At 35.4% G+C, this 57,671-nt stretch carries 46 protein-coding genes (1 of these 46 running past the window's edge); 27 read left to right on the forward strand and 19 right to left on the reverse strand.

The features are described 5' to 3' along the window. Positions 1 to 283: 283 nt before the first annotated feature. Entirely contained in the window at positions 284 to 700 is a 417-nt protein-coding gene (locus JF259_RS06965; RefSeq protein ID WP_199114594.1) for a CBS domain-containing protein, read from the forward strand. Here JF259_RS06965 and rpe read toward each other — a convergent pair. From rpe to tamL, 8 genes are all read right to left on the reverse strand, one after another. Beyond that, positions 697 to 1,359 (reverse strand): ribulose-phosphate 3-epimerase, encoded by a 663-nt coding sequence (rpe, locus tag JF259_RS06970; protein ID WP_199114595.1) that lies wholly within the window; start codon positions 1,357 to 1,359, stop codon positions 697 to 699. The genes JF259_RS06965 and rpe overlap by 4 nt on opposite strands. Before the next feature lie 52 nt (positions 1,360 to 1,411). Then, positions 1,412 to 1,819 carry a BLUF domain-containing protein gene (locus JF259_RS06975; RefSeq protein WP_199114596.1) on the reverse strand — a complete coding sequence of 136 codons (408 nt, stop codon included), beginning with the start codon at positions 1,817 to 1,819 and terminating at the stop codon, positions 1,412 to 1,414. Positions 1,820 to 2,030: 211 nt separating this feature from the next. Then, positions 2,031 to 2,894 carry a sigma-70 family RNA polymerase sigma factor gene (locus tag JF259_RS06980; RefSeq protein ID WP_027137161.1) on the reverse strand — a complete coding sequence of 288 codons (864 nt, stop codon included), beginning with the start codon at positions 2,892 to 2,894 and terminating at the stop codon, positions 2,031 to 2,033. Positions 2,895 to 3,218: 324 nt separating this feature from the next. Next, positions 3,219 to 5,468, reverse strand: coding sequence for a polyribonucleotide nucleotidyltransferase (locus tag JF259_RS06985; protein WP_199114597.1), 2,250 nt, complete (start codon positions 5,466 to 5,468; stop codon positions 3,219 to 3,221). Positions 5,469 to 5,635: 167 nt separating this feature from the next. Further along, the gene (rpsO, locus tag JF259_RS06990; RefSeq protein WP_199114756.1) at positions 5,636 to 5,905 is read right to left on the reverse strand and encodes a 30S ribosomal protein S15; all 270 of its coding nucleotides are present in this window, start codon (positions 5,903 to 5,905) and stop codon (positions 5,636 to 5,638) included. Positions 5,906 to 6,034: 129 nt separating this feature from the next. Continuing rightward, a complete protein-coding gene (gene accD, locus JF259_RS06995) occupies positions 6,035 to 6,892 on the reverse strand; it encodes an acetyl-CoA carboxylase, carboxyltransferase subunit beta (protein ID WP_199114598.1) in 858 nt (285 codons plus the stop codon). 602 nt (positions 6,893 to 7,494) lie between these two features. Next, positions 7,495 to 8,562, reverse strand: a complete 1,068-nt coding sequence (gene fbaA, locus JF259_RS07000) for a class II fructose-bisphosphate aldolase (RefSeq protein ID WP_199114599.1) — start codon at positions 8,560 to 8,562, stop codon at positions 7,495 to 7,497. A 131-nt stretch (positions 8,563 to 8,693) separates the two neighbouring features. After that, complete coding sequence (tamL, locus tag JF259_RS07005; RefSeq protein WP_199114600.1) at positions 8,694 to 11,222, reverse strand: translocation and assembly module lipoprotein TamL; 2,529 nt, start codon at positions 11,220 to 11,222, stop codon at positions 8,694 to 8,696. A 255-nt stretch (positions 11,223 to 11,477) separates the two neighbouring features. Here tamL and JF259_RS07010 point away from each other — a divergent pair, with 255 nt between their 5' ends. Then, positions 11,478 to 12,203, forward strand: a complete 726-nt coding sequence (locus JF259_RS07010; RefSeq protein WP_199114601.1) for a TrmH family RNA methyltransferase — start codon at positions 11,478 to 11,480, stop codon at positions 12,201 to 12,203. Here JF259_RS07010 and porT read toward each other — a convergent pair. Both porT and ubiE read right to left on the reverse strand, forming a co-directional pair. Continuing rightward, positions 12,197 to 12,928, reverse strand: a complete 732-nt coding sequence (porT, locus tag JF259_RS07015) for a type IX secretion/gliding motility protein PorT/SprT (RefSeq protein WP_199114602.1) — start codon at positions 12,926 to 12,928, stop codon at positions 12,197 to 12,199. The two genes, JF259_RS07010 and porT, sit on opposite strands and share 7 nt — an antisense overlap. 3 nt (positions 12,929 to 12,931) lie before the next feature. Further along, entirely contained in the window at positions 12,932 to 13,660 is a 729-nt protein-coding gene (gene ubiE / locus JF259_RS07020; protein WP_233164150.1) for a bifunctional demethylmenaquinone methyltransferase/2-methoxy-6-polyprenyl-1,4-benzoquinol methylase UbiE, read from the reverse strand. Positions 13,661 to 14,209: 549 nt separating this feature from the next. Between ubiE and trkA the strand changes: the two genes are divergently transcribed. Both trkA and JF259_RS07030 read left to right on the forward strand, forming a co-directional pair. After that, positions 14,210 to 15,559, forward strand: coding sequence for a Trk system potassium transporter TrkA (gene trkA / locus JF259_RS07025; RefSeq protein WP_199114603.1), 1,350 nt, complete (start codon positions 14,210 to 14,212; stop codon positions 15,557 to 15,559). Positions 15,560 to 15,562: 3 nt separating this feature from the next. Beyond that, positions 15,563 to 17,056 (forward strand): TrkH family potassium uptake protein, encoded by a 1,494-nt coding sequence (locus JF259_RS07030; protein WP_199114604.1) that lies wholly within the window; start codon positions 15,563 to 15,565, stop codon positions 17,054 to 17,056. A gap of 678 nt (positions 17,057 to 17,734) precedes the next feature. Here JF259_RS07030 and JF259_RS07035 read toward each other — a convergent pair. Beyond that, positions 17,735 to 18,919, reverse strand: a complete 1,185-nt coding sequence (locus JF259_RS07035) for a pyridoxal phosphate-dependent aminotransferase (protein ID WP_199114605.1) — start codon at positions 18,917 to 18,919, stop codon at positions 17,735 to 17,737. Between the two features lie 19 nt (positions 18,920 to 18,938). Next, positions 18,939 to 20,039 carry a fatty acid desaturase family protein gene (locus JF259_RS07040; protein ID WP_199114606.1) on the reverse strand — a complete coding sequence of 367 codons (1,101 nt, stop codon included), beginning with the start codon at positions 20,037 to 20,039 and terminating at the stop codon, positions 18,939 to 18,941. Positions 20,040 to 20,181: 142 nt separating this feature from the next. Between JF259_RS07040 and rsmG the strand changes: the two genes are divergently transcribed. Beyond that, positions 20,182 to 20,811 carry a 16S rRNA (guanine(527)-N(7))-methyltransferase RsmG gene (gene rsmG / locus JF259_RS07045; protein ID WP_199114607.1) on the forward strand — a complete coding sequence of 210 codons (630 nt, stop codon included), beginning with the start codon at positions 20,182 to 20,184 and terminating at the stop codon, positions 20,809 to 20,811. Between the two features lie 4 nt (positions 20,812 to 20,815). On the opposite strand, the gene JF259_RS07050 is transcribed toward rsmG, so the two are convergent. After that, the gene (locus tag JF259_RS07050) at positions 20,816 to 21,775 is read right to left on the reverse strand and encodes a tetratricopeptide repeat protein (protein WP_199114608.1); all 960 of its coding nucleotides are present in this window, start codon (positions 21,773 to 21,775) and stop codon (positions 20,816 to 20,818) included. A 348-nt stretch (positions 21,776 to 22,123) separates the two neighbouring features. Here JF259_RS07050 and JF259_RS07055 point away from each other — a divergent pair, with 348 nt between their 5' ends. Then, positions 22,124 to 27,022 (forward strand): LamG-like jellyroll fold domain-containing protein, encoded by a 4,899-nt coding sequence (locus JF259_RS07055; RefSeq protein WP_199114609.1) that lies wholly within the window; start codon positions 22,124 to 22,126, stop codon positions 27,020 to 27,022. Positions 27,023 to 27,122: 100 nt separating this feature from the next. On the opposite strand, the gene JF259_RS07060 is transcribed toward JF259_RS07055, so the two are convergent. Together JF259_RS07060 and htpG are read right to left on the reverse strand one after the other, a co-directional pair. Continuing rightward, a complete protein-coding gene (locus JF259_RS07060) occupies positions 27,123 to 27,575 on the reverse strand; it encodes an FKBP-type peptidyl-prolyl cis-trans isomerase (RefSeq protein ID WP_199114610.1) in 453 nt (150 codons plus the stop codon). A gap of 133 nt (positions 27,576 to 27,708) precedes the next feature. Then, the gene (htpG, locus tag JF259_RS07065) at positions 27,709 to 29,619 is read right to left on the reverse strand and encodes a molecular chaperone HtpG (protein ID WP_199114611.1); all 1,911 of its coding nucleotides are present in this window, start codon (positions 29,617 to 29,619) and stop codon (positions 27,709 to 27,711) included. A 226-nt stretch (positions 29,620 to 29,845) separates the two neighbouring features. Here htpG and JF259_RS07070 point away from each other — a divergent pair, with 226 nt between their 5' ends. Beyond that, positions 29,846 to 30,850 carry a 3-oxoacyl-ACP synthase III family protein gene (locus JF259_RS07070; protein ID WP_199114612.1) on the forward strand — a complete coding sequence of 335 codons (1,005 nt, stop codon included), beginning with the start codon at positions 29,846 to 29,848 and terminating at the stop codon, positions 30,848 to 30,850. 762 nt (positions 30,851 to 31,612) lie between these two features. On the opposite strand, the gene JF259_RS07075 is transcribed toward JF259_RS07070, so the two are convergent. Both JF259_RS07075 and JF259_RS07080 read right to left on the reverse strand, forming a co-directional pair. Next, positions 31,613 to 34,063, reverse strand: a complete 2,451-nt coding sequence (locus JF259_RS07075) for an outer membrane beta-barrel family protein (RefSeq protein ID WP_199114613.1) — start codon at positions 34,061 to 34,063, stop codon at positions 31,613 to 31,615. Positions 34,064 to 34,316: 253 nt separating this feature from the next. Beyond that, positions 34,317 to 35,774: a sodium:solute symporter gene (locus tag JF259_RS07080; RefSeq protein ID WP_199114614.1), complete on the reverse strand. Its 1,458-nt coding sequence runs from the start codon at positions 35,772 to 35,774 to the stop codon at positions 34,317 to 34,319. A 136-nt stretch (positions 35,775 to 35,910) separates the two neighbouring features. On the opposite strand from JF259_RS07080, the gene recR reads away from it, so the two are divergent. From recR to rimO, 13 genes are all read left to right on the forward strand, one after another. Then, positions 35,911 to 36,528, forward strand: a complete 618-nt coding sequence (gene recR / locus JF259_RS07085) for a recombination mediator RecR (RefSeq protein WP_199114615.1) — start codon at positions 35,911 to 35,913, stop codon at positions 36,526 to 36,528. A gap of 91 nt (positions 36,529 to 36,619) precedes the next feature. Beyond that, entirely contained in the window at positions 36,620 to 37,720 is a 1,101-nt protein-coding gene (locus JF259_RS07090) for a glycosyltransferase family 2 protein (RefSeq protein ID WP_199114616.1), read from the forward strand. Between the two features lie 90 nt (positions 37,721 to 37,810). Then, on the forward strand, positions 37,811 to 39,139 hold the full coding sequence (locus JF259_RS07095) for a dihydrolipoamide acetyltransferase family protein (RefSeq protein ID WP_199114617.1): 1,329 nt from the start codon (positions 37,811 to 37,813) through the stop codon (positions 39,137 to 39,139). Positions 39,140 to 39,243: 104 nt separating this feature from the next. Beyond that, entirely contained in the window at positions 39,244 to 40,020 is a 777-nt protein-coding gene (locus JF259_RS07100) for a 3'-5' exonuclease (protein WP_199114618.1), read from the forward strand. A 63-nt stretch (positions 40,021 to 40,083) separates the two neighbouring features. Further along, a complete protein-coding gene (locus JF259_RS07105; RefSeq protein ID WP_199114619.1) occupies positions 40,084 to 40,695 on the forward strand; it encodes a fumarylacetoacetate hydrolase family protein in 612 nt (203 codons plus the stop codon). Next, complete coding sequence (locus tag JF259_RS07110) at positions 40,696 to 41,037, forward strand: Hpt domain-containing protein (protein WP_199114620.1); 342 nt, start codon at positions 40,696 to 40,698, stop codon at positions 41,035 to 41,037. It abuts the gene before it with no gap. Positions 41,038 to 41,040: 3 nt separating this feature from the next. Beyond that, complete coding sequence (locus JF259_RS07115; RefSeq protein WP_199114621.1) at positions 41,041 to 42,294, forward strand: competence/damage-inducible protein A; 1,254 nt, start codon at positions 41,041 to 41,043, stop codon at positions 42,292 to 42,294. A gap of 81 nt (positions 42,295 to 42,375) precedes the next feature. Then, positions 42,376 to 42,612, forward strand: coding sequence for a 50S ribosomal protein L28 (rpmB, locus tag JF259_RS07120; protein ID WP_199114622.1), 237 nt, complete (start codon positions 42,376 to 42,378; stop codon positions 42,610 to 42,612). A 25-nt stretch (positions 42,613 to 42,637) separates the two neighbouring features. Then, positions 42,638 to 42,820, forward strand: a complete 183-nt coding sequence (rpmG, locus tag JF259_RS07125; RefSeq protein WP_042242510.1) for a 50S ribosomal protein L33 — start codon at positions 42,638 to 42,640, stop codon at positions 42,818 to 42,820. A 50-nt stretch (positions 42,821 to 42,870) separates the two neighbouring features. Continuing rightward, positions 42,871 to 43,020: a DUF4295 domain-containing protein gene (locus JF259_RS07130; RefSeq protein ID WP_199114623.1), complete on the forward strand. Its 150-nt coding sequence runs from the start codon at positions 42,871 to 42,873 to the stop codon at positions 43,018 to 43,020. Positions 43,021 to 43,294: 274 nt separating this feature from the next. After that, positions 43,295 to 44,248 (forward strand): signal recognition particle-docking protein FtsY, encoded by a 954-nt coding sequence (gene ftsY, locus JF259_RS07135; protein WP_199114624.1) that lies wholly within the window; start codon positions 43,295 to 43,297, stop codon positions 44,246 to 44,248. Between the two features lie 55 nt (positions 44,249 to 44,303). Further along, complete coding sequence (locus JF259_RS07140; RefSeq protein WP_199114625.1) at positions 44,304 to 44,732, forward strand: SRPBCC family protein; 429 nt, start codon at positions 44,304 to 44,306, stop codon at positions 44,730 to 44,732. Between the two features lie 70 nt (positions 44,733 to 44,802). Continuing rightward, complete coding sequence (gene rimO / locus JF259_RS07145) at positions 44,803 to 46,113, forward strand: 30S ribosomal protein S12 methylthiotransferase RimO (protein WP_199114626.1); 1,311 nt, start codon at positions 44,803 to 44,805, stop codon at positions 46,111 to 46,113. Positions 46,114 to 46,387: 274 nt separating this feature from the next. Here rimO and JF259_RS07150 read toward each other — a convergent pair whose 3' ends face one another. Both JF259_RS07150 and JF259_RS07155 read right to left on the reverse strand, forming a co-directional pair. Beyond that, entirely contained in the window at positions 46,388 to 46,732 is a 345-nt protein-coding gene (locus JF259_RS07150; protein WP_199114627.1) for a hypothetical protein, read from the reverse strand. Between the two features lie 179 nt (positions 46,733 to 46,911). Continuing rightward, positions 46,912 to 48,174, reverse strand: coding sequence for a carboxypeptidase-like regulatory domain-containing protein (locus JF259_RS07155; RefSeq protein WP_199114628.1), 1,263 nt, complete (start codon positions 48,172 to 48,174; stop codon positions 46,912 to 46,914). Positions 48,175 to 48,415: 241 nt separating this feature from the next. Here JF259_RS07155 and bshC point away from each other — a divergent pair, with 241 nt between their 5' ends. The 7 genes from bshC to JF259_RS07190 form a co-directional block, all read left to right on the forward strand. Then, the gene (gene bshC / locus JF259_RS07160) at positions 48,416 to 50,020 is read left to right on the forward strand and encodes a bacillithiol biosynthesis cysteine-adding enzyme BshC (protein WP_199114629.1); all 1,605 of its coding nucleotides are present in this window, start codon (positions 48,416 to 48,418) and stop codon (positions 50,018 to 50,020) included. A 7-nt stretch (positions 50,021 to 50,027) separates the two neighbouring features. Further along, positions 50,028 to 51,398 carry a pyridoxal phosphate-dependent decarboxylase family protein gene (locus tag JF259_RS07165; RefSeq protein WP_199114630.1) on the forward strand — a complete coding sequence of 457 codons (1,371 nt, stop codon included), beginning with the start codon at positions 50,028 to 50,030 and terminating at the stop codon, positions 51,396 to 51,398. A 49-nt stretch (positions 51,399 to 51,447) separates the two neighbouring features. Then, a complete protein-coding gene (gene guaA, locus JF259_RS07170; RefSeq protein ID WP_199114631.1) occupies positions 51,448 to 52,983 on the forward strand; it encodes a glutamine-hydrolyzing GMP synthase in 1,536 nt (511 codons plus the stop codon). A 650-nt stretch (positions 52,984 to 53,633) separates the two neighbouring features. Further along, positions 53,634 to 55,568 (forward strand): LysM peptidoglycan-binding domain-containing protein, encoded by a 1,935-nt coding sequence (locus tag JF259_RS07175; RefSeq protein WP_199114632.1) that lies wholly within the window; start codon positions 53,634 to 53,636, stop codon positions 55,566 to 55,568. A gap of 35 nt (positions 55,569 to 55,603) precedes the next feature. Next, positions 55,604 to 56,059 carry a hypothetical protein gene (locus JF259_RS07180; protein WP_199114633.1) on the forward strand — a complete coding sequence of 152 codons (456 nt, stop codon included), beginning with the start codon at positions 55,604 to 55,606 and terminating at the stop codon, positions 56,057 to 56,059. Positions 56,060 to 56,191: 132 nt separating this feature from the next. Next, entirely contained in the window at positions 56,192 to 56,419 is a 228-nt protein-coding gene (locus JF259_RS07185) for a DUF3820 family protein (protein WP_199114634.1), read from the forward strand. 160 nt (positions 56,420 to 56,579) lie between these two features. Then, a protein-coding gene (locus JF259_RS07190; RefSeq protein WP_199114635.1) for a CTP synthase crosses the window boundary here: on the forward strand, positions 56,580 to 57,671 show its 5' portion. The gene runs 549 nt beyond the window's last position; the window shows 1,092 of its 1,641 coding nt (coding positions 1–1,092); it begins with the start codon at positions 56,580 to 56,582; its stop codon lies beyond the right edge, outside the window.

The raw sequence follows: 57,671 nt of genomic DNA on the forward strand, positions 1-57,671 counted from the left end.
AACCTTGGTTTTGACCAAAGTTATTCTGTAAATCAAATCAAAAAATCAAAGAACGTATCGTATATGTTGTATTTACTGCATTTTTAGAGAATTAAACTTTAACAAACGCATCACTACTAAGTGTTGCTCTGTAATCAATATTTTTACCTTAGAGAGGTGTCTCGATGAAAACCATTTTACATCTGTTACAATATTATCATGTAACTAATGTTTAACATGATTTTTATCATACTTTTTAATCGTTTATAGCCTTAATTTTATTTTGAAATTAAAACCGATAGACATGAAAAGAAGAACGCCAGTATCCGAAATAATGAGTAAAGATGTTATCGCATTACGTCGGTCAGAAGATTTAATCAGAGCAGAAATGCTTTTTAAAAGGCATAAAATTAGACATATACCCGTAGTGTCAGGAGAGTCTGTTATCGGTATGTTGAGCTATACAGATTTATTGAGAATAAGTTTTGCAGATGCCACAGAAGATGAACATAATGTAGATACGGTAGTATATAATATGTTTACCATCGAACAGGTAATGACAAAAAACATAACCAGTATTTCCAGTAATACCAGTATTAAAGAAGCCGCCGAAATATTAGCCGAAAAGGAATTTCATGCGTTGCCTGTAGTCGATGATTCTATTTTAGTCGGCATTATAACTACAACCGATTTAATAAAGTACTTGCTCGAACAGTTTTAAGAATTAGCCAGTAACCTTAAATTTTTAATGGTCTCTATTTGATTGTCACTTTTAAATACATAGCTTCCGGCAACCAAAACATCGGCACCAGCATCAACAAGGGCTTTAGCATTTTTGCTGGTTACACCACCATCAATTTCAATGCGAGTAGAAGCCTTTTTACGAGTAATAAGGTCTTTAAGTTGATTTACTTTATTGTAAGTGTTTTCGATAAAACTTTGGCCTCCAAAACCAGGGTTTACACTCATAATACAGACTAAATCAATATCGTTTATCGTGTCCTCTAAAACATTAATGTTGGTATGTGGATTTAAGGCAACGCCTGCTTTCATGCCTTCGGCTTTAATAGCTTGAAGAGTACGGTGTAAATGGGGGCATGCTTCATAATGTACCGTAAGTATATTACTCCCTAAATTAGCAAACGTTTTTATATAGCGATCGGGGTCTATAATCATTAAGTGCACATCAATGGTTTTTTTTGCATGTTTAGAAATCGCTTCTAAAACGGGCATTCCAAATGAAATGTTAGGAACAAATACACCGTCCATAATATCGATGTGAAACCAGTCCGCATCACTATGGTTTACCATTTCTATGTCACGTTGAAGATTAGCAAAATCGGCTGCTAAAACAGATGGCGCTATTAATTTAGAGTTCATTATGTATCAATAAAAGTGTTTCGCAAAAGTAATGGTTTTGCTTTTATGTTTTCTATTTTCTACCTATAAAATTCTCAACCATTGCAATAACTTTATTTGCTGATTTACTGTCGGCATCTTTTAACCATTCTAAATAATCATTGAGATTATTAAGTTCATTCCTATTATCTATAGTTGTGAATCCGAAGTTGTAATCCTCAAAAATGCGTTGTTCAACAGTAGTATTTATGACTTTAATAATATTTTTGTGCCTACTATCTAAACTAATTCTTTTAAAAGTATTGTCAACCATTTCTTGTTCGCCTTCCAAGACTTGTAAAAAGTTGCCATTTTTGTAAATAAGGATTCCAGTTATGTTATGTTTAAGGTTATTTGTTTTGGCTTTGTTGTATAAATTTAGAAGATTGTCTTCGGACTTAAAATTTTGTGAATCACTTATGTAGCATATGGTTTTGAGCATGTGTTCTTGAAGATAAGTTAATAGTCTCTTTTACTAAGATATAAAAATAGAATCATAAAGAAAGTTTTTTCTTTCGTTTATCCTTTATTTAAAAAGATATTGTTAAAAACAAACCCCCGGTAATCAACCGAGGGTTCTTTCATCAATCAAAAAACGAACAGTTATGTTTAACTGTTTGTTGCCTTAATTTAGTCGTAATTTATTGAAATTACTAACCTAAATATGTTTTTAAAATTTTACTTCTTGAAGTGTGTTTAAGTCTTCTAATAGCCTTTTCTTTAATCTGGCGAACACGTTCACGAGTTAAGTCAAAAGTCTCTCCAATTTCCTCAAGTGTCATTGGGTGTTGATTACCTAAACCAAAATACAAACGAATAACATCGGCTTCACGAGGCGTTAAAGTTTCAAGAGCACGTTCAATTTCTGTTCGTAAAGATTCGTGTAATAATTCTTTATCGGGGTTTGGAGACTCCCCACTATTAAGAACATCATATAAGTTAGAGTCTTCACCTTCAACCAAAGGCGCATCCATACTTACGTGACGACCTGAGTTTTTCATAGACTCCTTAACATCGTTAATTGTCATATCTAACTCTTTAGCTATTTCTTCGGCACTTGGTGGGCGTTCGTGACTTTGCTCTAAAAATGCAAACGTTTTATTTATTTTATTAATAGAACCAATTTTATTTAGAGGCAAACGTACAATACGAGATTGTTCTGCCAAAGCTTGGAGAATGGATTGACGAATCCACCAAACGGCATAAGAAATAAATTTAAAACCACGTGTTTCGTCGAAACGCTGCGCAGCTTTAATTAGACCTAAATTACCTTCGTTAATTAAATCGGGTAATGTTAAACCTTGGTTTTGGTACTGTTTAGCAACCGATACAACGAAACGTAAATTAGCTTTTGTTAATTTTTCTAAAGCAACTTGATCGCCTGCCTTAATACGTTGTGCCAATTCCACCTCTTCATCTGCCGTAATTAGGTCAACTTTGCCTATTTCTTGAAGATATTTGTCTAACGAAGCGGTTTCTCTATTGGTAACCTGCTTTGTGATTTTAAGTTGTCTCATTTAATTTTAATGTTCTCCTGTAAATTATAGGGGTAAATAATGCTTTATTAGGTTATACGTATAAAAGAGAGTAAATGTTACAAGGTGGGTGACAATTTTGTTAAGCTTATGATTTCTTTAACATTTTGTCAAAGTTATCAATGAAGGTATGGCTGTTATGCTCAAAGGAAAGTTATTTTTTATGATTGGTATGTTATGCTGAAAAAAGTTTTATTAGCCTTAACAGGTAAAAAAACAATTGATTTTTATATTACAATGCTAATGTAAAAAAGCCGTTTCCAATAATTGGAAACGGCTTTAATATTATAAGATGATAAGAAAAACTTAGTCTTCTCGTTTGTCTTCTCTCGGTCTTCTGTCGTCACGACGATTGTCGCGTCCACGATTATCTCTACCACGATTATCACGTCCACCGCGGTTGTTATCTCTTGGCGGTCTTGCTACATAACCTTCAGGTTTTGGTAAAATCGCTTTACGGGACACTTTCTCTTTACGAGTTCTTGGGTCAACGCCAAAGTACTTCACGTCAAAAACATCTCCCATATTAACAACATCACTTACATTTTCAGTGCGTTCCCAAGCGAGTTCGCTTACGTGTAATAGTACTTCATTTCCAGGAGCTTCTACATATTCAACAACAGCACCAAAGTCAAGCATTTTAATTACTTTTACTTCATAAACACTGCCAACTTCTGGCTTAAATTTTAGGGACTCAATTTTAGCTAAAACAGCATCAATACCTTCTTGATCAGTACCTAGAATTTCAACAATACCCTCTTCGGTTACAGGGTCTTCATTGATAACAATAGTTGTATTGGTCTCTTTTTGCAATTCCTGAATTACTTTTCCTCCAGGACCAATAAAGGCTCCAATAAGGTCATTAGGTAAAATAGCCGTTACCATTTTAGGTGCATGCGATTTTACTTCAGTATTTGGCTGCGAAATGGTATCTGTTATTTTTCCTAAAATATGTAAACGCCCATCACGTGCTTGCTTTAAAGCATTTACAAGAATCTCGTATGATAATCCTTTTACTTTTATGTCCATTTGACAAGCTGTAATACCATCAGCAGTACCAGTCACTTTAAAGTCCATGTCGCCTAAGTGATCTTCATCACCCAAAATATCGGAAAGTACAGCGTATTTTCCAGATTCAGTATCGGTTATTAGACCCATGGCAATACCAGAAACAGGTTTTTTTAATTGTACCCCCGCATCCATCATAGCCATAGTTCCAGCACAAACGGTTGCCATAGATGACGAACCATTGGATTCTAATATTTCGGATACAACACGTACAGTATATGGACAATCTTTGGGAACCATACCTTTTAAAGCACGTTGGGCTAAGTTACCATGTCCTACTTCACGACGTGATGTGCCACGAATTGGTCTTGCTTCTCCTGTAGAAAAAGGAGGGAAGTTATAATGTAAGTAGAAACGCTCTTCACCTTCATAAGATGGCATGTCTATTTGGTTAGCTTCTCTCGAAGTACCTAAAGTGACAGTCGCTAAAGCTTGCGTTTCCCCACGGGTAAAGATTGAAGATCCGTGTGTGGACGGTAAATAATCAATTTCACACCAAATTGGTCTGATATCAGTGGTTTTACGACCATCTAAGCGTAAACCTTCATTTAAGGTTAAATCTCTAACAGCATTCTTTTCAGCTTTACTGTAGTATTTAGAAATTAAGTCTCCAAAATCTTCTTGCTCTTCTTCAGAAAAAGAGGCGATGATTTCTTCTTTAATTTCAGCAAAGGCAGCACTTCTTTCTTGTTTAGAAGAACCTGCTTTAGCTACGGCATACACTTTGTCGTATGCCATATCGTGTATTTTTTTTGCTAAATCTTCGTCCTCACGCTCTGATTCGTATTCACGCGTTTCTTTTTTGCCAAACGCTTCAGCTAATTTAACTTGAGCCTCACACTGTACTTTAATGGCCTCGTGTGCAAATTTAATGGCTTCAGTCATTTCTTCTTCAGAAATTTCATCCATTTCGCCTTCTACCATCATAACAGAATCTGCAGATGCACCAATAACCATGTCGATATCAGATTCTTCTAATTGCTTAAAGGAAGGGTTAACGATAAACTCACCATTAATACGGCCAACTCTTACTTCAGATATTGGGCATTCAAATGGGAAATCGGATAATTGAATGGCTGCTGAAGCTGCCAAACCAGCCATGGCATCGGGCATTACATTATCATCGTGTGACATTAATTGAATCATCACCTGTGTTTCGCTGTGATAATCTTTAGGGAACAATGGGCGTAACACACGGTCTACTAGACGCATTGTTAATACCTCACCATCACTGGGTCTTGCTTCTCTTTTAAAGAAACCGCCAGGATAGCGTCCTGCTGCAGCAAATTTTTCACGATAATCTACCGTTAGTGGTAAAAAGTCAACATCAGCCGATTTGTAATTGGAAACAACTGTACATAACAACATACAGTTTCCAGATTGTACCACAACGCTACCATGCGCTTGTTTTGCTAATTTTCCAGTTTCAATAGAAATTTCTCTACCGTCACCTAGGTCTATGACCTCTTTAAAAACTTTTGGAATCATAAATTTTTTAATTCTAATTAAACAATGGTCGTTGTGTTGTTGTGTGTAGTTGTTGTGTGACCAATGAAAAACTGTAATTAGCTTCTTATTTAGCAGGTTTATACTCTTCGCTATGAGTTATTTAAACAAAAAACCACGTTTTAAAACGTGGCTTTTTTGTGATGTGATTATTTTCTTAATCCTAGTTCTTTTACTATTGCACGATATCTCAAGATATCTTTTTTAGTTAGGTAATCTAACAACGAACGACGCTTTCCTACCAATTTTACTAACGAACGTTCTGTGTTATAATCTTTGCGATTCTTTTTTAAATGCTCTGTTAAGTGGTTAATTCTGTGCGTGAACAATGCAATTTGACCTTCAGCAGAACCTGAATCGTTCTTTCCTTTACCGTGTTTTGCGAAGATTTCTTCTTTTACTTCTTTAGTTAAATACATGCTAATATTATTATAAATGATTTTTATGTATACGAAAGCCTGTCTTTCGAGCGGCAAATATAGTAATTTTTAGTGACTTACATAATGAATTTGTCCAAAAGAAAAAGAGACTACGAAGCATTTTTAATTTTATGCCCTAAGCGGTTGATTCGTAATTAAATCGATATATTGATTTACTTTGTTTTTTAGTTCTTTACGTTTTGTTATAAAGTCTAGGAAACCGTGCTCTAGCAAAAACTCTGAAGTTTGGAATCCTTCAGGTAATTCTTTGCCTGTGGTATCCCTTACTATACGAGGTCCAGCAAATCCTATTAAAGCCCCAGGTTCACTAATGTTAATGTCCCCTAACATGGCAAATGAAGCAGTGGTACCTCCAGTTGTTGGGTCTGTACATAACGAAATATATGGTATACCTGCATCGGCCAATTGCGCTAATTTTACCGATGTTTTAGCAAGTTGCATTAGCGATAGTGCGGCTTCCATCATTCGAGCACCTCCAGATTTTGAAATAATCATTAAAGGGATGTTCTTCTTTAATGAATAATCAGCGGCACGTGCAATTTTTTCACCTACAACACTTCCCATCGATCCTCCAATAAAACTAAAGTCCATACAGGCGATAACTAAATCTTTCCCTTTAGATTTTCCAACAGCGGTACGAACTGCATCTTTTAAATTGGTTTTGGCTTGTGCTGCTTTTAAACGATCGGGGTAATTTTTGGTGTCGACAAATTTTAAAGGATCCTTAGACTCTAAGTTGGTGTCTAATTCTTTAAATTTATTGTCATCAAAAAGTATTTCAAAATATTCTTTACTGCCTATACGTACATGGTAACCATCCTCGGGACTTACATAGAAGTTCTTTTCAAGTTCTTCGGCATCAACAATTTTTCCAGTTGGCGATTTATACCACAATCCTTTTGGAGTGTCTTTTTTTTCCTCTGTAGAGGTGGTGATCCCTTTTGTTTTTCTTTTAAACCAAGACATACTGATTTATAATTTTAGATTTACAGTTCAAGATTTTTAATCTTGATCCTTGTTATTCTGTTGTGCTTATCAAAAAAAGTAAGCTCTTATCAAGGCTATTGGTTTGTGTTTTTTAAATTAACCCCCAAAAAGCCGAAAGACAAAATTAAAGCTTTATTTTAATTTGTAGTTACACCAATATGAATTTTTGACGAAATTGGCGTATTAGTAAGAAATACTTTGCAGTGCAATATTATAAATGAACTCATTTTGACTTTTTCCAATTGGTTAAAAAATTGCTCTTTTGAGCCTGCTTTTCGTCATTTTCTCATTCCGTAGCCCTGCTATGCAACTTAAAAATGCTTTCCATCAAGCTCAAAATAGCTAATTTTCACTTCAATCAAAAAAGTCAAGATGGGTTCAATGAAAAAATCCTGTTAAATACAGGATTTTTTCACACGTTTAAATTTTAGTAATTAATTGATTTTGTTGTAATTATAAAATTAAGAACGTGTGCAACCACTCCTTACACTCGTTCTCACATTAAAAATTTTAAACATTTCCTTTTGTGAAGTAATTTTTAAAATTTCTTAATGCTCGTTTCATTTATATATTAAGGTATCTTACAATGTGTTTACGTTATTAAGGTCTTCAAAAGCCTTTTTTAAACGTTCAACAAATGTTTTTTCTCCTTCACGTAACCATACACGTGGATCGTAATATTTTTTATTTGGTACGTCGTTACCTTCAGGGTTTCCTATTTGTCCTTTTAAGTACTCAGCTTTATCTCCCATGTAATCACGAATACCAGTCATAAATGCATATTGTAAATCGGTATCGATGTTCATTTTAATTACACCATAGCTAATACCTTCACGGATTTCTTCAAGTGTAGAACCAGAACCTCCGTGGAATACAAAGTCGATAGTGTTATGTGGAACATTGTATTTCTCAGATATATACTCTTGAGAATTTTTTAAGATTTTTGGAGTAAGTTTAACATTTCCTGGCTTATAAACACCGTGTACATTACCAAATGCCGCAGCAATGGTAAATTGATCGCTTACTTTACTTAATTCTTCGTAAGCATAGGCAACTTCTTCTGGTTGTGTATATAATTTAGAATCATCAACATCAGTATTGTCAACACCATCTTCTTCACCACCCGTTATGCCAAGTTCTATTTCAAGTGTCATGCCCATTTTACTCATGCGCTCTAAATATTGCTTACAAATTTCAATATTCTCTTCGATTGGTTCTTCAGAAAGGTCAATCATGTGTGAGCTAAAAAGAGATTTTCCTGTTTCGGCAAAATGCTTTTCACTGGCATCCAATAAGCCATCAATCCAAGGCAATAATTTTTTTGCACAGTGGTCGGTATGTAAAATAACGGGAACACCATAAGCTTCAGACAATGTATGAACGTGTTTTGCTCCAGCAATGGCACCGGCAATGGCAGCCTTTTGTCCTTCGTTGCTTAGTCCTTTTCCTGCATTAAACTGTGCGCCACCATTTGAAAATTGAATGATTACAGGTGCATTTAATGCTGCTGCTGTTTCTAGTACACCGTTAATAGTATCTGACCCAATAACATTTACAGCAGGTAAAGCAAAGCTTTTTTCTTTAGCGAGTTTAAAAATTGCTTGAACTTCTTTTCCTGTAGCAACGCCGGGTTTAATATTATGTCCCATTTTTTAAATATGTTGATTAATTATTTATTAGCGTCAAAAGTAATCAATTTTTAAATAAATAGGTGTGGTTTAACACCTTGAAACCTATAAAAAGAAACTAAAACGTTATAGTTTGAATAAACAAATAAACCTTAAAAAGGATAGTTTATACCAATGTTATATACAGCATTTGAGAAATTATAATCATTAAACCAACGATTTGCTGTATTATAGGAAGGGTCGTAAGTTTTAAACCCAACATCAAAACGAAAAACAAAAAAGCTAAAGTCGTACCGCAATCCAAAACCAGAGCCAATAGCAGTGTCTTTAAGAGAGTTAAAGTCAGTAAATGTGGCACGCTCCTCTTCTATTTCGTCTAAGACATTCCAAATGTTGCCGGCATCAACAAAAATAGCACCATTTAAGTTCTCGAATATGTTAAAGCGTTGTTCGATGCTTAAAGCTAATTTCAGGTTTGCTTCATTAAATTCGTTGGTTGTTTCAGAACTTCCAGGGCCTAAGCTATAGGCTGTCCAGGCACGGTTGTCGTTAGAGCCTCCTGCAAAAAAACTTTTTGAAAAAGGAATGTTGGTTGAATTCCCGTATGGAATGGCAATACCAAAAAAGCTGCGCAAGGCTAATACGTTCTTTTTACCTAAATCCCAGTGTTTAATATATTCTAGTTCTGTTTTAATATATTGGGAATAGGCTACGTTAAATAGTTCGTAACGGTCATCACTATTTTTTTTAAGTCCCAAAAGTTTAGAGGCATTTGCCAATAAATTGCCTGCCGATTCTAGCTTAAATCTGAATATGGAAAAATCTTCATCAAACAGATTGGTACGGTCGTCCCTAATTAAACTGAAACTAGACGATAGTATAAGGTTGTTTTCGGTTAGTCGGTTTTTACGTTCGTTAATAGCAGAGACCCTTTTGTAATCATCATCTTCAGGATTTAAAGACGTATTGTCGTTTAAAACTTCAGTTATGAATGTGTCTGTTTGATCTGGACGTTCCAAATCTTCTCCATTATTATAGTTTAACAATTTTGAAATGGCATTAAGGGTATTGTATGAATTTTTATAAACGTCAAAATAATTGTCAACATTTAAGTTGCGTACATATTGAGCATTGAATAAATCGAGGCGATTGGTTGTTTTGTTAGATGGGCGCCAATTGTAATTAAATGTACCACTAAACGCTTGTTTGTCTAAGCCTATGTTGGTTTGTCCCGAGGCAGATAAACTAATTCTAGTACTGGGCGACATGTGTTTGGGGATGATTTTGTCGGTATTAAAAGGGGAAAACAACCTAGGGATAGTAAGTTTTAAATCGACACCAATCTCATTGATGTCAAAGAAAGGATCGTCTGGGTTGTTCTCATCTTTAGAAGAACCAATAGATCCGATAGCAGAGATTTCGAATGTTTCAGCACCTCTAAAAATATTCCTAATTAAAAGACTGGGGTTTAATGCAAGACCAATAGTTTGAATATTACTTTGGGAAATATCTGTATCAAAGCTTAAGCTGAATTTTTTTAAAGGGGTTAATTTTATGGTTGTCGCAAGCTGGTTTTTTAAACCAGTTATTGAGTCGTATTTGATATCCGGATATTTAAAAGAACGCAATTCGCTTATGTGTCTATATGTTCGTGTTCTGTCTATGTCCTTAAAGATGCTGTTGGGGGATATAAATACCGCATCCGTTAGAGCTTTGGGACGATAACGTATCTTGTCGTAACTGTATATATTGTAACCATTAAAAAAAAGTGAATCTTGAAAAGCTTGTCCTTCCTTGGCAAAACGATAATTCGTAATAATCTTTACATCTTTAACCTTATAAATCTGAAAGGGTAGATGTTTAATAGAATCTTGTGTGCGTATGGCTCTGTTTTGAATTTGAACATCCACGTTCACTTTTTTGTTAGTGCCTATGGTATCTATTTCAAAGCCTATATAATCTTGATTGAAGTGGTATACACCAGAATTACGTAAGGCGTTTGTGATACGTTCGCGTTCAAGTTCAAAATTTTCAGTTCTGTATTGTTCTTTTGGAATTAGTAACGTGTTCTTTTTTACGTAGTAGTATAGGGAATCAATTACTGGTGATGCTATTTTTTGGGAGATACTATCAAGAATGAAAGGTGTACCAGTTTCGATATGGTAATCGATGGTGGCACGATTGTTCTCTTCTTTATTTATAATAGAAGAAGCTTTCACGTCAAACCAACCATTGTTGATATAGTAATCATGAAGACGCTTAACAGACTTTTCAGTTTTGTTTTTGTCAACAATTACAGGTGCTTCCCCCGTTTTTTTTATCCAATTATTAAAATTTATCCTAGAATATCTATAGCGTTCTAGTTGTTTTTTGGAAAGGAATTTTTCATACCTACTTTTACGCTTTGGGTTTTTATTGATGCTTGCTTCAATAATAGAGTCAATGTTAGGGCGTGCCGTATTATATAAGTGTAATCGTAATGGAAAGCCTAATATTTTTTTGTTTGGCTCTTGATATAGTAAATTGCTGAGAGTCTCTGTGTTGTCTTTTTTATTATTAACTTCTATGGAAGTGTTGGTAAGTAGGTACTCGTTTTGTGGAACTCGTTTTACTGCATTACAAGAAAAAATAAATCCTGTAATTATAATAAGTATAAGTATTTTAAAAAGTTGCTGTTTCAAACGAAATGACAATTAATTAAGTTGCGTGCTTTACCAGGGAACTCCAAAGAAAAGGATGTTGTAAAAAGTTTCCTTTTCATTGGATTCAAAAATACATTATTTCGTGTGTTATTCATATAATTATCACAATTTGTGATTTAAATTTTGATTTTAATGGTACTTTAAAAAAAATATTTAAATATTTGGATTAGCGTAATGCCTGTCAATATTTTTTATTTTCTTTATAAAATTAAAAAGGCGCAGTAATAATCCGATATGCTTTCAAAAAATCAGATCAAATCAATAACGCGTTTAAAGCAAAAAAAATATAGATACCAGCAAGGTTTTTTTGTAGTTGAAGGAATAAAAACAATAAAAGAATTGCTAGAATCTAATTTGGTGCTTCATGCTTTATATACGACAGAGTCTTTCAATATTGATGCCAAAGATGAAATCATTATTTCTGAAGGTGAATTAAAGCGCATTAGTTTTTTAAGTACGCCTAATAAGGCTTTAGCGGTTTTTAAGATTCCAAAGCCTAAAACTATAAGAACGGACAAACTCATTGTAGCGCTTGATGCAGTTCGAGACCCTGGAAATTTAGGGACTATTATAAGACTTTGTGATTGGTTTGGTGTGGACGAACTGGTGTGTAGTAAGGAAACAGTAGATTGCTATAATCCTAAGGTTATTCAGGCAACTATGGGATCTATAACCCGGGTAAACATAAGTTATGTTGAATTGGACGTGTTTTTAAAAGAATGCGGTTTGCCTGTTTATGGCGCTTTTATGGAAGGCGAAGTTGTTTACACCAAGTCCTTGCCAGATACTGGTATTTTAGTCATGGGAAATGAGGCCAATGGTATATCGAAAGCTGTTGAGGCTGCCTTAACCGACAAAGTTTCGATTCCGCGTTTTGGAGACTTACAGGTGACCGAAAGTTTAAATGTAGCGACCGCTACGGCTGTATTGTTAAGTGAGTTTAAACGCCGTGTTTATTGAAAGGTGAAATTAATAAAAACACCTCTTGTTTTCATGCTGTATATGTTGCTCGTCCATGGGCTGTCTGGATCTTTGTCTCTTACCAACTCATCGTTAATCGCAAAAACACCACGGATTGAAGGTGTGAACTTAAAGTTGTATAAATAAAAATCGATACCAAAACCTAGCTCATAAAATAGCATGTTTTTTTTAGTCCTAAATTGGCCGTTACTATTATCGTTAGGGTTATCTTGATTGCTGGCCAAATTTATAGCAGTTGAAAAACCACCAACAATAAAAGGTTTGAAATTGTTTATGCGCTTTGTGGAAAACTTTACCAAAAGAGGGAAATGGATATAGGTCGATTTTACTTCGCGAAATAAATCAGAATCTTTATAGCTAGAGCCTTGAAAATAAGTTGCGCTGTAATGTAGTTCGCGAGCGGTTATCAGTAAGCCTGGTTCTATACGTAAGTCTATGTAATTATTTACCCGTAAGTTACCAATAAGTCCGACATTAAATCCAGGACTCCGTTTCACATAAATGTCCCTTAAATCTTGATTGTAATCGAAGTTAAAATCATAGCTGTTAAAACCCAAAAAATACCCCCATCTTAATAGATCGTTATCTGTAGACCGTCTCCCTTGATTGGCATCATAAGTCACCTTCTTTTTTGTGAAGAGCTGTGCATGAGAAGCCTGGTTAATGAATACAAACGAAATTAATAAGATAAAAAGGTTTTTCATACGTTATTGCTTAGATGCTACATAAATTGTTGCCACACCCATGGTTTGTGGAAAATCTTCAACACTAATAAACCCAATTTTGCGTAAAATATTGTTTAAAGTTTCACCATATGGAAAAACAGATGCCGATTCACTTAAATACCTATAAGCTCTTTTATCTTTAGAAAATAGTTTTCCAATAACGGGTAAAATGTATTTAGTGTATATTTTATAACCTTGTTTGTAGGGAAATTTGGTTGGAACCGAGGTTTCTAAAATCACAAATCGTCCGTTTGGCTTTAAAACCCTGAGAATTTCTTTTAATCCGTTTTCTAAAGTTTCAAAGTTTCTAATACCAAAGGCTACTGTTATAGCATCAAAAGTATTATCTTCAAAAGGCATGTTTTCAGAGTCACCTAAAACGAGTTCTATTTTGTTTTCCAGTGATTTTCTTTTAATCTTTTCTTTGCCAATTTCCAGCATTCCACTGCTTATGTCTAAACCAATAATTTTAGAGGCATTGGTAGCTGTTAAGTTAATAGCTAGATCACCCGTTCCAGTAGCAATATCCAGAATGGATTCGGGCTGTTTTTCTTTTACGATATTAACAACTTTTTTTCGCCATTTTATATCTATTCCAAATGAAATAATACGATTTAGGCCGTCGTAGTCACTAGAAATGGTATCGAACATTTTGGTAACCTGTTCCTTTTTTCCTAGTGCGCTATCTTTATAAGGTTTTACTTTAGACAAAATTAATTTTTTGACAAACCTACATATTTATTTTTAATTTAAATTATTTAAGAATCGGCAAAATAAAGATTCCTTTAATGTATTTAGAGTAAACTACCTTGCGTAAGTCCACAGGACATTTGTAAGAAAAAGCATTTTGATTTCGAGGCAAGCTTCGGAGTATTTAATCTCGATTATTGAGTAAATGGCTGCTGAGTTTAAAATCAACAATTTATATAGGGATCATATCTTTAATGTAAATGCCGTATTGTGTTACGGTAAGAAGAGACGATATGTGTTTTTATACTGAACTTATCTTGACTTTTTTGATTGAAGTGAAAATAGCAATTTTTTAACCAATTGGAAAAAGTCAAGATGAGTTCACTATATTTGTCCTGTTTTTTTATGATAAAACGTAAATAAAAGGCGTTAATAAATTATAAATGCAACATTCGCTAATGTGAATGTTTAAAATTCCTGCCTACCGGCAGGTAGGTTTAATGAGAGAGCGTAGCGGTTACGTGTTCTCTATTTTTATTAAATTATGCATAATTACAAAAATCTAAACGAGTGAAAATAATTATTGCTGGGGCAGGTGAAGTTGGATTTCATTTAGCAAAATTATTGTCCTACGAATCTCAAGAGATTACATTGATAGATACTAACAAGGAAAGTTTGGCTTATGCCGATGCTCATTTAGATATTAAAGTAATTAGGGGAGACGCCACATCGATAGCTATTTTAAAAGATGCCCGTGTTGATAACAATGATTTATTTATAGCGGTTACCTCTAGTGAAACGACCAATATTACAGCTTGTGCTTTGGCAAAACGATTGGGGTCTAAGAAAACAATTGCCAGAATCTCTAATACCGAATTTATAAACCATAAGGATGAAGTTGGGTTTACTAAGTTTGGTATAGACGAGTTAATATCACCAGAATCTTTAGCTGCTTCCGAAATAGAGTTGTCTTTAAAGCAATCTTCTTTTAATGACACTTATGAGTTTGAAGAAGGGGCCTTAACCATGGTTGGTTTAAATTTATCCAGATCGGCATTATTTGTTGGGAAAACGGTTAAGGAAGCTGCTGCTATATTTCCAGAAATACATTTTGTGCCCATAGCAATCCAGCGTTTTGGGACGCAATACACTATTATTCCCCGGGGTGATACTAAATTTAAAAGAGGGGATAATGTAGTGTTTATAACTTCTGAAGGAGGAGCCGAAGAACTTTGTAGACTTACCGGAAAGACCAATCGGGAGATTAGGGATGTAATGATTCTTGGGGGAACCAAAATAGGGTTTAAGGCAGCTAGGGATTTAAGCGAAAAGGGATTTAATGTAAAGATACTGGAAGAGAATAAAGAACGTGCATTCGACATAGCCGATATGTTGCCCAATGTTTTGGTTATTCATAGCGATGGGCGTAATGTAGATTTACTTGATGAAGAGAATATTAGTGAAATGGATGCTTTTATAGCGGTTGCGGCAAATTCCGAAACCAATATCATGTCCTGTCTGGTAGCAAAATCCAAAGGGGTTAAAAAAACGATAGCCCTTGTCGAAAACATGGATTATTTTGAGCTGTCCCATTCGATAGGTATCGAGACGTTAATAAACAAAAAACTACTTGCCGCCAATAACATCTTTAGGTATATAAGAAAGGGAGAAGTTGTAGCCATGACCAAACTTAGTAACATGAATGCCGAGTTACTGGAGTTTGAAGTTAAAGCAACATCCGCCATTTGTAATAAAGTTATTAAAAATATCGATTTTCCGCGTTCTGCCATTATAGGAGGTGTTATTAGAAATGGATTGGGAGTTATAGCGCTAGGGGATTTTAAGATTCAAGAAGGCGATCGTGTCGTGGTTTGCAGTTTACTTCAGTCCATAAAAGGCGTAGAAAAATTATTCCGCTAGTATATGAAACTTAATTACAAGATCATTTTTCATTTTTTAGGCTTACTGCTTTTATTCAATGGAGGATTCATGTTGTTAGCATCACTCGTAAGCTTGCTTTGTGAGGATGGTGTTACGATCCAAATATTTTTAGCAGGTATTGTAACGCTTGTAGTTGGGGCTTTGGTTATGTTTTTTACTAGGGAGCACAAAAAAGAAATGAATAAACGAGAAGGTTATATTGTTGTAACCTTTGGTTGGATTATCATGGCGTTATCCGGTGCGTTACCCTATGTTTTTACTGAAAGTATAACAAGCTTTACTAGCGCCTTTTTTGAAACCATTTCTGGGTATACAACTACAGGAGCAACCATTTTAAACGATATTGAAGTCGTGCCTAAGGGCGTATTGTTCTGGAGAAGCTTAACGCATTGGATAGGTGGTATGGGGATAATTGTATTGGCTATAGCAATATTGCCACTATTAGGAATTGGAGGAATGCAGCTTTTTGCTGCTGAGGCTCCTGGGCCAAGTGCCGATAAATTACATCCAAGAATTACTGATACGGCCAAACGACTTTGGTTGATTTACTTTGGCTATACAGCAGCAGAAACTTTATTGCTTAAGTTAGCAGGAATGTCCTTTTTTGATGCTATAAACCATTCGATGGCAACCTTGTCTACAGGAGGATTCTCTACAAAAAATGCAAGTATCGCACACTGGAATGGACAGCCTATAATTCAGTATATTATTATCCTTTTTATGTTTTTGGCAGGGTCTAACTTTGTCTTGAGTTATTTTGCGTTTAAAGGAAGAGTACAAAAAGTAATTAAAGATGAAGAGTTTAAATTGTATTTTAAATTCATTCTGATATTTACTGCTATAGCAGCTGTTATTATTTATTTTAGAGCTGATGTTTCTGCATCGTCTATTGCGCATCCTATGGTATGGGGAGCTGGAGAGAGTGCGTTTAGGCATGCGCTCTTTCAGGTGCTAACAGTTATCACAACAACTGGGTTTATTACGGCCGATTTTACAATGTGGACGCCTTTTTTGGTTGTGTTCTTTTTTGGACTTATGTTTTTGGGAGGGTCCGCAGGTAGTACCTCGGGAGGCGTGAAAGTAGTACGCCATTTAATTATGATAAAAAATGGTTTCATGGAGTTTAAAAGAACGTTGCACCCCAATGCTATTTTACCGGTACGATACAATACCAAAGCTATTTCGGGCGATATTGTATTTAATATATTGGCCTTTTTTATCCTGTATATGCTTTCTTTTATAGTTGGGGCATTGGTCTTCTCGATGTTTCAAATAGACTTTAAGTCGTCTATAGGTTTGGCTGCTTCCAGTTTGGGAAATGTGGGGCCTGCTTTGGGTAATTTTGGACCTGTTAATAATTATGCTTCTTTACCTCCTCTGGCACAATGGTGGGCGTCTTTTTTAATGCTTATTGGGCGTTTGGAACTCTTTACGGTGCTTATTTTATTTACGCCGTTCTTTTGGCGTAATAGGTAGAATGGATGGTTGTTTTAAGGAAGAATTGTAACAATTTCATAAAATTTCCTACTTATCTATAAAGCAGCTTTTAGTTTGATCCTTAACTGATTTCTTTTGGGTTCCCCAATAATAATCTTTTACATTTTTAGTGACTAGATGAGTTAAAAGAACAGGTTGTTCTATAACCACATCTGGTCAATGCATATAATTTTAAAATTTGAATATTATGAGTTTTGGAGTTGTACAATCAGCAATAACTTCTATGAAACGAGCATTAAGAAATTTTAAAAATTATTTCACAAAAGGAAATGTTTAAAATTTTTAATGAGAGAACGAGTGTAAGGAGTGGTTGCACACGTTCTCAATTTTATAATTACAATAAAATCAATTAATTACTAAAATTTAAACGTGTGAAAAATAATAGAAAACTATTGTCAAAAAAGAAAAGAAAATAAAGTATTAGATGGTAACTATGTTAATGTGGGATTAAAAGACTTTCCCAAAGCTACACCTGAAGCATTACAAAATTTAAAAGAAAAACTGCAACGGGAGCAGAAGCAAAGTACTCTTTTTAATACTGTTTTATTTATAAGTATAGTTGTAGTGGTAATGTTGTTTGGATTTTATTTTATGTCATAAATAAAGCCGCTAAATTGCTTTAACGGCTTTCAATTATTTTACTGCACTTAATTAAAATTAACTCAGTGCTTCTTTGATGCGTTTTATGGCTTCGATTATTTGTTCTTGTGAGGCTGCGTAAGAAATACGGATACAATCTGGATTTCCAAAAGCTTCACCTGTAACAGTTGCTACATTGGCTTCTTCCAAAATATACAATGAAAAATCTGAAGCGTTGTTTATGGTTTTACCACGTAATGTCTTTCCGAAATAATGGGAAATGTTAGGAAATACATAAAAAGCACCCTCTGGGATATTGGTTTTAAACCCTTCAATGTCATTTAATAATCCTAAAATTAGGTCACGACGTACTTTAAATTCGTCGATCATGTACTTTACGCGTGATGGCGATTCATTAAGCGCTGTAATAACTGCACGTTGGGCAATACAATTGGCACCACTGGTAATTTGGCCCTGCATTTTGTTGCATGCTCTTGCAATTTTTTCGGAAGCTCCAATATATCCTATACGCCATCCGGTCATGGCAAAAGCTTTGGAAACCCCATTTACAGTGATAGTACGGTCGTACATATCATCAAATTGAGCCATACTTGCGTGGCCACCTATATAGTTTATGTGTTCGTATATTTCATCAGAAACCACATAAATATTAGGGTGTTTCTGTAACACGTCGGCTAAAGCTCTTAATTCTTCTTTGCTGTAAACAGAACCGCTGGGGTTACAAGGCGAGCTAAACCAAATCATTTTTGTGTTTGGAGTTATAGCTGCTTCGAGTTGCTCAGGTGTCATTTTAAAATCGGTTGCAATCGATGTTTTAACCTCAACAGGAATGCCGTCATTTAACTTAACAATATCAGAATAGCTTACCCAATAAGGACAAGGTAAAATAACTTCATCACCTTTATTTATCATGACGCCTGCTATGTTGGCCAGGGATTGTTTTGCTCCTGTAGAAACAACAATTTGAGAAGGAGTGTAAGCTAAATTGTTATCTCGCTTAAATTTAGTGATAATGGCTTCTTTTAATTCACCGTATCCATCAACTGGAGAGTAGGAATTATAATTGTCATTAATTGCTTGTATTGCAGCATCTTTTATGAAATCAGGTGTGTTAAAATCTGGTTCGCCTAGGCTTAGACCAATAATGTCTTTGCCTTCACCTCTTAATTCTCTTGCTTTGGCTGCCATTGCTAATGTAGCAGAGGTTGCCATGTTTAAAATTCTATCCGAAAGTAAGTTCATTTAAAAATTGTAATAGTGATTAAACTTGTAAAGCGGGTTTTGTTCCCATTTCTTTTAAGTGTTTAAAATGGGCAATGATTGCCTTACGTGTGGTTTTATATTCGTTATAGGGTAAGTTGAATTCTTTAGCAGTTTCTCTAACTATTTTAGAAATATTGGTGTAATGTATGTGGCTAATGTGCGGGAAAATATGGTGCTCTACCTGATGGTTTAGTCCGCCTGTAAACCAATTAACAATTCTGTTTTTAGTACTAAAGTTAACCGTGGTTTTTAATTGGTGGACGGCCCATGTGTTTTTCATAGTGCCATCTTTTTCGGGAAGTGGCATTTCGGCTTCTTCCATAACGTGGGCTAATTGAAAAACAACACTTAAAATTAAGCCGGCTGTATAATGCATAACAAAAAAGCCGATTAATATTTTCCACCAAGCAATGTCTAAAATAGCCATTGGCAATACAATCCAAATGGCAATGTAAATAATTTTAGAAATAACCAGCTTGCTCCAGTTCCATATGGGATTTGGAAACTTGCCATATGATAATTTGCGTTTCATATAGCGGCTCATTTGCTGGAAATCTGTAGTAATGGCCCAATTAATTGTGAGTAAGCCATAGAGTAATACAGAATAATAATGTTGGAATTTATGATGCCAACGCCATTCAGAGTGTTCAGTAAAACGTAAAATACGTCCAGCCTCTAAATCTTCGTCGTGTCCGTGGATATTTGTATAAGTATGGTGTAAAACATTGTGTTGTACTTTCCAGTTATAAACATTACCAGCTAATATATAAATGCTGCTACCCATTAAGCGGTTAATCCATTCTTTGTTTGAAAAGGAGCCGTGATTACCATCGTGCATTACATTCATGCCTACACCAGCCATGCCAACCCCCATTACAATAGTAAGTAACAGTTGTGCCCAACCGGGAATGTCTAATGTTAAAATTAAAAAGTAAGGTGTTAAGAACAGCGAGAACATAACAATGGTTTTAAACCAAAGTTTCCAGTTCCCGGTGCGTTTAATGTTATTATTTTTAAAATAGTCGTTTACGCGTTTGTTAAGTGTTCTAAAAAATTTAGCAGAATCTGTTCTAGAAAATGAAAGTGCTTGTTTTGTCATTCTATTAATTTAAAATATGATAGGTGTTTAAAACCTATGCCCATACCTGCTGCAAAGATAGTTAATAAACAAACTTAACTTATAAATATTTTCATAAAAATATGGATATAAAAAGTATATTTTTGCAGAAAATATCTCATTAATGGAACTTATTTTAAAATACTTTACAAACCTTACAGATGATCAGATAGCTAAATTCGAAAAATTAGAATCGCTCTATCAAGACTGGAATCTAAAGATTAATGTTGTATCAAGAAAAGACATCGATGAGCTTTATTTGCGACATGTTTTGCATTCTTTGGGGATAGCAAAAGTGATGGGGTTTAGTGATGGTTCTAAAATTTTAGATGTAGGTACTGGAGGCGGGTTCCCAGGGATTCCATTGGCTATTTTATTTCCGAAATGTTCCTTTCATTTAGTGGATAGTATTGCTAAAAAATTAAAAGTAGTTGATGAGGTTGTAGGTGGCTTAGGATTAACAAATGTTAAAACGACCCATAGTAGGGTAGAGGCCATAGACGAAACTTACGACTTTATTATAAGTAGAGCAGTAGCCATCATGCCTACGTTTGTACATTGGGTAAAAGGTAAAATTGCTAAACCCCAGAAAAATGATCTTAAAAATGGGATTTTGTATTTAAAAGGTGGCGATTTGTCTGAGGAGTTAAAAAACTATAAAACGACTACCATATATAATTTAAGTGATTTTTTTGAAGAACCTTTTTTTGAAACTAAAAAGGTGGTGCACTTGCCTTTAAAATATAAAGGATAGGATGTTAATCAAGGTCTTTAACACCATTAACGAAAAAGTAATATTGATTTTGGTGCCAATAAGTGTTGGCATAAAATTCTAATGCTTTGGTGTTTTTAATGCTTGATGTTTTAGCAAGTATTTTTTTTGCCTCATCGAAATTTAATTGAGCATTAGGTAAATCGTTTAATTTATTATATGCAATGGCTAGGCCAATTAAAGCATCAAAATCGGATGGATCAAGGGATACATTAATAGAAAAATCGGCAATGGCTTTGTTATATTGACCTAGGTGTAAACTGGAGACACCTCTATAAAAATATGTAAAGGCGTTTTTTTTATCGTGCCGTATCGATTTGGAGAAGTCGGAGCGTGCTTGTTCATGGTAGTTTAGTGTCATGTAAAAGAAGCCGCGGTCGAAGTAGGTCTCTGCATTCGGGTAGATAAGAACCAGAAAACTATAGTCTTTAAGTGCCATTTCATGCTTCTTCAGTATAGTATAAGATGTTGCCCTTAATTTGTATGCTTCAGCATGGTAAGGGGCTGCTTCTATAACTTTACTTAAATCCTCAATAGCTCCATTATAATCATTTAGTTCGAACTTAGAAGAAGCAAGACTGTATAGTGCATCTATAAAATCAGGATCTATATCCAAAGCCTTTTGGTAGTCTTGTTTTGCTCCTTCGTAATCTTGTAGGCTATATCTAGAGTTACCACGATTAAAATAAGTATCGGCGTCTGGTTTATCGATTAATATTTTAGAATAATCTACAATGGCTCCAGAGTAATCTCCTAAGTCATTTTTAGCAATAGCTCTATAAAAATACGCGTTTAGTTTTTTTGGTTCAAGCTTTATAACTTGATTGAAAAGCTCTATTTTCTCATTCAAATCTGTTGACCTCATCGCCTTTCTATATAATTTGTTGGCTTGAGCGTTAGTTAATATCGGTATTGCAGTTAGAATAACAAAAAGCTTGATTTTCATATGAAGCATTAAATTTCAAATTGTATTTTTCAAAAATAAAGTTAGTATATTTTAAAGATACAGCAATTTTAAGACCATTTTTTGTTTTTCATATAATTTTTAAAGCATTTAATTGAAAGATTTATCTTTCTATTTTATTTTTTAATCTGTTTAATGTGTGTTTAATCGTATTTTTGTGAGTTTTGTCTTGTTTTTTGTGTACTTCGTCGGGTTTAAGTGAACTTAATTATTATATTTGATCGGTAAATTGTTGTTTATTAGTTAATAATCCATATTTGTCTCTCTTTTATGCTCCTCAAATCAGTCTCTCACCAATTATCGGTTAAGTTTGTTTTATTGTTTTTTCTAATGAGTTTTATTGGATACTCACAAGATGAAATTCAAGTAGAAATTATTGGAGGTGCCATTGTTGTGGAATATGATATTATTACAATTACAGCAGGTAATGCCATTTCGTTTAGGATAACGAATACTGGTGCAAAGTCTAAGTGTGCTAACCTAAAAGTGGAAGATATAACCTTAGACCCTTCTACGGGCTTTAGTGTAACTCATAATGGTGTACCACAAAACATAAAACCTGACGCTTGTAAGAATGGCGATAAGTATATGGACTTTACCATAACGAATGATAGTGGTAATTGTGTTAACAGTACAGATGTAACTATACATTTAAATGGGAGTGGTGGAGACTTTGAGTTTGAATTCCATTTGTCTGGTACTCCAGAAATAAACGTTTTAGGGGGAAGCCCTTATGCAGACATTGCAAATGGATCGACTACAACTACAGCAGAGACAGGAACTTATTTTGGTGTGGTGGATCAAGGTAGTACTGTAACTCGAAATTATATTATTACAAGTACTGGAAGTTGTCCTTTAGACGTAACTGCAATTTCAAGTTCATTAGGTGATTTTTCTGTAGAGACAGATTTGATATTGCCAGATAGTTCGATAGACAACTTGCCGGTAAGTATTGATCCGGGATCTTATGTTATTTTTAGTGTTACTTTCTTGGCTCCAGTTTCCAGTGGTACACTTATCTCGACAATAAGTATTTCAAATTCAGATAATACAACATTTACTTTTGACGTTAGTGCAGAAATATTTGACTATAATATTCCGGGGCCTGGTGGTATAACGGCAGATTTTAGATTGTGGTTAAAATCGACACGAGGTGTTACAAGAGATGCTAATTCAAAAGTGGAAAAATGGTCCGATATAGGAACAAATGGAAAGCATGCCACACAGTCAAGCACAGCTAAGCGCCCCATTTATATTGATGATGCGGCTTCAAACATAAACTTTAATCCTGTTATACAATTTGAAAATAACGGAGGTAGCACTAATCAATACCTTTACAATAGTAGTAATGGCTTTTATAGTCAGGACATCTTTATTGTTATGGTACCAGATGTTGATGTATCCAGTGCGTCTGGGATGACCATTTTTTCAGGATCTATATCCGACATCATTACACCCGAGAATTATGTTGATGATTCAGATGATGTAACAGGTGTAGGAATGGGAGATTTTACATCTAATGTTACGGGCGAACGCTTATGGTATAATCAAGGTTCGTCGACCACAAATCCGTATTATAGTTTGCCAGCCTCTTCGTCTAGGGCCTATGATGTAGCGGGTATAATAAATGCACGTAATAAATCGGCAACCGCATCCGATGGTATGACCATTTTGTATAATTCTGTTGACGATACGCCTGTGGCCACACAAACTATTACGACGTTTCAGAACGTAGGGTATGTTGATACAGCACCAGATCCAGATGTTACTTGGGGAACACCATATAAAATTGGGATAAATGCGAATAGTAACTTTGGTAACCTTAATGGTCGCGTAGCAGAGATATTTACGTTCGCAGAACGTGTTTCTGATGCCGATAGACAGAAAATAGAGTCGTATTTAGCTATAAAATATGGTATTACCTTAGGGGCATCGACCGAAGCCCAAAAGAACTATGTTAATTCTTTCGATACAATTATATGGGATATAACAGCCAATGCAGGGTATAATTACCACGTTACTGGTATTGGTAGGGACTCTATTTCCGACTTAAATCAAAAGCAATCAAAAACACTTAATACTACTAATGAAGTTACAATAGGTTTAAACGGGATTTATTCAACAAATAATGCCAACATAAGTGAATTTATAGAAGATGGCGATTTTTTGGTTTGGGGAAGTAATAATAATGCGTATACGGGAACGAGTACAAATACGGTAACCATTGCTTCGGGATTAACAACATCTTTAACACGAATTGATAGGAAGTGGAAAATAGTTGAGTCTAAAGAATCTGTTAATGGTGATGTAGGGAAGGTATATGTTTCTATTCCTGTAGATGCATTTAGTAGTTTTTCTTTGGGTGCTGATGAAGAGTACGTATTGATTGTGGCTGATGCCGATAGTTTTTCCGACACGGATATTATTGATGTTATTCCCTTGGAATCTGATGGTAATTCAAATCTAGAAACTTGGTATGATTTTGATGGAACAAAATACTTTACCTTCGGTAGGGCTTCTAAGTTATCTGAAAATCACGCAATGCATATAGATTCTGACGATTATTTGGTTGGTGCATCCGATCTTAATTTGAATATTGATGCCTTTACCATTTCGGCATGGGTAAAATACAGTGTGTCGAGCTCAGATCCACGAACAATTGTGTCCAAAGGGAGCAAGCTGCAATTGCGAATTAATACTTCCGATCAAGTAGAGGTAATGGTCGATGATACGGTAACACCAAAATTCACGTCTACAATGCAGCTTAACGATGGAAAATGGCATCAAATAACACTTGTATATAATAGCGGTACGATTTTTCTATATGTTGATGGTGTTTTGGATAAATCTGAACTTAATGTAGTTGCACCATCCCTTAATTATAACCACTTTTCGGTAGGAGCCTTATATATTGATAAGAATACTATTGAAAACCCCTTAAAGGGAGATATTGATGAAGTTTATGTTTGGGATGAAGCATTAACAGAAGGGCAGATACGTTATTTAATGAATCAAGAAATAAGTAAGACAGGAGAGGGCTTGGTAGACGGTAAAATACTGCCTCAGGCAGTGGAAAGCAATGAAGTGGCAACCTTACAATGGAGTAAATTAAAGGCATATTATGATTTTAATTCATTTTACGGGTCAACGGCTGAAGGTCTAACAGATGATAGAAACTTTTTGCGTTTAAAGTACTTGGATAAGGACAAGGATTTGGCATCTAATCAAACAGCGCCTTTACCATATGTGTCCACGGCTAGTGGTGTTTGGGGTAATGCGGGAACTTGGCTTAACGGTGCAGATAATATCTTGCCAAATGCACTTAGTCTGGATGGGGAAACATATATTGATTGGAATATTGTTGAAACGAATCACGACATAAGCTCTGGTGATAAGGATATTACAGTTTTGGGGCTTATAAATGCTTCAGGGACGATAACTATAGCCGATCCAGTGGTTACATCCCCAATTGAAAATAATGATGGACAAAGTTTACGGGTGACGCATTATTTAGAAATAGATGGTGTCATAGATTTGGTGGGAGAATCACAACTTGTACAGGACGAAGGAAGTATTTTGGATGCCGATAGTGGGGGGTATATTGAAAGGGATCAACAAGGTACGGCCAACAGTTTTAACTATAATTATTGGTCTTCTTCGGTTAGTCCAATAACGGGTAATACAGGAACACGAGGAACGGGTGTAGAGAGTAATAATAGCAATTATACGGTTTCGGGAGTTTTATATGACGGAACCTCGTCTGATGCATACCAAAGTATAATGTTTGAGGCAGCAAAAAATGCAGCAGATTCTGATACCCCCTCTGATCCTAAGACTATCAGTACGCGATGGTTTTACAAGTTTTATGGGCCGCATAACAGTTATAGTGGCTGGTCAAAAATCAACCACTTATCATCGTTACAACCTGGTGAGGGCTTTACTATGAAGGGAACTTCTGGAGCTGCCGATCTTTTAACAAATCAGAACTATGTGTTTAAAGGATTGCCAAATAATGGCGATATTAGCTTGGAGTTGGATAAGTCTTCAGGTGACATGGAACGCTTAATAGGCAACCCGTATCCATCAGCAATTGATGCCGATGAATTTATTTTGGATAATATAAAAACAACCGAAACAATAAATGGAGAAGTAGGAAGAAATAGTGTTAACGTTATAAATGGGGCACTGTACTTTTGGCATCACTTTGGGGAGATTAATTCCCATCGTTTGTCCGATTATGTGGGGGGGTATGCTACTTATACGCTTATGGGAGGTACAGAGGCTTATTCTACCGATGACCGTATTGATAATTCCTCTCCAACAGTTGGAGGAGATAAAATCCCGGAGCGCTATATCCCTTTAAATCAAGGCTTTTTTGTGCGTACCTATTTGCCATCCGGAATCAGTGGGACAACTACGACGGTAGAAGGGGGCACAATTGTGTTTAAAAATAGTCAACGTGTGTTTGTAAGGGAAGATAGTACTGGTATAAATGAGGGTTCTATATTTTTTAAGCCAAGTAATACAAAGAAAGCAATAACAGAAAAGCCTAAGGACACCCGTCCAAAAATTAGGTTACGATTTATATCACCATTAGGCTTTCAAAGACAACTTTTGGTGGGGGCAGATAAAAATGCTACCAATGATTTTGATTTGGGATATGATGCGCCTCTTGCAGATATTAATAAGGACGATATGTATTGGATGCTTCATGGTGGTAAGTTTGTAATACAGGGAGTTGGTGGTTTTGAAGCAAATCAAGAATTGCCCTTGGGACTAAGTGTTAATCAGTCTGGTGTGGTTTCAATAAAAATTGATGCTATTGAGAATTTGGATTCAGATTTGGCTGTTTATATAAAGGATGGTGTTACTGGAGAAACACATCAAATAAACAATGAGCCGTATGAGGTTTATTTGGATGTTGGAGAATATGAGAGTAGATTTTCATTAGTGCTTAAACCAAAGCAAGTAGATGATGAGGTGTCCCCGATAGATGATTATGTTGTTTATTTTGATCCTGAGACGTCTTCACTAATTATTAAGCCCAAAGGGCAAACGGAGGTGTTTAATGTTATGCTATATAACTTCTTTGGAAAACGCGTGAAGACAAATAAGGTTAGAGTCAATAAAATGACAAAACTTAAAAAACCAAAGTCAGGCATTTACATATTAAGGTTTAATGCTGGTAATAGGGTGATAAGTAAAAAAATTCTAATTAAGAAACAATAATCATGTATAGGTCTTAAAGCTTGACCATAGCATAAAGTAAAACAAACAGCCCCGAATATTTTACATTCGGGGCTGTTTGTTTTAAGGAACGTATGTTCTATTAGTTTACAGAAATTAAGTTGATTTCAAAAATAAGAACAGATCCGCCAGGGATACCATTATAATAGTTGTTACCATAACCTAAATGAGCTGGAATTAAAAGCATGCCGCTGCCACCTTCCTTGAAATAAGTGATGCCTTCGGTCCAACCACTTATTACCTGTTGTAAGTTAAATGAAATACCTTCAGTACTACTTTGGTCAAAAACATTACCGTTGGTAAAGTAACCTTTATAGGCAACGGTTACATCTGAGGTAAATGCGGGTTGGGTACCGGTACCTGGTTCGTTAATGATATAATACAAGCCAGAGCTGCTTTTTTCGGCAGTTAAATTGTTGTCTGCTAAATAGTTCTTAATTTCTTCGTCGTTTTTAGAAACAAAATCGGTTGTTTCTTTTTTTGAGCATGATAGTGCGATAACGCATGTTACTATGGCAATTAATGTTTTTTTCATTTTCATTTTCTTTTTTTTCAAGAAGCAAATATAGGTAATTTGTATTCGTGCTTTAAAAAGTAAAACCACCCTGTTATTGCAGAGTGGTTTTGTTTAAGTTTCTTAGTATTTAAAATTAAAATGTTCTAAAATCTTATTTGATCATTTCGTAGCTACGCTTAATAAAGTTGGTTAGTTCTTCACCTTTTAAAAGCCCTTGGGAAAGGCGAGCTAAATCTAATCCTTGCTTGATTAAGCGTTCTTGTTTTTTTCGGGTTTTAGTTGCGAGAATATCGCTTACCAATTCTGAGTTTGTGTTTACAACAAGATTGTACATTTCTGGCATATTGCCCATACCAAACATGCCGCCACCACCTGTTGCTTGCATTTCCTTCATACGGCGCATAAACTCAGGTTGTGTAATCATAAATGGCGAATCGTTACTGTCCATAGCTTCCAATTGAACCATGAATTTCTCTGATGGAATAACTTCTTTAAGCAATTCGTCAAGCGTTTTAGTCTGTTCCTCATCTAGTTTGGAAATCGTAGTATCATCTTTTTTGATCAACTTGTCAATGTGATCTGCATCAACACGGGCAAAAGAAATATTTTCTTTAGATGTTTCTAATTTTTGCATTAAGTGCGATACTATTGGCGAATCTAATAACAACACTTCATAACCTTTTGCTTTGGCAGTTTCGATGTAACTATGCTGCTCATCTTTGTTGGACGCGTATAGGATAACCAATTTGTCATCTTTGTCAGTTTGTTTTGCTTTAATTTTATTATACAGTTCTTCATAGGTATAATAAGATCCGTCAACCGTAGGATATAGAGCAAAAGCATCTGCCTTTTCGAAGAATTTTTCTTCAGAAAGCATACCGTACTCAATTACGATCTTAATATCGTTCCATTTAGCTTCAAAATCTTCTCTGTTATTGTTGAAGAGAGATTTTAGTTTGTCGGCTACCTTACGGGTAATATAAGATGAAATCTTCTTTACGGCGCCATCGGCCTGTAAATACGAACGCGATACGTTTAATGGTATGTCTGGCGAATCGATAACACCACGTAGCATAGTCAAGAATTCTGGAACAATACCTTCCACATTGTCCGTAACAAAAACTTGATTTTGATAGAGCTGGATTCTGTCCTTCTGCATGTTTAAATCCTGTGTCATTTTAGGGAAGTACAGGATCCCGGTCAAATTAAACGGGTAATCCACATTTAGATGGATATTGAATAATGGCTCTTCAAATTGCATGGGGTACAATTCCCTATAGAAGTCTTTGTAATCTTGTTCTTCTAGATCCGAAGGTTGTTTAGTCCAAGCTGGATTTGGGTTATTTATAATATCGTCTACAGTAATTTTCTTGTGCGGCTCGGTCGTTTCCTTTCCGTCTTTGTCCGTTGTGGTTTTGGGTGTAAAGTCAGGATCATTAATCTCCTTTGTTCCAAATTTAATTGGAATAGGCATAAATTTGTTATACTTTAATAACAGTTCACGAATACGACTCTCTTCTAAAAACTCTGTGGAATCTTCGGCAATATGAAGTATAATTTCAGAGCCTCTATTGGTTTTATCTGAAGCCTCTAGGGTGAATTCCGGGCTGCCATCGCAAGTCCAGTGTGCAGCGGCTTCATCTTTATAAGATTTAGTAATGATCTCAACTTTATTGGCAACCATAAATGCAGAATAGAAGCCCAGTCCAAAATGACCTATAATGCCAGAATCTTTAGCAGAATCTTTATACTTGTCTAAAAATTCTTCAGCACCAGAAAAAGCAACTTCATTGATGTATTTTTCAACTTCATCAGCTGTCATTCCAATTCCTTGGTCTATAATGTGCAGCTTCTTGCCTTCTTTATCTATTTTAACTTCAATTTGAGGGTTGCCATATTCAACTTTTGCCTCTCCAATACTAGTGAGGTGCTTTAATTTTAATGTAGCATCTGTAGCATTACTTATTAATTCACGTAAAAAGATTTCGTGATCACTATACAAGAATTTTTTAATAAGTGGAAAGATGTTTTCTACCGATACATTAATATTTCCTTTTGTCATAATTCAATAAATTTATTAGGTGTTCTTCAAGAAATGCTCGAAAAATTAGTTATTTGCTTAATTACATAACAGGTCAGGGCAACAAAAATGCCAATTGTTAAAAGGTGACAAACTGACATTTATTGAGGTTTAAAAGTGTGTAACAGTTCGTATTTCAGGATTTAATTTTGTATTTTTCTGGAACAGAAAAACAAGAATGAAAGTGTAAATTAAAAAAGCAGGTGTCATGTATAATTCGAAAATAATTGGTTTAGGGAAATACGTTCCTGATAATGTGGTGACAAATGACGATTTGTCAAAGATGATGGATACCAGCGATGCTTGGATTCAAGAGCGAACAGGTATAAAGGAGCGTCGATGGATCGATAAAAGTACTGGTGATACTTCGGCTGTTATGGGGGCTAAGGCAGCTAAAATTGCTATAGACCGAGCGGGATTAACTAAAGATGATATCGACTTTATTGTTTTTGCAACGTTGAGCCCCGATTATTATTTCCCGGGTTGTGGGGTGCAAATTCAAGATATGCTAGATATGCCAACAGTGGGGGCCTTAGATGTAAGAAACCAATGTTCTGGATTTGTGTATGCATTGTCTGTTGCCGATCAGTTTATAAAGACAGGTATGTATAAAAATATTTTGGTTATAGGAGCAGAATATCATAGTAATGGGTTAGATAAAACCACGCGAGGTAGAGGGGTGACTGTTATTTTTGGAGACGGAGCTGGTGCTTGTGTATTGTCAAGAGAAGAAGATAGTAACAAAGGAATTTTGTCTACTCACTTGCATAGTGAAGGAAAGTATGCCGAAAAATTGATGGTAGCATCACCGAGTATTGCGCATTGGGTACCTGAAATTTTAGAATCTAAAAATGAAGATCTGTCCTATTTTCCATATATGGATGGCACCTTTGTGTTTAAGCATGCCGTGATTCGATTTAGTGAGGTTATTATGGAAGCACTAGAAAAAAATGGCCTAGCACAAGAAGATATTGATATGCTTATTCCCCATCAAGCAAATTTACGTATTGCGCAATATATCCAGAAAAAATTTGGTTTAAACGATAGTCAGGTGTTTAATAATATTATGAAATATGGAAATACTACTGCAGCTTCTGTGATTATAGCACTTACCGAAGCTTGGGAAGAAGGTGAAATTAAAGAGGGCGATATAGTGGTTTTAGCGGCTTTTGGTAGTGGTTTTACCTGGGGAAGCGCAATTATAAGATGGTAATGGAGGCTAATCAAATAAGAACAAAAAATCCGAAACTATAAGTCTCGGATTTTTCTAGCTATTAATCAACTCCAACTAACACTATTTCTAATGCGAAGGATCTAATAATTAGACGTAAAAAAGACTATAATATTGCATGAAATACAATATTTAACATTTTTTAACATTGAAGTGATTTAAACTTTTACAAATTGGCTAAAAAATTGCCGGTTTGCACCCATATTTTGTCTTTTTATCGTCACATAGCCCTGCTATGCGATTCAAAAAAGCCTTTGTCTGGTCACAAACCCATAAATTTTAGCTTCAATCCAAAAAGTTTAAACCACTTCATTCTAAAAAGCTAAAAACTCGAAGTTAATTGGCTTCGAGTTTTTGCTTATACTAATCTTTTTCGAAATTTATTAATATGTAGGTGACTAACTCTAAATAATTATTGTTTGTTTCGGTTAGATAGTATATGGTCACAACGTATGCTTTTGATAATTATTGTGTTATGTGTTTGTTTTTTTAAAATATTGTATAAAAAATACCCCCACAAGAAGATTTTGTGGGGGTATTCATATATGCTATTATATCAATATTTTTGGGGCGATTAGCAATTGAAGATAACTTTTTTAATTAAGTGACTAATTCAAATAAAAATTCGATATTCATGCTAATGGAGGTGCTAGTTACAATTAAAATTGATTACAGGTAAATAAATAGCTTTTATTATACGAATATTCAGTTATTGTTAATTATTTAACAAGTGTGGTGAGGGGGTTATAAAAATCCACCACTGTCTTTGGTTTCATTGTTATCCCTGCTTTTCCTTTTAAGTGCTTGATTTTTTTCTCCCCCAAATCGATAAGAGAAACCAATGTAGGCAGTTCTACTTTCCCAGTTAAACTGTCCGTTAGAGGGGTAGGGCGTTTTGGCATCGAATTTAAATCGCATGCCTTTAAAGATGTCATTTACCCTAAAGCTTATGGAGCCTTTGCTTTTTAAGATGTTGAGGCTGGCACCAGCATTTAGCATAGACATAGAGCTAACATCAAATTGAATGCTTCTTCCGCCTCCAGTGAACATGTAAAATAATTGAAACCGTAAGTTTTTTGTTGCTGTAAAGTTGTTGTTAATACGAGCATTAAAAGCATTGTTGGTAACTTCCAACTGTTCGCCGTTTGCAATGCCAGATTGCTTTTGTAGGTATAGGTCTGTACTTGCATTAGTACTCCACCATTTGGTTATTTTGTAATTGGCAGCTACCTCAAAACCATACCGGTTGGTGTTGTTGTAATTGGAAAACGTAAGTAATACTTTATCTTCATCAAATGGATCTTTATTGACAATTCTGTTAATGGTGCCATTCACACGACGATAAAATGTACCGAATGATAACGATCCTTTTTTTAGCTGTCTCGTGTAATTAAATTCAAAAGAGTTGGTGAATTGAGGGTTTAGGTTTGGGTTTCCAACACTAGTAACACGAGGGGTGGCCCACTGTCGAATGGGATTTATTTGTCCTAGAGAAGGACGGTCTACGCGTCTGCTATAGCTAATTTGAAACTGGTTCTTTTCGGTTGGGTTATAAGTAATGAATGCTGATGGATACACCGAAAAAATAGCATCATCTACACTTAGCTTGTCAGAACCTTTATAAAAGTCGCCCTCAATTTCGTATTGTTCAAAACGGGCACCCAATTGTATGGAAATTGTTTTGAATTCATGATTGTAATTGGCATAAGCCGAGTAGATGTTTCTATTATAGGTAAACGAAATATTTGGGGTATCCTGTGTTTCAAAGCCACCATTGCCATCTGGGATTTGGTTTCCAGAGCCGTCTAAAACAAATTCGTGTTGGGAGGAATCCGAATCATTTTCCGTTTTGTTCAATCGGTATTCAAGCCCTAATTCCAGTTTGCTTTTTTCTGATAATGGATTTGTATAATCCAGATTAATCAGCGTATTGTTGCTAATGTTGTTTATGTCGTTTGTGTAATTTAGAAAAGGATCTGAAGGATCTATATATTCTTCAGAAATGGCGTTTTCGGTTCCTTTTAGTTTGGAGTAATTAGATTCAAAATCAATTTTGTGTCCTTCTTTATCAAAATCTAATCGATAGTTAAAATTATAGGTTTGTTCGTAGTTGTCGTTAATTGAAATATTTGTGTTGTCAGTTGTAAGGGTATTGTCGTCTTGAATTTTAACGTTTCCCATTCCTTCGCTGTCAAAGTAGTTTTGTATAGTGTAAATGGAAAATGTATTGTTGTCATCTGCAAAAAAATCAATACCGAATTTTGCTAAATGAGATTCCGTGTCATTTTGGAATTTAAAATCTTGAAGCGAATTGTTACCATCTCTTTCAACAAAACCATTATTGTCAGATTTACCACTATTGGAGCCGTAATTTGTGTAAAAATTTAATTTCCCAGTTTTATAATTCATACCTACAGAACCGTTAAATCTTGTGTTAATACCTTGCGTTATGCCAGTGTCAATATTTCCGTTAAAGCCCTGATTTGCATTTTTGTGTAAAATAATGTTTATAATGCCACTCATGCCCTCGGGGTTGTATTTAGCAGATGGATTGGTAATGAGTTCTATTTGCTTTATAGAAGAAGAAGGTATTTGTTTTAGGAGCTGAGAGACACTTACGTTACTTGGTTTGCCGTCTATTAAAACACGAACGTTCTCATTTCCCCTCAGGCTTAAGTTTCCCGTTTGGGAATCGACACTAACAGATTGTATGTTGTTAAGCAATTCGGATGCTGTGGTTCCCGCCGAGGTTAAATCCTTACCGACGTTAATAACTTTGCGATCTATTTTCTGAACAACACTGGAGGTTTCGGCAATAACGGTAACTTCGTCTAGGCCCTCTGCGGCTTCTTCTAATAGGATATTGCCTAAATTGATTTTGTAGCTTCCTTTTCCAATAGCTATTTCTTTGCTAATGGTCTTGTAGCCTATATATTGAATGTTTACTATAAAGTTGCCTTCTGCAATTTTTAGAATTTCGAAGGTGCCATCTTCATTGGTGATGCCTCCAGTTAAAGTTTCACCAGAAGTTTTTTTTACAATAACATTTACATAAGGTAAAGGTTGCTGTAGTTTAGCGTCTAATACTTTTCCAGTGATTGAGCCTGTTTTGTCAATAGCTTTTTCTGGAGTAAAAGCGAATGTTTTAATGCTTAAAAAGAATATGAGTAAGCATATATAGTGTGATTTTTTCATTTATGTTATTTTTTTCGATTGATGATTTTCCTATAAGACTTGAAATTACCCGTTCTGTTACCATGATTTATTCATCTTAACATCTTTTTAACATTTATGTGTAAAAACATTGTTGCTTCGTGCAGTACCAAGGGATTGGGTAGATTTTCTAATGGCACAATGCAAAAGTTTCCAGATGTGGGGGCAACGTTGCATTAGGCAGTAAAACCTTCAGAAAATATAGGTTGAGTGGTTGATACGATACTGTTCGGTGTTATTTTTTGCGAATTAGCATTAAACCAATAAAAGTCAATAATCCATTAATTGGTAAAAGTTCATAACCCAATACATAGCCACCCAATCTTTCTGGTGGAATTTTTCCTATAATGGTTATTAGTATAACAGAACATAGTGCAACTAACCATACATACTTGTCTTTTACTTTATATTTTGTGAAAATACCAAAAGCAAATAGCCCCAGTAATGGTCCGTAGGTATAACCTGCAACAGTTAATAAACTATCAATAACATTGCTGTTGAGGACATATTTAAAGATAATGATAACAATGATTAGTAAAATGCTCATGCCAATGTGTGCTTTTTTTCTAATACTTTTTTGAAGAGCTTTTGGCTTTTTGTCTATATCTAAAAAGTCTATACAAAAGGATGTGGTTAATGAGGTTAACGCACTGTCTGCACTACTATAGGCCGCAGCAATTAAACCTAGCATAAATGTAATAGCCAGCGTAATTCCTAAGCCGCTGTTTAAGGCAATTTCGGGAAATAGTAAATCGGTTTTAGGTTTGCCATCCATTAGCGGAATGGCTATGTTGTGTTTATTTGCGTAAATGTATAGTAAGGCGCCTAAGAGCATGAATAAAAGTGTTACAAAAACCAATACAATGCTAAATGAGACCATATTTTTCTGGGCATCTTTCAAGGATTTACAGGTTAGGTTTTTTTGCATCATATCTTGATCTAAACCTGTCATGCATATTGTAATAAACATACCGCCTACAAACGATTTAACAAAATGACTTCGTTCTAAAAAACTGTCGGTAACAAATATTTTGCTATAGGTTTTCAATTCGTTTGATGCCAAAAATTCTCCAAAACTCCAGCCTAAACTTTCATTTATAAAATAAATAGATAGTACTACAGCTAAAATCATAAATAATGTTTGTAAAGTATCTGTCCACACAATAGTTTTTATACCACCTTTGTTGGTGTAAATCCATATGAGTAAGATAGAAATGACAACGGTGATTTCAAACGGAACATGCCATGCGTTGAATACAAATTGCTGTAGCACAATAGCTACCAAAAATAGCCTAAAAGCAGCTCCTAAAACTCTAGAAACAAAAAAGAAAAAGGCCCCAGTTTTATGACTAACAACCCCAAAGCGTTGTAATAAATACTCGTAAATAGATGTGACATTAAGCTTGTAGTAAATAGGTAATAAAACGTAAGCGACAATAAAGTATCCAAACATATACCCTAAAACCACTTGGAAATAGCTAAACTGCGATCCTTCTATCCATCCTGGAACCGATATGAAGGTTACGCCAGAAAGGGAGGCGCCTACCATGCCAAATGCAACTAAATACCACGGTGATTGTTTTCCTGCTTTAAAAAAATCCTCATTATTGTCATTCTTTCCCGTAAAGTAAGAGATTACTAAAAGCATTCCGAAATAGGCAGCTATTAGTAGTAAGATTTGTGTTGCAGTCATAAGTAAAAGTAGTAGGTGTTATATATAGGTTTTCAAATTACAAATATTAAGCTTCAAGTTCCAAATCTAATACTACGTATTTAAAAGAACGCTTTAAAATTAGTGAATTTCGAGTCTAAATGGTAATTTCGCATTTATGGAATTTTCATCAAAACTATTAGAGCGAGCTGTTAACGAGATGTCACAATTACCTGGTATTGGTAAGCGAACAGCATTGCGTTTGGTGTTACATTTGTTAAGGCAGCCAAAGGAGCAAACTGTAATGTTATCTGAAGCATTGAAGCGAATGCGCCAAGATGTTAAATTCTGTAAATCTTGTCATAATATTAGTGATGTTGACCTTTGTGAAATTTGTGCAAGTTCAAATAGAAATGAATCTGTTGTTTGCGTAGTGGAAGATGTTAGAGATGTTATGGCAATTGAGAACACAAGCTCTTTTAAAGGGCTGTATCATGTTTTGGGAGGGAAAATATCGCCAATGGACGGTATAGGCCCCCACGATTTAAACATTGAATCATTAGTGAAAAAAATTAAGCAAGGGGAAATAAAAGAACTCATTTTTGCGTTAAGCTCTACTATGGAAGGAGACACGACCAATTTTTACATTTATAAGCAAATTCAAGATTGTAAAGTTTACACAACAACCATTGCCCGGGGGATTGCAGTGGGCGACGAACTAGAGTATGCCGATGAGGTTACTTTAGGGAGGAGTATAGTAAACAGAATACCTTTTGAAAACTCCTTGAAATCGTAATCTATTTAAATGTGTAAAGCGAAACCTTTTACGAACAAGGTATTAAGTCGTTTAAAAATGCACCTGACCTTTTAAAGCATCCATTGAATACGTGAAACTCTCAATTGTTATACTAAATTATAATGTTAGGTACTTCTTGGAGCTTTGTTTAAAAAGTGTACAAGAAGCTGTTAAAGGCATAGACGCAGAAATCATTGTCGTGGATAATGATTCGAGCGATAACAGTTGTGATATGGTAAAACAACTGTTTCCAGATGTTGTACTTATAAAAAATGCAAGTAACTATGGGTTTTCTAAAGCAAACAATATAGGAGTTTCAAAAGCCAAGGGCGATTATGTTTGTGTTTTAAATCCCGATACAGTAGTACCTGAAGATATTTTTATAAAACTTTTAGACTTTTCAAAAACAAAGGAACAACTAGGAATTGTTGGCTGTAAATTAATTGATGGAAGTGGACGTTATTTGCCCGAAAGCAAACGTAATGTGCCTTTTTTAAGAAGAGCTTTCAAAAAATTATTGGGGAGCACTAAGGATTATTATGCCAACCAACTATGTGATGGTGCTGTTGGAAAGGTAGATGTGTTGGTGGGAGCGTTTATGTTTATGAAACGAGAGCTCTATGTTTCCATGGGAGGATTCGATGAAGATTATTTTATGTATGGCGAAGATATCGATTTGTCATATAAAGTTTTGAGATCTGGATTCCATAATTATTACTATGGGAACGCTACAGTTATCCACTTTAAAGGTGAAAGCACAATTAGGGATAAGTTCTATACACAGCGTTTTTATGGAGCTATGCAAATATTTTACGAAAAACATTTTAAAAGGAATTTGCTTTTCGATATGTTTGTTTGGCTAGGAATTAAAATAGCTTGCTTTTTTGGAAGACTACCAAAAGCAAAAAAGATAAAACAGGTAGGTAAATATATATTGATGTCAAATAAATTGGATGATAAATTACAAGCTGTTTTATCAAAGGAAGTGGTTTTGGCATTACACTTAAAAGGTGTTGATACTGCATCAGAAGTAATTTTTGATGCGAACGTGCTTAGTTATAAGGAAGTTATTAATATGATGGAAAATGGAAGTGAAAGTAAATATGTAACTTATAAAATATTGCCTAAAAAAGCTAATTTTGTTTTGGGTAGTGATAATGCGATAAGCAAGGGTGAGGTTATTTTATTTTGATGAGGTTATTTTGTAAATAATTTAAAGAAAACAATGTTTTTTCGTTAATTTTGCAAGCAAAAATAAAAAAATAAGTATTAGGTTATTGATATGGCAAGATTTGAGCTTAAGTTACCAAAAATGGGAGAGAGTGTTGCAGAGGCAACTATAACATCTTGGTTAAAAGATGTTGGAGACACTATAGAACTTGATGAGGCAGTTGTGGAAATAGCTACAGATAAAGTGGATAGTGAGGTGCCTAGTGAAGTTGATGGTGTTTTGGTTGAAAAACTTTTTAATGTTGACGATGTAGTGCAAGTTGGGCAGATAATAGCTGTTATTGAGACCGAAGGAGATATAGATGGAGCTGAGGAAAATAAAGAGGTCGAATCTGTACCAAGTGAAGCAGTAGCGCAGGTAGAGCAGACCCTAGTAGTGGCTAAAGAAACGGTTGCTTCGGTAAGCTCGGGCACTAGCCGTTTTTATTCGCCTTTGGTTAAAAATATAGCCAAGCAAGAAGGTGTCTCGCAAGCAGAGTTGGACAAACTTACAGGTAGCGGGAAAGACGGACGTGTTACTAAAAATGATATTTTAAATTATATAGAAAATAGGGGGGCAACAAAAGAAGAAGTTTCGGTGCAGGAAGAAATAAAAGCAGCTTCGGCCGTTCAAGAAAAGCGAGAGGATTCAATACCTAAAAAAGATACAGTTGCTCCAGTTATAGTAAGTGGTGAAGATGAGATAGTCGAGATGACCAGAATGGGTAAGCTTATTGCACATCATATGGTTGAGTCTGTCAAAACTTCGGCTCATGTACAAAGTTTTATTGAAGCAGATGTTACCAATATTTGGAATTGGAGAAAGAAGGTGAAAGATGCGTTTATGAAACGAGAAGGTGAAAATTTAACCTTTACACCTATTTTTATGGAAGCCGTGGCCAAAGCACTTAGGGATTACCCTATGATGAATATTTCAGTTCAAGGCGATACCATTGTTAAGAAGAAAAATATTAATTTGGGTATGGCGGCAGCCTTGTCGGATGGTAATTTAATTGTGCCAGTTATAAAAAATGCCGATCAACTTAATTTGGTGGGAATGACCAAACAAGTTAACGATTTGGCTAATCGTGCGCGAACCAATCAATTAAAACCAGATGATATACAAGGAGGAACTTATACAGTTACCAATGTGGGGACTTTTGGAAGCATAATGGGTACGCCAATCATTAATCAACCGCAAGTAGGTATTTTGGCATTAGGAGCTATACGAAAAGTGCCAGCCGTTATAGAAACGCCAGAAGGTGACTTTATAGGTATTCGCTACAAGATGTTCTTGTCACATTCCTATGACCATCGTGTGGTAAATGGGGCGCTTGGCGGACAGTTTGTTAAAGCCGTTAAAGATTATTTAGAAGCTTGGGATGTAAAAAGAGAGATTTAGGGCTCTATACGATTGTAAGAAAAGTTAAATCCAGCCCAAAACGGTTGGATTTTTATTTCCTACACTTTTCAATTTAGTATATTTACCCCTTTAAACTTTAGCAGATGCAACTTAATTTAAATAAACCTATTTGTTTTTTCGACCTTGAAACAACTGGGGTTAATATATCACAAGATCGAATTGTAGAAATTTCAATTTTAAAGGTGTTTCCAGATGGAAAAGAAGAAAGCAGAACATGGTTGGTTAACCCAGAAATGCCAATTCCAAAAGAAGTAACTGCAATTCATGGGATTTCGGATGCCGATGTTGCCGATAAACCAACCTTTAAAGAGCTTGCAAAAGAGGTTCATAATATGATTAAGGATTCCGATTTGGGAGGCTTTAATTCCAATAGGTTTGATATCCCGCTATTGGCTGAAGAAATGTTGCGAGCGGAAATAGATTTTGATATGAAAAATCGTGTAGCTATCGATGTGCAAACTATTTTTCATAAAATGGAACAGCGTACCTTGAGTGCGGCTTACAAATTCTATTGCCATAAAGATTTGGATGGCGCCCATAGTGCCGAAGCAGATACTAGGGCAACTTACGAGGTGTTAAAAGCACAAGTGGATAAATACGATGAGATAGAGAACGATACTAAGTTTTTGGCTGAATTTAGTTCCAGAAAAAACTTTGCCGATTTCGCCGGGTTTATAGCCTATAATAAAAAAGGAGAAGAATGCTTTTCTTTTGGAAAACATAAGGGAAAGCTTGTAACAGAGGTTTTGGAGAAAGAACCTGGTTATTTTGGGTGGTTGCTTAATGCCGATTTTCCTTTGTATACAAAAAAAGTGCTTACAGCTATTAAGCTTAGAAGTCTTAATAATAAATTAAGTTAGTTCTCTAAAAGAGTATCAATTATTTTAAAGCGATGCGTTCCCAAAAACAAAATTTAAATGTAAATGAAGCTTATTTGCGTAGGTAGAAACTATACGGAGCATATAAGGGAGTTGGATAATGAAAAACCCACCGATCCCGTAATCTTTTTAAAGCCCGACACAGCCATATTACTTAAGAAACAGCCGTTTTTTATCCCGGATTTTTCCAACAATGTACATTATGAAGTTGAAGTACTGGTTAAGATTAATAGAGTAGGGAAATACATAGACAAGAAATTTGCACATAAATACTACAGCGAAATAGGTTTGGGTATCGATTTTACGGCTCGAGATTTACAAAGTAAGTTAAAAGAAAAAGGATTGCCTTGGGAAAAAGCAAAGGCTTTTGATGGTTCAGCTGTTGTTGGTAAATGGTTGCCTGTAAGCGATATTGAAGACGTAAATGGGATTGAATTTTCTTTAAAAAAGAATGAAAAAATTGTACAAATGGGAAATACAAGCCATATGCTTTGGAAAATTGATGAATTAATAGAATATGTGTCTAAATATTTCACTTTAAAGATAGGAGATATTATCTTTACGGGAACTCCGGCAGGAGTTGGTAAAGTCGATGTCAATGATAAATTAAAAGGGTTCATAGAAGACAAAGAAATGTTTTCAATAACAGTTAAATAAATGGGAAATTTTTACAAACTAGATAGGGTACGTGAATTAGCTGATAATGATGAGGATTTCATCTTAACCTTGGCAGAAACATTTTTAGAAGAAGTGGCAGAAGATGCCGAACGATTAAAAAAAGCAGTGGGCGAAGGCGATTGCCACAATGCTTACCAAGCAGCACATAAGATGAAGCCTACCATAGATTTATTTCAATTAGGGGTACTTGACGATTTGATAGAGGTGCAAGATTGGGGAAAGTTTGAAAAAAGAGATTTGGATATTACTCCTAAGTTAGAAATTGTTATGAATGCGGTTAACAATGCTATTGCTGAAATAAAGTCTGACTTTAATTTGTAAAAGATGCAGGCCGAAATTATAACGATAGGAGATGAGCTCTTAATTGGGCAAGTTGTAGATACTAATTCGGCATTTATAGCAAAGTCACTTAATAAGATAGGTGTTTCAGTCTATCAAATTACTTCGGTTCAAGACGATAAAGCACATATTCTTAATGCGCTGGAAGAAGCAGAAGCCCATGTAGACATTGTAATTATAACGGGAGGACTAGGGCCGACCAAAGATGATATTACTAAAAAAACCATTGCCGAGTACTTTAATGACAGTTTGGTCCGAGATGCTTCAGTTTTAGAGAATATTGAATCCATTTGGAAAAACTACACAAGACAAACACTGTTACAGGTAAATAAAGATCAAGCTTTGGTGCCGTCTACGGCAACCGTGCTAATGAATAAGTATGGCACAGCACCTGGTATGTGGCTTGAAAAAGGAGAAAAAGTATTCGTGTCACTTCCTGGAGTGCCTTTCGAAATGAGGGCTTTATTGGAAAACGAAGTCATTCCTAAATTAACAGGTAAATTTCACTTTCCGTTTATTCTTCACAAAACAATGTTGGTATATGGTTTGGGTGAAAGTACCTTGGCAGATAGAATTGCTGTATGGGAAGATGCATTACCACCGCATATTAAATTGGCTTATTTGCCAAGTTTAGGTAAAATGCGATTGCGCTTATCGGCTAAAGGTTTTGATGAATTCCAAATAAAAAAAGACGTTCAAGACCAAATAGATAAAGTTGTCCCCTTGATTAAAGATGTCTATTTTGGTTTAGAAGATGAGGAAGGGGATCTCGAAGTTATTATAGCGAGGCAACTTACTAGAACGGGGATGAGTTTGGCGATAGCCGAAAGTTGTACAGGAGGCAGTTTGGCTAAATGTTTTACATCGAAGCCTGGGGCGTCTTTGTATTTTAAAGGAGGTGTGGTGACTTATGCAACACAGTCTAAAGTAGATCTTCTAGGTGTGCCAGAAGAACTTATCAAAACCCATTCAGTTGTTAGTGCCCCAGTTGCAGAGTCTATGGCCCAAAATGTACTTCGACTGTTTAAATCCGATTTTGCCATTGCTACTACGGGTAATGCCGGCCCAACAAAAGGAGATAGTGATGCCGAAGTGGGAGATGTTTTTATTGCCATAGCGACAAAGAATAAGGTTTACTCAGAGAAATTCAATCTGGGAAACCACCGTACTAAAGTTGTAAATAAGTCGGTGCATAAAGCCTTAGAATTGCTATTAAAAGAAATTTTAAAAAATAGATAACAAATTGGTTGTCATAAAATAAAGATTTTGTATATTTGCACCTCGTTTTTAAATAACAAAATATATTTAAAGTTATAGATAATGTCAAGAGTTTGTGAACTTACAGGGAAGAAGGCAATGGTTGGTAACAACGTGTCTCATGCATTAAACAGAACTAAACGCAAATTTAATGCGAATTTAGTAAAGAAACGTTTTTACATTCCAGAAGAAGACAACTGGATAACTTTAAAAGTTTCTACATCTGCTTTAAAAACTATAAATAAAATAGGTATTTCTGCAGCAATTAAGGAAGCTAAGTCTAAAGGGTTTTTAAAATAATAGCTGTATTTAATAAGTAAAAGAAATGGCAAAGAAAGGCAACAGAATACAAGTAATATTAGAATGTACAGAGCATAAGGAGTCTGGTAAACCAGGAACTTCTAGATATATTACAACTAAGAATAAGAAAAATACGCCTGATAGAATGGAGTTAAAGAAATTTAACCCAATATTAAAGCGTATGACAGTTCACAAAGAAATTAAATAATATAGATATTTTCATTTATTTATTGAAAATGTCGAATAACGCATAAAGTCATGGCAAAAAAAGCAGTAGCATCATTACAGACAGGGTCAAAGAGATTAACAAAAGCAATAAAAATGGTTAAGTCTCCAAAAACAGGAGCTTACATGTTTGTAGAATCTATAATGAGCCCAGACGAAGTTAACGACTTTTTAAAAAAGTAGTCTGTTAAAACCTTTTTATAACGATATTTAAAAGCAGCTTTCTATATGGAAGCTGCTTTTGTTTTATATTTGTACAGAGCTTTAAGGACAAATAGTATAGAGTTTATAAACTCCCTTGGTGATTAATGGTAACTTCCATGTTTATTGGATTCAAACTATCTAGAGAATGACCTAGGAAGTATTTGTTAGAAAACATTTTAATTTTGAGACAAGCCTTAGAGCATTTAAATCTCGATTATCGAGTAAATAATATATCAACAAATAATTTTAAAAAATGAGTTTTTTTAAAAAAATATTTTCATCAGAAAAAAAAGAAACATTAGATAAAGGTCTGGAAAAATCCAAAACCAGTTTTTTTGGAAAGTTAAGCAAAGTCGTTGCCGGAAAGTCTAAAGTAGATGATGAGGTGTTGGATGACCTTGAGGAAGTGTTGGTTTCTAGTGATGTTGGTGTAAATACAACTTTAAAAGTAATAGAGCGTATTGAAGAGCGTGTTGCCAAGGATAAATATTTGGGAACCGATGAGCTTAATAAAATCTTACGCGAAGAAATAGCGAGTTTGTTAAGTGAAACGAACCTTGGAGAGGAAACCGAGTTTACGGTACCTCAGGATAAAAAACCATATGTTATTATGGTGGTTGGTGTTAATGGTGTGGGGAAAACAACAACAATAGGCAAATTAGCTTACCAGTTTAAGAAACAGGGGCTTAATGTGGTTCTTGGAGCAGCCGATACGTTTAGGGCAGCTGCAATCGATCAGCTTCAAGTTTGGGCAGATCGTGTAGATGTGCCAATAATAAAACAGTCTATGGGGAGTGATCCAGCATCGGTAGCTTTCGATACATTGCAAAGTGCCGTAAATCAAAATGCCGATGTTGTGATAATAGATACTGCGGGACGATTGCATAATAAAGTAAATTTGATGAATGAGCTTACCAAAGTGAAACGTGTTATGCAAAAAGTAGTAGAAGGAACACCTAACGATGTATTGTTGGTGTTGGATGGATCTACGGGACAAAACGCCTTTGAGCAAGCTAAACAGTTTACAGCAGCAACAGAGGTGAGCTCGTTGGCAGTAACTAAATTAGATGGTACAGCCAAAGGCGGTGTAGTTATTGGTATTAGCGATCAGTTTAAAATTCCTGTAAAATACATAGGAGTAGGAGAAGGTATTGAAGACTTACAGGTATTCAATAAATTTGAGTTTGTTGATTCATTTTTTAAGTAAGCGTATCGTTTCTCTGTAGATAGGGATTTCAGTATCTAAGTAAATCATATCCGTTGTGAGCTTCGCCATATATCATAATTTTGTCATAAATACTTCCTGTAAAGAGGTATTCCATGCAATTTCACAGCCCAATCATCTCGATAAATGGTGGACGCTCAAAAGTTCTGGAACCCCAAAGTTAGGTGCTGTTTATAATTTGAATTTTACAGACAAGTACGATTGGTATAGCATAGTTTCTAAATTTGATACCAACACATCAATCCATTTTAAAATGACGAAGGCTGATGCGGATTGGAATGCAACAACTTTTGGGTTTGATCTGGAAACTAGAAATAACCAGACTTTGGTTAGGTTCAGTCATGTTAACTGGCCTTATCAGAACGATCATTTTAAGCATTCTTCATTTAGTTGGGCATTGCTGCTTAAGGGCTTAAAAGATTATGTAGAAGAAGGTATTGTTGTACCTTTTGAAAAGCGCAGTTGACCAATTAGAGCTATTGGTGACTAATTATCCATAAGCATTACGTATCTTTGCGCCCTGATTTACAAAAGATATGCGCACAAAATCCCTTAAAAAAAATAAGATAAACGTCGTAACATTAGGTTGTAGTAAGAATGTTTACGACAGTGAAGTGTTGATGGGGCAACTTCAAGCAAGTGGGAAAGAAGTCGTTCACGAAGAGGAAGGTAATATTGTTGTTATTAATACCTGTGGCTTCATTAATAACGCCAAAGAAGAAAGTGTCAATACTATACTGGAGTTCGTTCAGAAAAAAGAAGAAGGAGCGGTTGATAAGGTATTTGTTACAGGATGCTTAAGCGAACGTTATAAACCAGACTTAGAAAAAGAAATCCCTAACGTAGATGAGTATTTCGGAACTACCGAACTTCCTGGTTTACTTAAAGCTTTGGGCGCAGATTATAAACATGAATTAATAGGGGAGCGCCTAACAACCACGCCAAAAAACTATGCTTATTTGAAAATAGCCGAGGGGTGTGACAGACCTTGTAGTTTTTGTGCCATTCCCTTAATGAGGGGGAAACATAAAAGTACTCCCATTGAAGAAGTAGTCTTAGAAGCAGAAAAACTAGCTGCCAAAGGCGTAAAAGAGTTGATTCTTATTGCGCAAGATTTAACATATTATGGCCTTGATCTCTATAAAAAAAGAAACCTTGCAGAGTTGTTGGAGGCTTTGGTTAAAGTAGAAGGTATTGAGTGGATTCGTTTACACTATGCCTTTCCAACGGGCTTTCCAATGGATGTTTTGGAGGTTATGAACCGCGAACCTAAAATATGTAACTACATAGATATACCATTGCAACATATTAGCGATTCGATATTAAAAAGTATGCGTAGGGGAACCACAAAAGAAAAGACAACACAACTACTACAGGACTTTCGAAAAGCGGTGCCTAATATGACTATCCGTACCACGCTTATTGTTGGATATCCCGGGGAGACCGAAGCAGATTTTCAGATTTTAAAGAATTGGGTGCAAGAGATGCGTTTTGAGCGTTTGGGTTGTTTTACCTACTCGCATGAAGAAAATACACATGCCTATAATCTAGAAGATGACGTGCCGGAAGAAATTAAGCGGGAACGCGCTAACGAGATTATGGAAATACAATCACAAATTTCTTGGGAATTGAACCAAGAAAAAATAGGACAGGAATTTAAAGTGGTTATCGACAGAAAAGAAGGTAACTATTTTATAGGGCGTACTGAATTTGATTCACCAGATGTGGATAACGAAGTTTTGATAGATGCTACTGAAACCTATTTAAAAACAGGTGAGTATACAACCGTGCGTATCACAGATGCAGCCGATTTTGATCTCTATGGGGACGTGGTAATAAAAGGTTAGGTTGTTTTTCCTGAGTTTGTAATACGATAGTGTTGTTTTAGAGTTGTTAAGGTCTGGTTAGTACGCATGCTGTAATTTTGTGCTTTATATTGCAGTTTTCAAGAGGTATTGAATCTTTTTTTATTGAAGTGGTTTAAACTTTTTGGATTGAAGCTAAAATTGATGGGTTTGTGACCAGATGAAGGCTTTTTTGAGTCGCATAGCAGGGCTACGTGACGATAAAAGGACAAAATATGGGTGCAAACCGGCAATTTTTTAGCCAATTTGTAAAAGTTTAAATCACTTCATTGTAAGAATAAATTAATAAAAGAATCCCTAAAATAAATATAGGGAAACCTAGAATGACGGTTACATTACCGTAAGACCATATTAGCCAAGCCGTGAGAAATAGGAGGATCCACCACGTTGTTAAAAAAATGCCAGCCTTCTTTTCATTGTTCCACAAGTAATAATAACCAATTAAAAACCAAGCATACAGCAGGAATACCATGAAGATTCCGAAATTAGATTCTCTGAAGTCAGGGTTGTAGGGAGGGAATGCTTCATCGATAAAGATCAAGGTGTAAATAAAGGCTGCTATGGTTGTTAAGATGCGTAAAATATTTCTAAATAGATTCACATGACATTTATTTTAGGGTTAACAGGCCCTAGATCAATTGGTGGACTGATTCAGGTAAAATTGGGATACGAATGTGCAATCGATACTTTTAAGCAAGCATCACTAGCAAGTAACTTGAAAGTAAAATGTTTTTCAATTTGCTACTTTTTATACTTATAAGTATAAAAAACATGGTTAATTTAACTGCGTTTTAATTGTCTTTGTATCTTTTTAATAGCCGATTCGATCGATTTTTCAGGTTCTATGATGTTATACTCGCCCCAAAATTGAGGATCAGAGAAGCCCGATACTTGATCAATTAATATCGTTGTGGGGTGTAATCTGTTGCTCTTGACATTTTTTGCGAACTTAGAGTCGCTAATTTTCCAGTCGGTTATAGCCATTTCACTATTAAGGGTGTAAACACTGTTAAAGAGCTTGCCTTTCCAGTTTACTTTGAATGTTAATAGAATATTGCTGTAGGCATAATGCCATTTGCCGTTTTGCGTTCTGTAGTTTACCCTGTAATTGGCTTCAGTAGGATATACATCGACCTTTCTGGGTTTTTTGCGTACAAACATCTGACTGGATAGGGTTTTGTTTTCAACATTTAAACTATAAACAGCGCTTGTTAAAGCAAGGTTCTTGGCGTCTATATAAAGCTTGCCGTAATATAGGGGCGTGATAACATGAGGTTTCTGTTTAAAATTTACAACATATACAAGGTTCTCGTCTATTTGTGTGGAGGGTGCAAAACTAAAATCGTAAAGTTCGATATCCTCATCAGTAAATATAAACTCTGGGTATTTCATGATATCTGTATATAAATTACCAAACGGACCGCCTTGTAATTTTAATGCTATAGTATCCAGTCTAGAGTAATTTGTATTTTTTCTCGCTTTAATTAGATTAATGCCATCTTTTTTAAAGCTGTTATATGGTTGTTTTTGTATTTGCACCACTGCTTCCGATAATGAGGCATTTTTGCGTCTTTTTTTAATGGTTTCCCTATAAAACGCAGTCATTTCTGTATTGGAGTTATTGTAAAGGGTGCTCTTGTTTTTTAAGGCAGCTAGAAACAAGGATTTAGCATCTTTTGGCAAGGTAATCTGTATTACATCTAATTGTGTAGGTGTTGGTTCCATATCAATTTTTTCATTGTTGCCAATGGTCGATATTTTTAGCTCTTTTTTGTGATAACCTAATCGTGAAATCGTTAGGTGCCCATCTAAAAAAGATTCAGGTACTTTTAAAATAAAATCACCATCAGAATTAGATATGGTGCTAATATTTGTGTTATTGATAACGAGGTCGGCGAATATTAATGGCTCATTGGTATTGCTGTCAATTATTTTACCTTTAAGCTCCTTAAAGGATGTATCAGCTTGCGCGTAAATGCTTGATGTATTACAGATGAAAATTAGGCAGCACGCGGTAAATAATATGAGGAATTTATTTTTCATGACTCCTAGCGTTTAAATTGAAAATTCGTGCTAATAAGTTACGAAATTTAGTGCAAAAGGCAGAAGTATTTAAGTTAAATTTAAGATTAAGTCCTTGCAAACAAGTTGTTTGTGTTGTTGTTTGGTTAAGGCGATTATTCATTTCATGTATATTATTTAGAATCTTAACTCTTAACGTATTTTTTAGAATTTCAAAATTCAATAACTGTATCTTTGCTCTTTTAAATCTCATATAGATATTATGCCAGCTGACTGTATTTCATTTAAAGAAACGGGATATTTTTCATCTCTTATTTGTGATTACCTTGAAGAACAACCAGAATTACAGCAGTTTTACCACCGGTTTCCTAAACTAGAGCATTTTAAAGCCCAAATTGATGAGAAGCGCAATGCCTATCAGAACAAGCATAGAGAAACATTGGTTGCCGTTTTAAAACAGCAATATAAAGATGTAAATGCATCATCAAGTACACTCAACAATATTGAAAACCTGTTAGACGAAAAAACGTTTACGATTACTACAGGGCATCAGCTTAATTTGTTCACGGGACCTCTGTATTTTTTATATAAAATTGTATCAACCATTAAGCTTTCAAAAGAACTTAAGGCGTGTCATCCCGATTGCAATTTTGTGCCAGTGTATTGGATGGCTACCGAGGATCATGATTTTGAAGAAATAAACTATTTTAATTTCAAAGGAAAAAAAATTCACTGGAATCAAACTTCTGGTGGCGCCGTAGGAGAATTGTCAACCGAAGGGCTAGAACAAGTGTTTAAATTGTTTTCGGGCGAATTGGGAACTAGTAAAAATGCAGAATATTTAAAATCGCTTTTTCAATCAGCCTATTTACAACATGACAATTTGAGTGATGCAACGCGCTATATTGCCAATGAACTGTTTAAGGAATACGGTTTGGTGATTATTGATGCGAATCATCCCGATTTAAAAAAAATGTTTGAGCCGTTTATAGAGGTTGAGTTGTTAAACAACATAGCATACCATTCGGTTACAGAAACAAATAAACGTATAAACGAAATAACGGGTAAAGCATATAATATTCAAGTGACCCCTCGAGAAATCAATTTATTCTATCTAAAACCAGGGATACGTGAACGTATTGTTTTTGAAGCTGGTTCCTATAAGGTTTTAAATACCAGTATTGTATGGACGGAGAATGAGTTGTTAAGTGAGCTTTCCAAGTATCCAGAACGTTTTTCACCCAATGTGATCATGCGGCCATTGTACCAAGAAGTAATATTGCCCAATCTTTGTTATATTGGAGGAGGGGGCGAATTGGCTTATTGGTTTCAGTTAAAGCAATTTTTTAATGAAGTAGGCGTTACGTTTCCAGTACTTCTGTTGCGTAATTCAGTGCTGATTAAGACAGAAAAACAAGCAGAAAAACTGGTAAAGCTCAATATATCTAATAAGGACATCTTTTTAAAACGCGATGCGTTTATAAACAAGAAGGTAAGGGAGATATCGAATATAGACATAGATTTTTCATTGCAAAAAGCACATTTGTCCCAACAGTTCGAAAGTCTATATGCATTAGCCAAACAAACCGATGAATCCTTTGTAGGAGCAGTTAAAGCTCAGGAGGTAAAACAATTAAAAGGTATTGAGAAGCTGGAAAAACGGTTGCTTGCTGCCCAAAAAAGAGCCTTGTCCGATCAAGTAACCAGAATGACCGATCTTCAAAATCAGTTGTTTCCCAATCAAAGTTTACAAGAGCGTAATACAAATTTCTCAGAGTTTTATTTAGAATATGGTTCGCAATTAATACCATGTTTAATAGAAGAATTAGATCCTTTACAAGGAACATTTACAATACTAAATTTATAAGACAAGCATGCATAAGATAGATATCGATCTAATTGAAATGACCTTAGATGTCATGAAATATGTGATTGGAAGAGTTTCAGAAATTGAGCACCCAATAGGAAAACCTAAAAAGTATGAAGAATTAAAAGCTTTGGTTGGCGATACCGTTACACCAAAGGGAGTTGGTGGCGAATATGCTTTCGATCTTTGGAAGGAGCATTTGTCTAAAGCAAATGTGCCGGTAGACCACCCTAGAAATTTAGCTTTTGTTCCCGCTTCGCCTACACGTGCAGCAATAATGTTCGATTTAATTACATCGGCATCTAGTATTCATGGAGCGTATTGGATGGAAGGTGCTGGTGGCATCTTTTGTGAAAATGAAGCGATGAAGTGGATTGTTTCCTTAACAGGGCTTCCAGAAGGCGCTTTTGGCGTATTTACCAGTGGCGGTACGGCAGCAAACTTGTCTGGTATAGTGACCGCACGGGAATACTGGCGACGTAATGATGCATTTAAAGGAGAGAAAGGGTTGATAATAACCTCTATTGGAGCGCATTCATCTATTAAAGCGATGGCCAAAGTAGCCGATGTCGATATCCTATTAGTGGAATCTGAAGAAAAATTATCAGCAAGCGCACTTCAGAAAGCTATTGATGGTCTGACCGATCATCAAAGGAAGCGGCTCTTTGCTGTAGTGGCAACAGGCGGTACTACCAATGCTGGGATTATTGATGATTTATCCGGTATTGCCGATGTATGTGAAGCGCAAAACCTATGGATGCATGTCGATGCCGCTTATGGAGGTGGCGCTTTGGCAGCCGATTCTGTAAGGCATTTGTTTAATGGTATTGAACGCGCAGATAGTATCACTATCGATCCGCACAAATGGATGTTTTCGCCTTACGACTGTGGCGCTATTATTTATAAAAATCCAGAATTAGCAAAAGAGGCGCATTCCCAAGAAGGTTCCTATTTGGAAATCTTTAAGGATGAAGGAGCACACGGTTTTAATCCTACCGATTACCAAATACAGTTAACACGTCGTGTTAGGGGCTTGCCTTTGTGGTTTTCGTTGGCAACACATGGAACCGATAGATATAAAGAAGCAGTAGAACGTGGTATTGAGCTGGCAAAAATAGCAGGAAAGCTTATTGGAGAGCGACCTTATGTGGAGTTGGTTAGAGAGCCTAGCTTATCTTGCGTATTGTATAGAAGGATAGGATGGAACCCCGAAGATTATACACATTGGACCTACAAAAACCATGGCAAAGGATTTGCTTTGGTAACACCAACCAAGTGGAAGAAGGGAGCTGATTTTGAAACTGTATCCCGTTTTTGTTTCATTAATCCAGATACTACCCAAAAGGATATAGAGTTGATTTTGGATTCCATGGCATAAAAAAACGAATCCTTAATTGCCATTCAAAAATCAATTATTATTTTTGCGCATGCAACATGACAAGGTATTAATATTAGACTTCGGATCGCAATATACACAGCTTATTGCCCGTAGAGTGAGGGAACTCAACATTTATTCCGAAATACACCCATTTAACAAAATTCCAACAGACATCGAAAGTTACAAAGCAGTTATACTTTCAGGTAGTCCTAATTCAGTAAGGGGGGAGGATGTTTTACATCCAGATCTTACAGATATTAGAGGTAAAAAGCCAATGCTGGCCGTTTGTTACGGGGCACAGTATTTAGCCCATTTTTCGGGAGGTAATGTAGCACCTTCAAATACTAGGGAGTACGGTCGGGCAAACTTATCTTATATTAAAGAAGAAGAGACACTTTTCTCTAAAATAGGATCAGGAAGTCAGGTCTGGATGAGTCATAGTGATACTATTAAAACATTACCAGAACAAGGGGTTTTAATTGCAAGTACAGCTGATGTTACCAATGCAGCTTACAAAATTGAAGGCGAGCAAACATATGCTATTCAATTCCATCCAGAAGTGTATCACTCTACCGATGGTAAACAGTTATTGGAAAATTTTTTAGTTAACATAGCAGGTATTAACCAAGATTGGACGCCTGATTCTTTTGTGGAAGAAACTGTTGATGCTATTAAAGAGAAAGTGGGAAACGATAAAGTAGTATTAGGTTTGTCGGGAGGTGTTGACTCTACAGTAGCAGCGGTACTCTTGAACAAGGCTATTGGAAAAAATCTTTACTGTATTTTTGTTAACAATGGATTGCTTCGTAAAAATGAATTCGAAAATGTACTGACTCAGTATGAAGGCATGGGGCTTAATGTAAAAGGAGTTGATGCATCTCAACGTTTTCTAGATGCTTTAGCTGGTATTGAGGATCCCGAAGCAAAGCGTAAGGCCATAGGTAATGCTTTTATCGAGGTTTTTGATGATGAAGCTCACAAGTTAACAGATGTAAAATGGTTGGCTCAAGGAACTATTTATCCAGATGTTATTGAGAGTGTTTCGGCTACAGGAGGCCCATCTGCAACAATTAAAAGCCATCATAACGTAGGAGGACTTCCAGATTTTATGAAGCTTAAAATAGTAGAGCCTTTGCGTGCCATATTTAAAGATGAGGTAAGACGTGTTGGTAATACATTAGGTGTCGACCCAGAACTTTTAGGGCGTCACCCGTTTCCAGGCCCCGGTTTGGGAATTCGTATATTGGGAGATATAACAGCAGAAAAAGTTCGTATTTTACAAGAAGTAGACGCTATATTTATTAATGGCTTAAAATCTTGGGGCTTATACGATAAGGTATGGCAAGCAGGAGCTATGCTGTTACCTGTTAATAGTGTTGGTGTTATGGGTGATGAACGTACCTACGAAAAATGCGTAGCATTAAGAGCAGTAGAAAGTACAGATGGTATGACGGCCGATTGGGTAAATTTACCATACGAGTTTCTGCAAAAAACATCCAATGAGATAATAAATAAAGTAAAAGGCGTTAATAGAGTAGTGTACGATATCAGTTCGAAGCCACCGGCTACGATCGAATGGGAATAAGCTTGCTCTGGTTTTTAAGAAGAAGTAGATTTTAAACAGTTTCTTAATAATTAAAGCTGTTTTATACCAATTCAAAGTTGTAATGACATTACACCATTGAAGAGAACTGATTTATGTGGTTTGTACGTATATAAGTTTAATCAAAAAGAATTCTTCGACGCTCTGCGTCGGGGTTTCCATTGAAATTGTCATTCCCGTGAAATCGAAGATTCATGAATACAAAAAATTTGAAAATATTGTATATGAATAAAACGGGAATCTAAATACAGAATTTCGGTTTTTGACCTTGTGAGGTCAAAATGAAACGAGCGAAACCTGTACTGAGCGCAGTCGAAGTATACCCCCTATGGCTCTGCCTCGGGGATAGTTCGTTTCAAGAAATTCTTTATTTTAATGTTTCAAAATGATAGCACAAACAATGAAGTGGTTTAATCTATTTATAAAAGTTTAAAACACTTCAATAATTAAAACGTCACTTTGGGGGAACTTAAGGTGACGTCAACGTTTTTGTTGCTTAACAAACGGAACGAACTAGTGGACAAAAGATATTGTTAAGCATTGCGCTATTTTCTTTTTGGCATACAATATGTACATGTTAAAGTTAAAATGGCAAAATGCCCACTCTAAATAAAATTTAAAAAATAAATTTCATGACTAAATTCTTTTTTGTTTTATGCTTGTCGTTAGTATTCAGTTTAAACACTGCTACGGCACAGAACTACAGCACACATCAAGTTAAGAAAGGAGAGACTATCGAAAGCATTGCTAAACGTTATTTTGTTACACCTTTCGATATTTTTAGTTTGAATCCGGATGCAAAAAAGGAATTGAAGCCCAATACCATTTTAATCATTCCAATTTCTAAAGCATTAAAACCTAAAGTAACTACGGTTAGGGAGTTAAAGGGGTTTATTACGCACAAAACAAAACGTAAAGAAACCTTATACAGTTTGGCAAAACAGTATAGTGTTACAGAAGAGGATATAAAGAAGCACAATACGTTTTTGTATGCTAATCCTTTGCAAAAAGGCGATAAACTTCAAGTACCAATATTTAAAACAACAAAAGTTGTAGAGGAAGTGAAGCCAACTAAGAAATATAAGGTTTTGCCTAAAGAAGGAAAATGGCGTATAGCCTATAAATTTGGCATCACCATTCAAGAGTTGGAAGCACTTAATCCCGGATTGGAAGAAACACTTCAGGACGGACAGGAAATAAATGTACCAAACATAGAAGATGACAAAAAGAACGAGATTGATGAGAAATACAGTTACTATAAAGTAAGGCCAAAACAAGGGTTTTATAGCTTAAAGCGAGAGCTTGGTTTAGAGCAAGAAGAACTGGAAGCTTTAAACCCTGGATTGAAAGAATCTGGTTTAAAGAAAGGTATGATTTTAAAAGTACCGTTCTCTAGTAAAGCTAACGGTATCATTCAAGTTGATGCAGATAGGATTAACTTAGTAGATAGTATAAGCGATTATAAAACAAAGCACATAGCTGTAATGTTGCCATTCAGGCTTAATCGGGTCAATCATGATTCCATTTCGGGAACCAAACAGAGTATAGTAGATGATCCCTATTTAAATGCTTCCCTTGATTTTTATTCGGGCGTATTAATGGCTATCGACTCGTTAAAGAAATTAGGTATTTCACTTAAAGTAGATGTGTATGATACCAAAAATCAGACAAGCGAAATATCGCGAATAATCGATGCCAATAATTTTGAAACAGTTAATGCGGTTATTGGCCCACTTACGCCTAATAATTTTGAATGGGCAGCTTCCAAATTAAGAAACTTCAACGTGCCTGTTGTCTCTGTAATAGGTAGCAATTTAAAGTTGGGGGAAAATGGATTTCAGTCAAAGCCTTCAGATGGATTACTAAAAGAAAAAATAGTAAACTATGTAAAGGCAGATACCTTATCTAGTAACATTGTTATTATTTCCGACTCTAAGCATGCTCAAGTAGCCAATAGTTTAAAGCAAGAATTTAATCATGCCAAGCAAGTTTATTCTCGAAAGGACGAAGACGGTAAAGAAGCAAACTATGTGTTGGTTGATGACATTCGTGAAGTATTAAAACCGGGTAACAATATTGTGTTTTTAGAAACTAAGGATGAAGGTTTTGCTTCTAATGTAACAAGTATACTGGCATCTTTAATTCAGAAAGAAAATATAGAAGAAAAGAAAGAACGTATCGATATAGTATTGGTAACAACAAACTTTAATGCAGCATTTGAAGGTGATGAAATTAAAAACCCACATTTGTCTAAGTTACAATTTACCTATGCCTCAGCATCAAAAGCTTACAATGAAAATGATAATAATGTATTTGTTAGGGCCTATGAAAAGGCATATAATGTAACACCTAATATTGGAGCCGTTAAAGGTTTCGATTTAACAATGGATGTTGTTTTACGATTGGTGTCTTCAGACGATTTGTATACGTCGGTTAACGACGCGCCTCTAACGGAATATGTAGAGAATAAATTTGGTTACCAAAAAAAGCTACTAGGCGGTTATTATAACAATGCAGTATATTTGGTAAAGCACCAGGATCTAACTATTGTTGAGGTAAAGCCTTAGGAGGTATTGTTGCTGCCAGTACAGGAAAAACTTCTATGAGATTATTTTTCTTTTTTATATTAGTGATCTCCACAAATGAAAAGCCCATTAAATTTGATCTAGGGGCGCCTGAAATTCAAGCTGTTTGCAAGGTTATTCTTACTTATGGAGAAATCAAAGAAGGATTTATAACATTAGGGACTGGAGGGTATGAATACAAATACAGGCTTCTGGATGAAATGACAATATATGTAAAGCTTCCTTTAGATTTGCTTGTTGGTTATAGTTCGGATGATCAAAATGGAAAAACCACTATTGATGTTGAGCGAATTAAATCAATTGAGTTACTTAAAAAGCCTAGTGAAAAATCAATTGAGATTATCGAAAATGCACGAAAGAGACAAAGTGAAAGTGAAAAGAACGAAGAGTGGGTTGATTATCAGGAACCTGTTTGGTATCACGAAATAATAACAGATCAAAAAAGAATTGATTATTTATCGAAATTCTTTTAAAAAGTACCGTGGTAAAACACAAAATTAATTTCTGGAATGTTTATGCTGATTAAAGAATATACATGTTAATAACGTATTGTTATTTGCTTTAAGTCAAGAAACCCTAAACCCTAAACCCTAAACTTGTGATATATGTTACAGGATAAAGAGTATTTAATTCGTTTAGCGCATACCAAAATGCCTTTTGGTAAGTACAAGGATTATTATTTAATAGATCTACCCGAACACTATGTGGTGTGGTATCAAAATAAAGGATTTCCTAAAGGAAAGTTGGGAGATATGCTCCAGTTGGTTTACGAACTTAAATTAAATGGTTTGGAGGATTTGATTCGTAATATTAAAAAGCAGTATCCTAAGTAAAATAGTTTTAAACGAGTTTCCTCGAGCATTAATTTGTAGTTTTATTGTATATTATTTTAATCACTAAAAAGGTAGGGAACACATCGTTGGTAAATAACTAAAAAACATTTCGGCATAACATCTTTTATTTTGTAAATTTGCCTGCGTTTATAAGCGCATCATGACAAGTACTACAAAATACATTTTTGTAACCGGGGGAGTTACATCATCATTAGGAAAAGGAATTATAGCGGCCTCTTTGGCCAAGCTATTACAAGCACAGGGATACAGGACAACCATTCAAAAATTAGACCCATATATTAATGTGGATCCGGGTACCTTAAATCCATACGAACATGGAGAGTGTTACGTAACAGAGGATGGTGCCGAAACCGATTTGGATTTAGGACACTACGAGCGGTTCTTAAATGTTCCAACAAGTCAGGCTAACAATGTTACAACCGGACGTATTTACCAAAGTGTAATAGAAAAGGAAAGGCGTGGGGAGTTTTTAGGTAAAACCGTGCAGGTGGTGCCTCATATAACCGATGAGATTAAAGAACGCATCCAGATTTTAGGAAATTCTGGGGATTACGATATTGTGATTACCGAAATTGGGGGGACTGTAGGTGATATTGAATCCTTGCCATATGTTGAAGCAGTACGTCAGTTACGTTGGGATTTAGGAGATAATAATGGGATCGTTATTCATTTAACTTTAGTACCATATTTGTCGGCAGCAGGAGAGTTAAAAACCAAACCGACACAGCACAGTGTTAAAACCCTTATGGAAAGTGGAGTCCAGGCAGACGTGCTAGTGTGTAGGACAGAACATGATTTACCAGTCGATTTACGAAGAAAATTAGCTTTGTTCTGTAATGTACGAGAAGAAGCGGTAATTCAATCTATAGACGCTTCTACAATATACGATGTGCCTAATTTAATGCTCGAAGAAGGCCTAGATAAAGTAGTTTTGAAAAAGCTTGCTCTTAAGAGTTCAATACCAGATATTACAAGATGGAACGAATTTTTAAAACGCCTTAAAAACCCTAGAACAGAGCTTACAATAGGGCTAATAGGAAAGTATGTTGAACTGCAAGACTCCTATAAATCTATTTTAGAGTCGTTTATTCATGCCGGTGCAGCAAATAATGTAAAAGTTAATGTAGAATCGATCCACTCCGAATATTTAAAAAGCGATAACGCTAAACTTAAGCTAGCGCATTTGGATGGCGTATTGGTAGCACCAGGGTTTGGAGAACGTGGTATTGAA

This window comes from Snuella sedimenti, assembly GCF_016428595.1.
GTDB classification, from domain to species: Bacteria; Bacteroidota; Bacteroidia; order Flavobacteriales; family Flavobacteriaceae; genus Snuella; species Snuella sedimenti.

Coding starts and splice junctions, on each gene's coding strand:
- JF259_RS07180 (WP_199114633.1), top strand. CDS start 55,604: ATGAGATTATTTTTCTTTTTTATATTAGTGATCTCCACAAATGAAAAG.
- JF259_RS07185 (WP_199114634.1), top strand. CDS start 56,192: ATGTTACAGGATAAAGAGTATTTAATTCGTTTAGCGCATACCAAAATG.
- JF259_RS07040 (WP_199114606.1), bottom strand. CDS start 20,039: ATGACAAAACAAGCACTTTCATTTTCTAGAACAGATTCTGCTAAATTT.
- JF259_RS07035 (WP_199114605.1), bottom strand. CDS start 18,919: ATGAACTTACTTTCGGATAGAATTTTAAACATGGCAACCTCTGCTACA.
- JF259_RS07055 (WP_199114609.1), top strand. CDS start 22,124: ATGAGTTTTATTGGATACTCACAAGATGAAATTCAAGTAGAAATTATT.
- JF259_RS07010 (WP_199114601.1), top strand. CDS start 11,478: ATGCTTTCAAAAAATCAGATCAAATCAATAACGCGTTTAAAGCAAAAA.
- JF259_RS06975 (WP_199114596.1), bottom strand. CDS start 1,819: ATGCTCAAAACCATATGCTACATAAGTGATTCACAAAATTTTAAGTCC.
- JF259_RS07130 (WP_199114623.1), top strand. CDS start 42,871: ATGGCAAAAAAAGCAGTAGCATCATTACAGACAGGGTCAAAGAGATTA.
- JF259_RS07100 (WP_199114618.1), top strand. CDS start 39,244: ATGCAACTTAATTTAAATAAACCTATTTGTTTTTTCGACCTTGAAACA.
- JF259_RS07155 (WP_199114628.1), bottom strand. CDS start 48,174: ATGAAAAATAAATTCCTCATATTATTTACCGCGTGCTGCCTAATTTTC.
- JF259_RS07060 (WP_199114610.1), bottom strand. CDS start 27,575: ATGAAAAAAACATTAATTGCCATAGTAACATGCGTTATCGCACTATCA.
- bshC (WP_199114629.1), top strand. CDS start 48,416: ATGCCAGCTGACTGTATTTCATTTAAAGAAACGGGATATTTTTCATCT.
- JF259_RS07080 (WP_199114614.1), bottom strand. CDS start 35,774: ATGACTGCAACACAAATCTTACTACTAATAGCTGCCTATTTCGGAATG.
- JF259_RS07075 (WP_199114613.1), bottom strand. CDS start 34,063: ATGAAAAAATCACACTATATATGCTTACTCATATTCTTTTTAAGCATT.
- rpmG (WP_042242510.1), top strand. CDS start 42,638: ATGGCAAAGAAAGGCAACAGAATACAAGTAATATTAGAATGTACAGAG.
- recR (WP_199114615.1), top strand. CDS start 35,911: ATGGAATTTTCATCAAAACTATTAGAGCGAGCTGTTAACGAGATGTCA.
- JF259_RS07115 (WP_199114621.1), top strand. CDS start 41,041: ATGCAGGCCGAAATTATAACGATAGGAGATGAGCTCTTAATTGGGCAA.
- guaA (WP_199114631.1), top strand. CDS start 51,448: ATGCAACATGACAAGGTATTAATATTAGACTTCGGATCGCAATATACA.
- JF259_RS07070 (WP_199114612.1), top strand. CDS start 29,846: ATGTATAATTCGAAAATAATTGGTTTAGGGAAATACGTTCCTGATAAT.
- ftsY (WP_199114624.1), top strand. CDS start 43,295: ATGAGTTTTTTTAAAAAAATATTTTCATCAGAAAAAAAAGAAACATTA.
- porT (WP_199114602.1), bottom strand. CDS start 12,928: ATGAAAAACCTTTTTATCTTATTAATTTCGTTTGTATTCATTAACCAG.
- rsmG (WP_199114607.1), top strand. CDS start 20,182: ATGGAACTTATTTTAAAATACTTTACAAACCTTACAGATGATCAGATA.
- JF259_RS07105 (WP_199114619.1), top strand. CDS start 40,084: ATGAAGCTTATTTGCGTAGGTAGAAACTATACGGAGCATATAAGGGAG.
- JF259_RS07030 (WP_199114604.1), top strand. CDS start 15,563: ATGAAACTTAATTACAAGATCATTTTTCATTTTTTAGGCTTACTGCTT.
- rimO (WP_199114626.1), top strand. CDS start 44,803: ATGCGCACAAAATCCCTTAAAAAAAATAAGATAAACGTCGTAACATTA.
- fbaA (WP_199114599.1), bottom strand. CDS start 8,562: ATGGGACATAATATTAAACCCGGCGTTGCTACAGGAAAAGAAGTTCAA.
- JF259_RS07050 (WP_199114608.1), bottom strand. CDS start 21,775: ATGAAAATCAAGCTTTTTGTTATTCTAACTGCAATACCGATATTAACT.
- JF259_RS06980 (WP_027137161.1), bottom strand. CDS start 2,894: ATGAGACAACTTAAAATCACAAAGCAGGTTACCAATAGAGAAACCGCT.
- htpG (WP_199114611.1), bottom strand. CDS start 29,619: ATGACAAAAGGAAATATTAATGTATCGGTAGAAAACATCTTTCCACTT.
- rpe (WP_199114595.1), bottom strand. CDS start 1,359: ATGAACTCTAAATTAATAGCGCCATCTGTTTTAGCAGCCGATTTTGCT.
- JF259_RS07175 (WP_199114632.1), top strand. CDS start 53,634: ATGACTAAATTCTTTTTTGTTTTATGCTTGTCGTTAGTATTCAGTTTA.
- rpsO (WP_199114756.1), bottom strand. CDS start 5,905: ATGTATTTAACTAAAGAAGTAAAAGAAGAAATCTTCGCAAAACACGGT.
- JF259_RS06985 (WP_199114597.1), bottom strand. CDS start 5,468: ATGATTCCAAAAGTTTTTAAAGAGGTCATAGACCTAGGTGACGGTAGA.
- JF259_RS07095 (WP_199114617.1), top strand. CDS start 37,811: ATGGCAAGATTTGAGCTTAAGTTACCAAAAATGGGAGAGAGTGTTGCA.
- JF259_RS07110 (WP_199114620.1), top strand. CDS start 40,696: ATGGGAAATTTTTACAAACTAGATAGGGTACGTGAATTAGCTGATAAT.
- accD (WP_199114598.1), bottom strand. CDS start 6,892: ATGTCTTGGTTTAAAAGAAAAACAAAAGGGATCACCACCTCTACAGAG.
- JF259_RS07165 (WP_199114630.1), top strand. CDS start 50,028: ATGCATAAGATAGATATCGATCTAATTGAAATGACCTTAGATGTCATG.
- rpmB (WP_199114622.1), top strand. CDS start 42,376: ATGTCAAGAGTTTGTGAACTTACAGGGAAGAAGGCAATGGTTGGTAAC.
- JF259_RS06965 (WP_199114594.1), top strand. CDS start 284: ATGAAAAGAAGAACGCCAGTATCCGAAATAATGAGTAAAGATGTTATC.